At 42.3% G+C, this 57671-nt stretch carries 50 protein-coding genes and 1 pseudogene (1 of these 51 running past the window's edge); 21 read left to right on the forward strand and 30 right to left on the reverse strand.

Annotation, left to right across the window (positions count from 1 at the left end):
- A partial coding sequence (locus RMY16_RS12965) for a beta strand repeat-containing protein (protein ID WP_322736707.1) occupies positions 1 to 3439 on the forward strand: 3439 nt, incomplete at its 5' end.
- 110 nt (positions 3440 to 3549) lie between these two features.
- On the opposite strand, the gene RMY16_RS12970 is transcribed toward RMY16_RS12965, so the two are convergent.
- Both RMY16_RS12970 and RMY16_RS12975 read right to left on the reverse strand, forming a co-directional pair.
- Positions 3550 to 3984 (reverse strand): hypothetical protein, encoded by a 435-nt coding sequence (locus RMY16_RS12970; RefSeq protein ID WP_322736708.1) that lies wholly within the window; start codon positions 3982 to 3984, stop codon positions 3550 to 3552.
- A 166-nt stretch (positions 3985 to 4150) separates the two neighbouring features.
- Positions 4151 to 7132 (reverse strand): valine--tRNA ligase, encoded by a 2982-nt coding sequence (locus RMY16_RS12975; protein WP_322736709.1) that lies wholly within the window; start codon positions 7130 to 7132, stop codon positions 4151 to 4153.
- A 193-nt stretch (positions 7133 to 7325) separates the two neighbouring features.
- On the opposite strand from RMY16_RS12975, the gene RMY16_RS12980 reads away from it, so the two are divergent.
- From RMY16_RS12980 to RMY16_RS12995, 4 genes are all read left to right on the forward strand, one after another.
- Positions 7326 to 7637, forward strand: a complete 312-nt coding sequence (locus RMY16_RS12980; RefSeq protein WP_322736710.1) for a hypothetical protein — start codon at positions 7326 to 7328, stop codon at positions 7635 to 7637.
- Between the two features lie 7 nt (positions 7638 to 7644).
- Positions 7645 to 8907 carry a glutathionylspermidine synthase family protein gene (locus RMY16_RS12985; RefSeq protein WP_322736711.1) on the forward strand — a complete coding sequence of 421 codons (1263 nt, stop codon included), beginning with the start codon at positions 7645 to 7647 and terminating at the stop codon, positions 8905 to 8907.
- Between the two features lie 30 nt (positions 8908 to 8937).
- Positions 8938 to 10209 carry an AmpG family muropeptide MFS transporter gene (locus RMY16_RS12990; protein WP_322736712.1) on the forward strand — a complete coding sequence of 424 codons (1272 nt, stop codon included), beginning with the start codon at positions 8938 to 8940 and terminating at the stop codon, positions 10207 to 10209.
- Positions 10210 to 10335: 126 nt separating this feature from the next.
- Positions 10336 to 11292 carry an N-acetylglucosamine kinase gene (locus RMY16_RS12995; protein WP_322736713.1) on the forward strand — a complete coding sequence of 319 codons (957 nt, stop codon included), beginning with the start codon at positions 10336 to 10338 and terminating at the stop codon, positions 11290 to 11292.
- A gap of 26 nt (positions 11293 to 11318) precedes the next feature.
- Here RMY16_RS12995 and RMY16_RS13000 read toward each other — a convergent pair whose 3' ends face one another.
- Positions 11319 to 12059: a dienelactone hydrolase family protein gene (locus RMY16_RS13000; protein WP_322736714.1), complete on the reverse strand. Its 741-nt coding sequence runs from the start codon at positions 12057 to 12059 to the stop codon at positions 11319 to 11321.
- 901 nt (positions 12060 to 12960) lie between these two features.
- On the opposite strand from RMY16_RS13000, the gene RMY16_RS13005 reads away from it, so the two are divergent.
- Entirely contained in the window at positions 12961 to 13557 is a 597-nt protein-coding gene (locus RMY16_RS13005) for a transposase (RefSeq protein ID WP_322736715.1), read from the forward strand.
- Positions 13558 to 13655: 98 nt separating this feature from the next.
- Here the strand turns inward: RMY16_RS13005 and RMY16_RS13010 are convergent, their stop codons facing one another.
- Positions 13656 to 13853: a hypothetical protein gene (locus RMY16_RS13010; RefSeq protein ID WP_322736716.1), complete on the reverse strand. Its 198-nt coding sequence runs from the start codon at positions 13851 to 13853 to the stop codon at positions 13656 to 13658.
- Positions 13854 to 14270: 417 nt separating this feature from the next.
- On the reverse strand, positions 14271 to 15527 hold the full coding sequence (locus RMY16_RS13015; protein ID WP_322736717.1) for an FGGY-family carbohydrate kinase: 1257 nt from the start codon (positions 15525 to 15527) through the stop codon (positions 14271 to 14273).
- Between the two features lie 200 nt (positions 15528 to 15727).
- Between RMY16_RS13015 and psaM the strand changes: the two genes are divergently transcribed.
- Together psaM and RMY16_RS13025 are read left to right on the forward strand one after the other, a co-directional pair.
- Positions 15728 to 15817 carry a photosystem I reaction center subunit XII gene (gene psaM, locus RMY16_RS13020; RefSeq protein WP_040630342.1) on the forward strand — a complete coding sequence of 30 codons (90 nt, stop codon included), beginning with the start codon at positions 15728 to 15730 and terminating at the stop codon, positions 15815 to 15817.
- 430 nt (positions 15818 to 16247) lie between these two features.
- A complete protein-coding gene (locus RMY16_RS13025; protein ID WP_322736718.1) occupies positions 16248 to 16658 on the forward strand; it encodes a hypothetical protein in 411 nt (136 codons plus the stop codon).
- Between the two features lie 225 nt (positions 16659 to 16883).
- Here the strand turns inward: RMY16_RS13025 and RMY16_RS13030 are convergent, their stop codons facing one another.
- The gene (locus tag RMY16_RS13030; RefSeq protein WP_322660799.1) at positions 16884 to 17603 is read right to left on the reverse strand and encodes a tetratricopeptide repeat protein; all 720 of its coding nucleotides are present in this window, start codon (positions 17601 to 17603) and stop codon (positions 16884 to 16886) included.
- Positions 17604 to 18124: 521 nt separating this feature from the next.
- Between RMY16_RS13030 and RMY16_RS13035 the strand changes: the two genes are divergently transcribed.
- Positions 18125 to 18589, forward strand: a complete 465-nt coding sequence (locus RMY16_RS13035) for a hypothetical protein (protein WP_322736719.1) — start codon at positions 18125 to 18127, stop codon at positions 18587 to 18589.
- 6 nt (positions 18590 to 18595) lie between these two features.
- Entirely contained in the window at positions 18596 to 19153 is a 558-nt protein-coding gene (locus tag RMY16_RS13040; protein ID WP_322736720.1) for a glutathione S-transferase family protein, read from the forward strand.
- Between the two features lie 101 nt (positions 19154 to 19254).
- Here the strand turns inward: RMY16_RS13040 and RMY16_RS13045 are convergent, their stop codons facing one another.
- The 4 genes from RMY16_RS13045 to RMY16_RS13060 form a co-directional block, all read right to left on the reverse strand.
- Positions 19255 to 19746, reverse strand: a complete 492-nt coding sequence (locus RMY16_RS13045; RefSeq protein WP_012411046.1) for a YajQ family cyclic di-GMP-binding protein — start codon at positions 19744 to 19746, stop codon at positions 19255 to 19257.
- Positions 19747 to 19845: 99 nt separating this feature from the next.
- Positions 19846 to 20244, reverse strand: a complete 399-nt coding sequence (locus RMY16_RS13050; protein ID WP_322736721.1) for an MAPEG family protein — start codon at positions 20242 to 20244, stop codon at positions 19846 to 19848.
- A gap of 87 nt (positions 20245 to 20331) precedes the next feature.
- Positions 20332 to 20835, reverse strand: a complete 504-nt coding sequence (locus RMY16_RS13055) for a hypothetical protein (protein ID WP_041565591.1) — start codon at positions 20833 to 20835, stop codon at positions 20332 to 20334.
- Between the two features lie 84 nt (positions 20836 to 20919).
- Positions 20920 to 21108, reverse strand: a complete 189-nt coding sequence (locus tag RMY16_RS13060) for a hypothetical protein (protein WP_322736783.1) — start codon at positions 21106 to 21108, stop codon at positions 20920 to 20922.
- Between the two features lie 49 nt (positions 21109 to 21157).
- Between RMY16_RS13060 and RMY16_RS13065 the strand changes: the two are divergent.
- Positions 21158 to 21346 (forward strand): annotated as a pseudogene (locus RMY16_RS13065) (monooxygenase family protein); the annotation flags it as partial.
- 61 nt (positions 21347 to 21407) lie between these two features.
- On the opposite strand, the gene RMY16_RS13070 reads toward RMY16_RS13065, so the two are convergent.
- Positions 21408 to 22502: a phosphotransacetylase family protein gene (locus tag RMY16_RS13070; RefSeq protein WP_322736722.1), complete on the reverse strand. Its 1095-nt coding sequence runs from the start codon at positions 22500 to 22502 to the stop codon at positions 21408 to 21410.
- Positions 22503 to 22823: 321 nt separating this feature from the next.
- On the opposite strand from RMY16_RS13070, the gene RMY16_RS13075 reads away from it, so the two are divergent.
- Positions 22824 to 22985 (forward strand): hypothetical protein, encoded by a 162-nt coding sequence (locus tag RMY16_RS13075; protein WP_322736723.1) that lies wholly within the window; start codon positions 22824 to 22826, stop codon positions 22983 to 22985.
- Positions 22986 to 23025: 40 nt separating this feature from the next.
- Here RMY16_RS13075 and RMY16_RS13080 read toward each other — a convergent pair whose 3' ends face one another.
- From RMY16_RS13080 to RMY16_RS13100, 5 genes are all read right to left on the reverse strand, one after another.
- On the reverse strand, positions 23026 to 23403 hold the full coding sequence (locus tag RMY16_RS13080; RefSeq protein ID WP_194045060.1) for a response regulator transcription factor: 378 nt from the start codon (positions 23401 to 23403) through the stop codon (positions 23026 to 23028).
- 222 nt (positions 23404 to 23625) lie between these two features.
- On the reverse strand, positions 23626 to 26997 hold the full coding sequence (locus RMY16_RS13085) for a PAS domain S-box protein (protein WP_322736724.1): 3372 nt from the start codon (positions 26995 to 26997) through the stop codon (positions 23626 to 23628).
- Between the two features lie 13 nt (positions 26998 to 27010).
- Complete coding sequence (locus RMY16_RS13090) at positions 27011 to 28972, reverse strand: ATP-binding protein (protein WP_322736725.1); 1962 nt, start codon at positions 28970 to 28972, stop codon at positions 27011 to 27013.
- Positions 28959 to 29126 (reverse strand): hypothetical protein, encoded by a 168-nt coding sequence (locus tag RMY16_RS13095; protein WP_322736726.1) that lies wholly within the window; start codon positions 29124 to 29126, stop codon positions 28959 to 28961. Before RMY16_RS13095 ends, RMY16_RS13090 begins: the two co-directional genes overlap by 14 nt.
- A 383-nt stretch (positions 29127 to 29509) precedes the next feature.
- Positions 29510 to 30010 carry a fatty acid hydroxylase gene (locus RMY16_RS13100; RefSeq protein WP_322736727.1) on the reverse strand — a complete coding sequence of 167 codons (501 nt, stop codon included), beginning with the start codon at positions 30008 to 30010 and terminating at the stop codon, positions 29510 to 29512.
- A 1140-nt stretch (positions 30011 to 31150) separates the two neighbouring features.
- Here RMY16_RS13100 and RMY16_RS13105 point away from each other — a divergent pair.
- Entirely contained in the window at positions 31151 to 31297 is a 147-nt protein-coding gene (locus RMY16_RS13105; protein WP_094348756.1) for a ribbon-helix-helix protein, CopG family, read from the forward strand.
- Between the two features lie 500 nt (positions 31298 to 31797).
- Here the strand turns inward: RMY16_RS13105 and RMY16_RS13110 are convergent, their stop codons facing one another.
- Positions 31798 to 31977 carry a CopG family transcriptional regulator gene (locus RMY16_RS13110; protein WP_322736728.1) on the reverse strand — a complete coding sequence of 60 codons (180 nt, stop codon included), beginning with the start codon at positions 31975 to 31977 and terminating at the stop codon, positions 31798 to 31800.
- 434 nt (positions 31978 to 32411) lie between these two features.
- Between RMY16_RS13110 and RMY16_RS13115 the strand changes: the two genes are divergently transcribed.
- Positions 32412 to 35990 carry an NB-ARC domain-containing protein gene (locus RMY16_RS13115; protein ID WP_322736729.1) on the forward strand — a complete coding sequence of 1193 codons (3579 nt, stop codon included), beginning with the start codon at positions 32412 to 32414 and terminating at the stop codon, positions 35988 to 35990.
- Between the two features lie 7 nt (positions 35991 to 35997).
- Here RMY16_RS13115 and RMY16_RS13120 read toward each other — a convergent pair whose 3' ends face one another.
- The 4 genes from RMY16_RS13120 to RMY16_RS13135 are packed head-to-tail and all read right to left on the reverse strand — an operon-like array spanning position 35998 to position 40716.
- Entirely contained in the window at positions 35998 to 36747 is a 750-nt protein-coding gene (locus RMY16_RS13120; RefSeq protein WP_322736730.1) for an SDR family oxidoreductase, read from the reverse strand.
- 16 nt (positions 36748 to 36763) lie between these two features.
- Positions 36764 to 37765 carry an SGNH/GDSL hydrolase family protein gene (locus RMY16_RS13125; protein ID WP_322736731.1) on the reverse strand — a complete coding sequence of 334 codons (1002 nt, stop codon included), beginning with the start codon at positions 37763 to 37765 and terminating at the stop codon, positions 36764 to 36766.
- A 37-nt stretch (positions 37766 to 37802) separates the two neighbouring features.
- Complete coding sequence (locus RMY16_RS13130) at positions 37803 to 38942, reverse strand: 3-oxoacyl-ACP synthase III family protein (RefSeq protein WP_322736732.1); 1140 nt, start codon at positions 38940 to 38942, stop codon at positions 37803 to 37805.
- Positions 38943 to 38961: 19 nt separating this feature from the next.
- Positions 38962 to 40716: a ScyA-related TPP-binding enzyme gene (locus RMY16_RS13135; RefSeq protein WP_322736733.1), complete on the reverse strand. Its 1755-nt coding sequence runs from the start codon at positions 40714 to 40716 to the stop codon at positions 38962 to 38964.
- 252 nt (positions 40717 to 40968) lie between these two features.
- On the opposite strand from RMY16_RS13135, the gene RMY16_RS13140 reads away from it, so the two are divergent.
- The 3 genes from RMY16_RS13140 to RMY16_RS13150 all read left to right on the forward strand — a co-directional run bounded on the left by RMY16_RS13140 (position 40969) and on the right by RMY16_RS13150 (position 43025).
- Positions 40969 to 41160, forward strand: coding sequence for a hypothetical protein (locus RMY16_RS13140; RefSeq protein ID WP_322666205.1), 192 nt, complete (start codon positions 40969 to 40971; stop codon positions 41158 to 41160).
- A 22-nt stretch (positions 41161 to 41182) separates the two neighbouring features.
- Positions 41183 to 41875, forward strand: a complete 693-nt coding sequence (locus RMY16_RS13145; protein WP_322736734.1) for a haloacid dehalogenase type II — start codon at positions 41183 to 41185, stop codon at positions 41873 to 41875.
- A 280-nt stretch (positions 41876 to 42155) separates the two neighbouring features.
- Positions 42156 to 43025, forward strand: coding sequence for a DUF5895 domain-containing protein (locus tag RMY16_RS13150; RefSeq protein WP_322736735.1), 870 nt, complete (start codon positions 42156 to 42158; stop codon positions 43023 to 43025).
- A 72-nt stretch (positions 43026 to 43097) separates the two neighbouring features.
- Here RMY16_RS13150 and RMY16_RS13155 read toward each other — a convergent pair whose 3' ends face one another.
- Together RMY16_RS13155 and RMY16_RS13160 are read right to left on the reverse strand one after the other, a co-directional pair.
- Positions 43098 to 44357 carry a murein transglycosylase A gene (locus RMY16_RS13155; RefSeq protein WP_322736784.1) on the reverse strand — a complete coding sequence of 420 codons (1260 nt, stop codon included), beginning with the start codon at positions 44355 to 44357 and terminating at the stop codon, positions 43098 to 43100.
- 3 nt (positions 44358 to 44360) lie between these two features.
- On the reverse strand, positions 44361 to 44615 hold the full coding sequence (locus RMY16_RS13160; protein WP_190728057.1) for a hypothetical protein: 255 nt from the start codon (positions 44613 to 44615) through the stop codon (positions 44361 to 44363).
- Positions 44616 to 44980: 365 nt separating this feature from the next.
- On the opposite strand from RMY16_RS13160, the gene RMY16_RS13165 reads away from it, so the two are divergent.
- The gene (locus RMY16_RS13165) at positions 44981 to 45307 is read left to right on the forward strand and encodes a DUF4278 domain-containing protein (RefSeq protein WP_322736736.1); all 327 of its coding nucleotides are present in this window, start codon (positions 44981 to 44983) and stop codon (positions 45305 to 45307) included.
- A 165-nt stretch (positions 45308 to 45472) separates the two neighbouring features.
- Entirely contained in the window at positions 45473 to 46933 is a 1461-nt protein-coding gene (locus tag RMY16_RS13170) for a serine/threonine-protein kinase (RefSeq protein ID WP_322736737.1), read from the forward strand.
- Positions 46934 to 46981: 48 nt separating this feature from the next.
- Here the strand turns inward: RMY16_RS13170 and RMY16_RS13175 are convergent, their stop codons facing one another.
- Positions 46982 to 47890: a Tll0287-like domain-containing protein gene (locus RMY16_RS13175; protein ID WP_322666196.1), complete on the reverse strand. Its 909-nt coding sequence runs from the start codon at positions 47888 to 47890 to the stop codon at positions 46982 to 46984.
- A gap of 178 nt (positions 47891 to 48068) precedes the next feature.
- On the opposite strand from RMY16_RS13175, the gene RMY16_RS13180 reads away from it, so the two are divergent.
- Complete coding sequence (locus RMY16_RS13180) at positions 48069 to 48923, forward strand: phosphate/phosphite/phosphonate ABC transporter substrate-binding protein (RefSeq protein WP_322736738.1); 855 nt, start codon at positions 48069 to 48071, stop codon at positions 48921 to 48923.
- Between the two features lie 138 nt (positions 48924 to 49061).
- On the opposite strand, the gene RMY16_RS13185 is transcribed toward RMY16_RS13180, so the two are convergent.
- The 4 genes from RMY16_RS13185 to RMY16_RS13200 all read right to left on the reverse strand — a co-directional run bounded on the left by RMY16_RS13185 (position 49062) and on the right by RMY16_RS13200 (position 55706).
- Positions 49062 to 49832 carry a hypothetical protein gene (locus tag RMY16_RS13185; protein WP_322666192.1) on the reverse strand — a complete coding sequence of 257 codons (771 nt, stop codon included), beginning with the start codon at positions 49830 to 49832 and terminating at the stop codon, positions 49062 to 49064.
- Positions 49833 to 50461: 629 nt separating this feature from the next.
- Positions 50462 to 53227, reverse strand: coding sequence for a GAF domain-containing protein (locus RMY16_RS13190; RefSeq protein WP_322736739.1), 2766 nt, complete (start codon positions 53225 to 53227; stop codon positions 50462 to 50464).
- Positions 53228 to 53778: 551 nt separating this feature from the next.
- On the reverse strand, positions 53779 to 54249 hold the full coding sequence (locus RMY16_RS13195) for an N-glycosidase (RefSeq protein WP_322666188.1): 471 nt from the start codon (positions 54247 to 54249) through the stop codon (positions 53779 to 53781).
- An 86-nt stretch (positions 54250 to 54335) separates the two neighbouring features.
- Entirely contained in the window at positions 54336 to 55706 is a 1371-nt protein-coding gene (locus tag RMY16_RS13200; protein WP_322736740.1) for a transposase, read from the reverse strand.
- Between the two features lie 181 nt (positions 55707 to 55887).
- Here RMY16_RS13200 and RMY16_RS13205 point away from each other — a divergent pair, with 181 nt between their 5' ends.
- The gene (locus tag RMY16_RS13205) at positions 55888 to 56082 is read left to right on the forward strand and encodes a hypothetical protein (protein WP_322736741.1); all 195 of its coding nucleotides are present in this window, start codon (positions 55888 to 55890) and stop codon (positions 56080 to 56082) included.
- Here the strand turns inward: RMY16_RS13205 and RMY16_RS13210 are convergent.
- A complete protein-coding gene (locus RMY16_RS13210) occupies positions 56054 to 56638 on the reverse strand; it encodes a 3'-5' exonuclease (RefSeq protein WP_322736742.1) in 585 nt (194 codons plus the stop codon). The genes RMY16_RS13205 and RMY16_RS13210 overlap by 29 nt on opposite strands.
- Before the next feature lie 74 nt (positions 56639 to 56712).
- Positions 56713 to 57671, reverse strand: the 3' portion of a protein-coding gene (locus tag RMY16_RS13215) for a hypothetical protein (protein WP_322736743.1). Its footprint extends 253 nt past the window's final position; 959 of the gene's 1212 nt are visible here — the last part of the coding sequence; the start codon falls outside the window, past its right edge — the gene reads right to left on this strand; it ends in the stop codon at positions 56713 to 56715.

The following is a 57671-nucleotide window of genomic DNA, read 5'->3' on the forward strand; positions in this document are numbered from 1 at the left end:
TGGGGTGGCTCAAGGGGGCGAATTTAAGGTTAATACCTACACCACCAGCGACCAAAGTATCCCCACAGTTGCAATGAATGCAGGGGGAGACTTTGTCATTTCCTGGCAAAGCGATGGTCAGGATGGTTCTATCAATGGGATATATGCCCAACTAAACCCCAATAAAGGGGTTCCCCCGACAATCATTTCTGCTTCTGTCTCTGCCTTGGCATACACCGAAAACACCACTATAGCCATTGACTCAGGCATCACCGTCAGCGATCAAGACTCAGACAACTTGGCTAGTGCCACTATTAGCATTACCAGTGGTTTCGCCTCTGCTCAAGACACCCTCGCCTTCACCAACCAAAATGGGATTACGGGCAGCTACGACAGCACCGCAGGTGTTTTAACCTTAACTGGCAGTTCCACTGTTGCTAACTACCAAGCCGCACTACGTTCTATTACTTATACCAACAACAGTGATAACCCCAGTCTTACACCTCGTACTGTCAGCTTTATAGTTAATGATGGGGCTGCTGATAGTACTGCCATTACCCGCAATATTAATATTACGGCAGTAAATGATGCACCTATTGCTACTGCCACCAACTCTGCCCTGGTATATACTGAGAACGCTACTACAGTCATTGACTCAGGTATCACCGTTAGCGACTTAGACTCAGACAACCTAGCTAGTGCCACTGTCAGGATTACCAGTGGTTTTGTCTCTGCTGAAGACATCCTCGCCTTCACCAATCAAAATGGGATTACAGGCAGCTACAACAGCAGCACAGGTGTCTTAACCTTAACTGGCAGTTCTACTGTTGCTAACTATCAAACCGCACTACGTTCTGTTACTTATACCAACAGTAGTGATAACCCCACTACTACACCTCGTACCGTCAGCTTTGTAGTCAATGATGGGACTGATAATAGTACTGTTGTTACCCGCAATATTAATATTACGGCAGTGAACAATGCGCCCATTGCTACTACTACCAACTCTGCTCTGGCATACACCGAGAACGCTACTACAGCCATCGATTCAGGCATCACCGTTAGCGATGAAGACTCTGCTAACCTAGCTAGTGCTACTGTCAGAATTAGCAGTGGCTTTATTTCTGCTCAAGATAGTCTCGCCTTCACCAATCAAAATGGGATTACGGGCAGCTACAACAGCATCACAGGTGTCTTAACCTTAACTGGCAGTGCCACCGTTGCTAATTATCAAACCGCACTACGTTCTATTACTTATACCAACAGTAGTGATAACCCCAGTCTTACACCTCGTACCGTCAGCTTTCTAATTAATGATGGGACTGCTAATAGTACTGCCGTTACCCGCGATATTAATATTACGGCGATGAATGATGCGCCTGTTGCTGTTAACGATAGCATCACCACAAAAAGAAACATACCCGTTATTATTAGTGCTACTACTCTGTTAAGCAATGATAAAGATGTCGATGTTAGTGATGTTTTGAGTATTACTGGCTTCACCCAACCTAGCCAAGGAAGCTTAGTTAACAACAACGACGGTACTTACACTTATACCCCTGTTCAAAACTATTATGGCTTCGATAGCTTCACTTACACTATAAGTGATGGGCATGGAGGCAATAGTACTGCTACCGTCAACTTGACTATTAATCAATACAATGTAATTAATGGTACTTTAGGTGCAGACAACCTGAATGGTACAGTCAATATTGATGTCATCTCAGGATTGCAGGGCAATGACACGCTCCAAGGACTAGGTGATAATGACACCCTTGATGGCGCCGATGGAAATGATTCCTTAGATGGTGGTGCAGGAGTTGACAGTCTCATTGGTGGTAAAGGCAATGATATTTATATCGTAGACAACCTGAACGATATTATTATTGAAGCCTTAAATGCAGGCACAGATTTAGTTAAGTCTTCGGTGAGTTGGGTGTTGGGAAATAACCTGGAGAACTTGACCCTGACTGGAAGTGGGGTAATCAATGGTACTGGTAATAGCTTTAATAACATCTTGATTGGTAATACTGGCGTTAACATTTTGAGTGGAGAAAATGGCAACGATAACCTCTTTGGTGATTCCGACAATGACACCTTGTTGGGTGGTGCAGGCAATGATACCTTAGATGGCGGTTTAGGATCTGATAGTCTCAATGGTGGAGTCGGCAATGATATTTATATCGTAGACAATCTGAACGATATTATTATTGAAGGCTTAAATGCAGGCACAGATTTAGTTAAATCTTCGGTGAGTTGGGTGTTGGGAAATAACCTGGAGAACTTGACCCTGACTGGAAGTGGGGTAATCAATGGTACTAGTAACAGTCTTAATAACATCTTGATTGGCAATACTGGTGCTAACATCTTGAATGGAGAAGATGGCAACGATAGCATAATTGGTGGTTCCGGCAATGACACCTTGTTAGGCGGTGCAGGTGATGACACCTTGGATGGAGGTTTAGGATCTGATAGTCTTAATGGTGGAGCTGGCAATGACATTTACACTGTAGACAACGTAAACGACTCGATTATTGAAGGCTTAAATTCAGGCACTGATTTAATTAAGTCTTCGGTGAATTGGGTGTTGGCAGATAACCTGGAGAACTTGACCCTGACTGGAAGTGGGGTAATCAATGGTACTGGTAATAGCTTTAATAACATCCTGACGGGAAATAGTGGTGCTAACACGTTAAATGGAGTTGATGGCAACGATAGCCTCTTTGGTAGCTCAGGTAATGATACCTTGTTAGGCGGTGTAGGTGATGACTCCTTGAATGGAGGTGCAGGGACTGACAGTCTTGATGGTGGAGTCGGTAATGATATTTACACTGTAGACAACGTAAACGACTTGATTATTGAAGGCTTAGATGCAGGCACAGATTTAGTCAATTCTTCGGTGAATTGGGTGTTGGGAAATAACCAGGAGAATTTGACTCTGACTGGAACCGGAGCAATCAATGGTACTGGTAATAGCCTTAATAACATCCTGATGGGAAATAATGCTGCTAACACATTAACTGGAGGAGATGGTCATGATAGCCTCTTTGGTAACTCAGGCAATGACACCTTGTTCGGTAGTGCAGGTGACGATCTAATCGCTGGTGGAGTTGGTCGAGATGTATTGACTGGTGAAACTGGGCAAGATAGCTTCAACCTAACTGGTACCCGTATTGGAGGGTATGATATGATCGCTGATTTTACTCTTGGAGAGGATACTATCTTGATTTCCAAGGCTGAATTCGGACTGGTTCAATCTCAAAATACTACGCTCGATTCGGGCCTGTTTCGACTTGGTACCACTGCGATCGCAGCGAGCGATCGCTTTATATACGATAAAACTACGGGTAATCTTTTCTTTGACGCGGATGGAACTGGTAATGCTGCACAAGTTATTCAAATTGCCCAGTTCTCCAATCAGGTGGCGCTTAGTAGTGCAAATATTACTATCATTGCCTAACGCAAGCTAACTATAACAAGCATTGAGAAATTACCCAGTAAGAGACAGATCAACTCTTGCTGGGTAATCTGTCATAAATACACATTTGAGTGCAACATAACTGTAAACTTTTAACTTTCCTCTTGGGAATAACCATTTTTCTCGCGTTTGAGGCTTTCTTCTAAGGCTTGAATTTGTTCGCGTCTGGCTTCTAACTCTAAAGAACGCCTTGCTAAGTCTTGATTTTGCAACGTCAGGGATTGTCGCCAATGTTCTGCTCGCTCGGCTTCGTGCTGCAAAAATTCTGGGGTAATGCCGATGGTGAGGTAGTTTTGTACCAGATAAAGTACCCAGTTGGCAGCGTCTTCTATTCTTTCAATATCGCCTGTAGGAGAAAGTTCGACTAGAACAAGCAAGTTCTCACTCATGATCTTTCCCTTGCCTAGCAGAATGAAAGCTTCTTCGGGAATTATCGCCCACAAGTTATCAGCTTCTTGACGCGCCAATAAGCGTAACTGGTGCTGGTCTAAAAAATCGTTTTTACGCACCTGGGCTAGATATAGCATGAGGGTCGCTTCGCTCCAATTAAAAATTAAAAATTAAAAATTAAAAAAGTTTAATAAAATAATAAGTCCCAGAATTGAGATTTGGATCTTGTTAATTGGTAATGGGTAATTGGGAATTAATAATCCCATTACCCATTACAGTTATCCTAAGCCACGCAGGCGATCGCTACGACAACCCCTTGAGGCGATCGCGCAAAATTTCAGCTTGCTTCTGTGCTTCTGCTAAGGCATCACGCGCCCCCTGTACCACGTCAGCCCTAGCTCTATCTACGAAACTAGGATTGTTTAATCTGGTACTCAGGGATTGAACTTCGGCTTCAGCTTTACTCAAGCTTTTTTCTAGCTTGGCACGCACAGCTTCAATATCTACCACACCGCTTAGAGGAATTAGCACCTGTATTGTACCAATTACACCTGCGATCGCATTTTCTGTTTCTTGTGCTTGTTCTAATTTACTCTGCGGGAAAAATCGGTTCCATAACCTAAGTCTTGCTTGAGCAGTGAGTAAATTTTGGCTAACAAACCACGCTGTGTAACCAAAACCAACTAGTTCAAAGAAAGTTCCGATGATGGGAATGTCATCAATGGCATTTCCCGCAGCTAAAGCCACTCTACCAAAGACAATGGCTACAATAATTAAACCAATTGTCTTCAAACCCCTTTGAGGTTTTTTAGCAGTAGTTTGGCTTTTTTCTTTGTCAGCAATGGTTAAAGTCTCAACCTTAGCCAAATCTTTAATATAAGATTGTCCAGCAGTGAGAATTCCCCGCTCCTTTTCGCTTTCAGTTTGCAAATTTGCTGTTACTTTGACCCCTGGTTTAATATCTGCTTCAGCCCGCAAATTCCGAATTGTGCGGATAGTAGCAATTAGCAATTCAAACTGTTCTTCTAAACCTAAATCAATCAAATTTACATCTATCTGAGGATATAGTTGCAATGGTAAAGTTTGCGGCGAATCTGGTGGTTGTTGGGTGAGAGTTTGCCAAATTTCTTCGGTAATATGAGGCATGAAGGGATGAAGCAGTTTTAAAATTCCTTCCAGCACATAGCCGAGGGTTTGCTGTGCTACCCGCCGCGATACTGGATCGGCATCTGCTTGCAATCTAGATTTCACTAGTTCAATATATTGATCGCAGAAATCACCCCAAATGAATTCGTAGAGTCCTTTTGCTGCTTCCCCTAAACCGTAATTATCGATGTAATTAGTGGTTTCTTTGATAACTTGATGATACCGCGAGATGATCCAGCGATCGCTCAATTCTGTGGCTACTGGATTCCCCAATTGTTGCGGCATTTGTCCATCCAAATTCATCATCACAAATCGGGCAGCATTCCACAACTTGTTTGCAAAATTGCGGGATGCCTCTACAGATGCTGATTCATCCTTTTTGCGATCGTATTCTAAGCGGATATCTTGACCAGCGCCAGCCACTTCCTTAATTAGGGTATACCGCAGGGCATCAGTACCATATTTGTCAATTAATAACAATGGGTCAATGCCATTACCTTTGCTCTTTGACATCTTCTGACCTTTTTCATCCAGCACCAAACCATGAATGTAAACTGTTTGGAAAGGCATTTGCCCCGTAAAATGCCCAGCCATCATAGTCATTCTGGCTACCCAGAAAAAGATGATGTCAAAGCCTGTTACCAAAGTGGTAGTTGGGTAATAAGTTGCTAAATCCTGAGTTTGTTCTGGCCAGCCCAAAGTCGAAAATGGCCAGATTCCAGCAGAAAACCAAGTATCTAACACATCTGGGTCTTGTTCTAGCTTGACATTTTCACCAAATTGTGATTTGGCTTTTTCCCAAGCTTCAGTTTCCGATTTCGCTACTACAAACGGCGTATTATCGGTAATTTGCCCATCTGTTTCACTGACAGCGTACCAAGCCGGAATTTGGTGTCCCCACCATAATTGGCGAGAGATGCACCAATCAGTCAGTTTTACTAGCCAATCACGATAAACCTTAGTCCAGCGTTGGGGGACAAACTCTGGAGAAGTTTGCTGGTCGAGGAATTCGAGAGTGTTGTCAGCTAGGGGGCGAATTTTGACGAACCACTGAGTTGAAAGGAGGGGTTCAATAGGTACTTTACCGCGATCGCTGTAGGGAACGGTATGTTTATAATCTTCGATCTTCACCAAAAAGCCATCTGCTTCTAAGCGAGAAACCACATTTTTTCTAGCAACAAAGCGGTCTTGTCCTTGAAACTCCCCAGCATTGGCGTTGAGAGTGCCGTCTTTATTCATAATGTTGATTAACGGCAGATTGTGACGCTTACCCATATCAAAATCGTTCGGGTCATGGGCGGGAGTTATTTTCACGCAACCCGTGCCGAAAGTGGGGTCAACATATTCATCGCCAATGATCGGAATTTCTCGTTGTAGAATTGGCAGAGTTAGAGTTTTACCAATGAGATGTTTGTAGCGATCGTCATTGGGATTAACCGCTACAGCTGTATCGCCCAGCATCGTTTCTGGTCGAGTTGTGGCCACCTCTACAAAACCGGAACCATCGGTGAGGGGATAGCGGAAGTGCCAGAGATTTCCATTCACCTCTTGATTTTCCACTTCTACGTCAGACACAGCCGACTGAGAAGCAGGACACCAGTTAACTAAATATTCACCACGATAAATTAAGCCTTCCTCGTAAAGGCGAGTAAACGCCTCGACAACAGCTTTAGATAAACCCTCATCCAGGGTAAACCTTTCCCGTGACCAGTCCACCGAGACACCCAAGCGTCGTAGCTGATTCAGAATCGTTCCCTCAGACTCCGCCTTCCATTGCCAAGCGCGTTCTAGGAATTTTTCGCGCCCCAATTCGTAGCGAGTCTTACCCTCTTTTTTGAGTTGCTTTTCCAGCATAGTATGCACAGCGATGCTGGCGTGGTCAGTTCCGGGTAGCCACAGGGTATTACGTCCCTGCATCCGGTGGTAGCGCACGAGGGTATCAATCAACGCACTTTCAAAAGCGTGACCCATGTGCAAACTGCCGGTGACATTCGGCGGTGGAATGACGATGCAGTAGGGTTCGCCGCCTTTGTTGGGGTCAGCTTTGTAAACTTGGTTGTCTTCCCAGAATTTTTGCCACTTGGCTTCAGTGGAAAAGGGGTCGTAGAGACTGGGGAGATTCGGAATAGTTGCGGTCATGCTGGGCAAACTAACTATGGAAGGACTCTAATAAATTTTGCCACAGGGTTGGAGAGGGTTTGTTTAGCAATTCTCTAAATCGTCGATATACCCTTAAAAAATCTATCTGGAAATGCGAAATCTATTTTTGACCCTTGTAGTTATCTTGCATAAATTCCGTAACTGACATCTGTATATTCATCCAGAAAGACTCATGAAATTGAAACCAGGTTTATTTCAACTCATAGTGTTCGTTATGACTGTATCGCTACTTGCTTCTTGTGCGACAACCCCAGAAGCAAGACAGTCAGATTGCATCTCCACAACGTCGCCGAACGCTAAACAACAACCCAATAACTGTTCACCCTCATCTAATGGTAGCGGCAGATCGAGTGGTTACTCTGGTGGGAGTAGCATTAGAAGATTTGGTTCTGGTGATTCATCGGAGGTCGGGACTTCCAGAGGTTCTTCTAAGGGTCGTAGTGGTTTTGGTAGTTTCGGTCGCGGTGGTCATGCGGGTGGATAAAAGAGTTATGAATATTTTCAACAGTCCTCAACGAAAGCGTCTATTTCAGTCGATGAAAATGGGTTGGTATAACTTTGCTCCTATTGAAGAAGGAACAGGTATACCTCTGACTGACCAAGAAACACCTTACGCTCTTTATTATTGCCATAAAGTTTTACCGCAGACGATCCAAGAAATCCAGCAAGCATCAGAATTAGTCGGTAGTGTTTTAACCCAAGCATGGGAAATTATCCGCACTCTTGATGAGGATACACTACTTTACTATGGATTTCCGGAAGCTACCATCAAGTTAGTTAAATATGACTTCCTCGCACCATATTGTATGCGTCTTGACTGGTGCTGGAATCAAGAAACGGGGATAAAAAAGGTAGTAGAAACTAATCCCCAAACTCCTAGTTTTTGGTTTGAGTGTACGGACGGCAATAATAAAGTCGCCAGACATTTTGGATTGCAAGAACCAGATTTAGATGCTCAAAAAATCTTAAAAATAACACTCAATCAGCATGTAAATAGAGCCGCATTAAATTTGGGTAAACCAATTACAGACTGTCGCGTAGCATTTACAGCTTTGAATAATGCCGAAGATTTAGGTACTATGCGATGGTTAAGAAATTACTTGGAGTCCAAAAGTACCATTTTACCCTTAGAATATCTTGGCATCAAAGATGGTGAGTATCTATTTGACCAGAGAACAAAAAAACCAATAGATATACTTTTTATGTGGTATCCAGTGGAATGGCTAATCCATGATACTGATGAAAAAGGTGAAAGATTATGGCCGGCTCTAGAGCAACTAATTTTTGAGAATAAAATTGCGATCGCGAACTTTGGTTCTGCCTTTGCACTGCAACCAAAAAGTATATTTGCTCTAATTACAGATTTGGGATATGACTTTTTTTCTGGCAAAGATGCTGGGACAGTTTGGGAATATTTTCCTAAAACATCACTGAGTGCAACAGCAATAGGTAATTCATACTTTGCCAAACCTATTTTAGGAAGAGAAGGTGAAGGAGGATTTGCAGTTAATTCAGGAAATATCTCTGTGCGTAGTAGTAATAATGACCCTTGGTATACACAACAGAATTATGTCTATCAAGAGTTATTAGAATTTCCTAAATTAGAAGTTGATGGCAAGTCAATGACTCAGGTTTGGGGAGCATGGCTATATAACAATGGTAATGACAAATTCATATCTGGAGGTGTAGGAATTCGCCTTTCTGAAGGGGAAATTACAGATAATTTATCTTATTGGTGTCCTATTGGATGCTAATTTTAATAACACCGATAATTAGAGGCAAATATGAAACCTCAAACCACCACCCGTTCCCCCTGGACATACATACCCACCCTCTACTTTGCCTCTGGCATACCTTACATCATCATCAATACAGTTTCCGTAATCTTTTACAAAAAGCTCGGAATAGATAATACTCAAATTGCCTTGTGGACAAGTTTTCTCTATCTACCTTGGGTTATCAAAATGTTTTGGGGCCCAATTGTCGATATTTATTCTACCAAACGTCAATGGATACTTTATACCCAATTTGCGATGTTCGCTTGTTTGGGTTTGATAGCCTTCTCTTTGCAACTGCCAAATTTCTTTTTCATCTCCCTTGCGACATTAACAATAGGAGCATTTATTTCTGCGACTTATGACATTGCCACAGATGGCTTTTATCTGCTGGCTTTATCTCCAGAACAACAAGCCTTATTTGTTGGCATTCGCTCACTGTTTTATAGAATGGCTGTCATTTTTGGGTCTGGAATATTAGTAGTCTTAGCAGGTCAGCTTGAAGTTTCTCTGAACAACATTCCTTTAAGCTGGACTATAACTATTGGTTTCTCAGCTTTAATTTTATCAATTCTGTTTATTTTCCACCGCCTAATTTTACCTTTACCTGAATCAGACAACCAACGACAAATAGAAGCTAGGGAAAATATACCTTTTTGGTCAATCATTAGCTCATATTTTGCTCAAGATAAAATTACAAATATTTTAGCATTTATATTGCTTTATAGACTTGGTGAAGCAATGCTTGTAAAGATAGCCTCTTTATTTTTATTAGATAAACCCGAAGTAGGTGGTTTAGGGCTATCAACATCAGATGTCGGGTTAGTCTATGGTACATTTGGGGTAATATCACTAATCTGTGGAGGAATTTTAGGAGGTTTACTAATTTCTAAATATGGATTAAAAAAATGTTTATTTCCTATGGCTTTAGCATTGAATTTACCTAATATGTTTTATGTGTATATGGCTTACACGAAGCCTTCACTAACATTAGTCTATCCCTTGGTTTCCTTGGAGCAATTTGGCTATGGTTTTGGATTTACAGCTTTTAGTGTTTATTTAATGTATATTTGCCAAGGTGAATATAAAACTTCTCATTTTGCTATCTCTACCGGCTTTATGGCTTTAGGAATGATGTTACCCGGATTAGTTAGTGGTTATCTGCAAAAAGCACTTGGTTATCCATTATTTTTTGTCTTGGTCTGTTTACTCACGATTCCTGGGATGATTGCTCTATTTCTTATTCCTTTAAAAGAAGAACCTAAGCGTCAAGATAGTTAATATTATTATAAATTTATAACAATTATAAATGAGTTATGAAAAATAGGTTTGTAATCGAACCACAGAGGCGCAGAGAACACAGAGAGATAAGAAATAGAAATTTTAACAAAGATTTAGAACTGCTATATGAGTTATGTTTTGGGAATAGATGGCGGTGGTAGCAAGACTGTTTGTGTCTTGATGGATGATTTGCATCTAGTGTTAGGTCGTGGTGAAGCAGGGCCATCTAATTATCAGAGTATAGGTATCGAAGCAACTTTAGAATCTATTCAATTAGCAATTCACAATGCAGTTGAGGCAGCAATAATTACAAATACTGTGAATATCAACGCGATATGTTTGGGTTTAGCAGGTGTAGGTCGTGTAACAGATATCGAAGTAATGAAAGGTTTAGTTAAAGATTTACAGAATAACAAATTGCCTATTACTTGGGCATTACAACCAACGAATATTGTAATTTGTAATGATGCTTTAATTGCTTTAGTTGGTGGAATTGGTCAGCCTGTAGGAATTGTGGTTGGAGCCGGTACTGGTTCGATAGTTTTCGGACGAAATCATCAAGGAGACACCAAACGAGTTGGCGGCTGGGGGTATATTTTAGGAGATGAAGGTAGCGCTTATAAAATTGCGCTCGCAGGCATGAACGCAGCATTAAAATCTTATGATGGACGAGAGATTCCAACGAGTTTGATAGAAGGTTTCAAACAGCATCTTGACTTAAAAAGTATAGAAGATTTAATAGAAGTAGTATATCGCCGAGAATGGGGAGTTAAACAGATAGCTGCTTTAGCACCAGTTGTAGATTTTGCAGCAGCGTCAGGTGATATAGTAGCGAATATGATAATTGATGATGCTGTAAAAGAATTAGTAAAAGCTACATCTACAGTAATTGATGCGATTTTTACTACTGACTCAGTTTTAGAAGTAGTCACAACAGGAAGTGTCTGGCGCGGTAGATGCAATATCCATGAAAGATTTGCAACGTCTCTTGTTAAGAAGTTTCTTAATGTAAAGGTGATATTTCCGAGGTATGAACCTGCTTATGGTGCTGGGTTATTAGCGTTGCAGACAACTCAAAATTGACGCGAAGAAAGCAATAATGGGAATTTTCAGTCTGCAAATATGCGCCCCAAAAAAGTTACTATTTCTGACCAAGCTGCGGTGGTAGCACTAGAATCATAACGATAACCGTCGTCGCGCATGAATGTATGTTCTGCTTCATACAAGAAAACTTGGTGAGGGATGTTAGCATCCTCAATTGCTTTTATTATGGTTTGGCGATCGCTATCTGGTATATGAGGGTCAAGAGTACCGAACACCATTAGCATCTCGCCCTTGATTTCACTTACTCTCTGGATTGTATCGGCTACCTCTTTACCCAGTTTACCACTGGGAATCCCAGTAGGGTAACAGCAGACACAAGCCCGAATTTCATTTTGAAATGCTGCACGGAAAGCTAAATGTCCACCAATACAAAAGCCGAGAGTGCCTATTTTATCTGGACAAACCGCACTCTCTGTTTTCAAAAATTCAATTACAGCAAGGCAATCGGCATCATAATCAGCTACCGAGGTTCGACGCGCATCGTCATTTCCCCGCATCCTTCCCAAATCGTCTGGCTCAATTACTAAACCAACTGGCTCAATTCGGTGAAAAATTTCTGGTGCTGCTACTACATAGCCGTATCCTGCTAAGTAGTTAGCTAGACGAATCATTGCATCACCTAACTGATAAATATCACTGTAGAAGACAATACCAGGGTATTTTCCTGCTGCTTTGGGAGCCGCAACATAAACACGCATTAAGCTGCCATCTACTCTTAACTCAACATTGCGCTTAGTGATTTGCACTTTTTTGTCTCCATGTTCCGCTTGCTGTTATTAAAGCAGCCTACTGCCGTCAGGCATTCATCTGCATTTATAAAATACCCGAAGGTTTTTCCAGAATCAGGATAGGCTACTAACTGTCAATGAAAGAAAGCAATGGCGTTGCATATTTGCGGGATGATTTTGTTAGTTTTGTGAGACGGGCAACATGAGCGTCCCTTGTATATCGGGGCGCTCATGTTGCCCACACTATAAGAATCATGCCTTGATTCAGTAACGCCAAAGCAATAATAGGAGTTTTCAGTTTGCAAATCACCCCACCCTAACCCTCCCCTTATAAAGGGGAGGGAACTAGATTTCCTGTTTCCCCCTTTGTAAGAAGTTATCGGCGAGTTTCGGTTACGTTGATTTTTGAGGGAACTAGATTTCCTGTTTCCCCCCTTTATAAGGGGGGACTAAGGGGGGTAATTCGACTTGTGTGTACACTGTAGCCTTTCAGGAGAGAAGCTTTGAATCTTACTCCCCTTCCCTTGCACTACGGTCTACACACAAGTATGACAGCATAGGTTTCAACTCTTCTAGTTGTTTCGTAGAGTGCGTTATGGAAACGCCAAAATAACAAATGAGTTCGCCAAAATAACAAATGCGTTCGCCGAAATAACAAATCAGTTCGCCGAAATAACAAATCAGTTCGCCGAAATAACAAATCAGTTCGCCGAAATAACAAATGCGTTGGCGATGCCTGCGGTGGGCTACGCCATGATTGCAACAATTTAGCTTTGTCACGCCAGCGTAACGCACTGCAAATCTTTGGTGGATGAAGTGAAGTTTTTCCGACTTGTGTGTATACCGTAGCTTCCCTTGCTCTTAAGGGGCTGGGGGTTAGGTCTGTATTGGACTCAATCTAGAAGCGCTATATATCATTATGTCCAACCACGTCCACTATCTCATAGAACCAGCTACCCCAGAAGATTTGCCTAAAATCATGCATTTTCTCAATTGGTACACAGCCATGTGCTTTAATCGAATGCTCAATCGCACAGGGCACTTTTGGGAGGCGAGATATTATAGCTGTGGGTTTCCACCCACGGATACTAAGCGAGCATTAAATACTCTACGCTACATTCATGGCAATCCCAAAGCTGCTCAAATGCGACGCAGTTTTTTCTACGATTTTAGTAATTACGGCACTTATGATCAATTGACTGTTGATGGATTGACTCAATGGCATCCGGCTTTTCTAGAACTGGGTAAAACTTTAGATGAATGTGCCAAAAAATATCGGGGGTTTTGTCAACGGTATAAACCGAAAGCAAAGCCAGCCAAACTTTCTTGCTGGGGAAGTAAGTTGCTGGCTGGCCATAAAATTAGCCGGAATAAGGGTAAGCACAAATGCTCACCTGGTCAACTGACACTTTTCGCGCGGTGCCAGGTATCGGAATGCCCGCAAGTGGCAGAAGTTTTAAAGAAGTTTGTTCTAGCTAATAGAGCGTTTGACGTAAGTTGCATGAATGAGGTATGATACCTCCCTACCCCCGGAAACGAAAACGAAGACTGACTGACTGACGAAAATAGAACGTTTGAAATTAAATTAATCGATATAATTAGTGGCGCGTTCGTTTAATCGTATAAATTCGCGTCAATAAATAAAAAATTCCCTAAAACGTTCGCGTTAGATGTCGCGTCATCAGCGTCAATCTTTAAGTTAATTCCGTTTCCTGTGGAAGTCTGTCCTCCTGAAAAAGCTTCTTCTTCTTCCGTTTTTAGCTCCTCAAACATCACTAAAACTCCCTCGTAAATCTTTTGTTTCTGTTGCATTTTTTTCAGGCGTAAGGTATTGCTTTTTTCTACTACTACTTTTATTATACAGCATTTTAACGCTTGTTAACTGCTTTCTGACAATATCCTACTTATCCCACTTTTCCCACTTTTTTCTACAGGAATAAAGTTTTTCTTTTTTTAAGCTAAAATGTCGTCCAGAAGCGAGTCTTCTATTACATGAATCCACCCGTTACCTTAGCGACGCTACGCTAGTGAAAACTCACACCGATAATTAATAAAGGGGATAGATGACATTCGCTTATGGCGAAGCACCCATCCCCGAATAGCTGCCCAGATGATCAACCTGGAATCTATAGTCCGGTATCTAATCATCCCAGTATCGGCCGAGATATGTCGATTGTCACTGGGATAGATACTGATTTACGAAATACCTACGAAAAGATAGTTACAAAATTACTTTTGTTCACCCATCGCCAACAGCGCCGTCCCGTAAGCCGCTTCCGTATACACTGACGCTACTACAGGAACTTGCAAATAACGCGCCCTAATCGTAGTCCAAATATCATTCGCCGCGCCACCACCAGCAGTATAAACACGGAGTAATTTGTCTGCGCCCATTTGCTGTAATAATTCATACCCTCGCGCTTCTATGCGGGCAATGCTTTCTAACAACCCATGCAAAAATTCCACTGGGTTATCTGGGCGTGGTGACAAACGTGGCGGTAAATTGGGATCGTTAATCGGAAAGCGATCGCCTACCTTCAATAACGGATAATAATCTAACTCGCTGGCAATTGAAGCATCAATCTCCCGGCTAAGGCTTTCTAACTCAGCATTTGTGAAAAATTGCTTTAGTACTGCACCTCCAGTATTAGAAGCACCACCAGTCAGCCATAAATCCCCTAACCGATGGCTGTAAATCCCATATCTGGCATCTTCTTGCCGGGTACGACTTAACAACTTTAGTACTAACGTTGAACCAAGGGAAGTCACGGCTTCACCAGGTAATTTTGCCCCACTGGCGAGAAAAGCGGCAATACTATCAGTTGTACCTGCACACACATAACAATCACGCCGGAAACCGAATTGATCGGCAATTTCAGGACGCAATTGGGCAATTGGAGTACCAGGAGGTAAAACTTTGGGTAGCTGAATTGGTATTTGCAATTTTTCTAGCCATTCTGGGTATTTCAACTCTTCTACGTCATAACCTAGCTTTAAAGCATTATGATAATCGCTAATCCCCAACTGTCCATGTAGGAGAAACGCCAGCCAATCTGCTTGATGCAGAAAATATCTAGCTTCACTAAAAGAAGGTTGTTGCCTCATCCACAAAAGTTTCGCCAAGCTGGAGGTGGCACTCAACACGGTATGATTAGGGGGTGCTATACTCCTCAAATGCTCTAGCACCAATGATCCCCGCGCATCGTTGTACAAAAGTGGTGTATCTACAGGATTGCCAACAGCATCGACTAGCAAGACAGTGGAAGAAGTACCATTAATTGCGATCGCTTTTATTTCTCGCCGCAATTGATCAGGTATTTGTTCCACCAGCACAAACAAAGTCTCTTGCCAAATTTTTGGCGTAACGACGGCTGGTGAGTCCTTGAATGGATATCGTACCTCAGCTTGAATACAATAGGCTTCCTCGTCAATCACCATGCCCCGTGCGCCAGATGTGCCGAAGTCAATACCCAAATACAAATTCATAATTTTTATAAATTTTTTTAATGGAGAATAAATAAGGACTACTGACTAATAACTGCTTTTGTTGCATCTTGTAACAAGATATTCCCCAATCTTGGCAAAACAAGGAAAAGTAGTAAACGAACTGTTCAAAATCAATTCAGGTTAGGAGGTTTTCAGCCATGCCTATCTTAGATACTCTGTACATTGCTCAGATATCTTCCATCTCAGATACTCAAGTTTACATCGCTTTAGTTGTAGCCTTGATCCCAGGAGTTCTAGCTTGGCGATTAGCCACAGAACTTTACAAATAAGGCTCCGATGTGACACAGTTAAAAAGCTAATAATCCTGGCAGTACGGGGTGCAATTTCCAGACTTTATGGTGTAAAGCCATAAGTATCTAGAAACCTTGCACTTACGTAAGCCAGGTTATTTTTTAACTAGTGCGGCACTTGTAGCTATTTCAAAAAAATGAAGTAATATGACAGCTAAATCAAGCATTCAAGAGTGCTAAGTGCTGTTAGCGGTAGCGCGGCGTTTAGCCCGTGCTGAGTGTCCAAGAAGAAGTAATGAGTAAAAAGTAGTACTTATGAACCTTCCTATTTAAGCCGAGGCACTAGCTACTCTGAACTGATTTGATGCTGAGTGTGATTAGTGATTTTTTTACTCAGCACTCATAACTCAGCACTCAGCACTCTTCTGATAGTGCTTCCCTTCACTAAGCGAGGTTATCTTTTAGCATCATGAACGCGATTCAACCCTCCAGACCCCCGTTACAACCTATACAAAAACGCCGGGTCATTTCTCGACCAAAGCGGCATCTTCGTGAACGTTCTTACAAGGTGATGGCACTGGAAAGCACAGCCAAAATAGCGGTCAATCTTGTGATTACAGCCGTTGCAGCATCTGCCTTGACACAACTCTTGCCTTATCATTGGTTACAGCAAGAAAAATTGCGAGAAATGAGTACTGAAGTCAAGCTGATGGAAGGACATGTCAATGGTTTACAAACGGAATTTAGCCGTAACTTTGATCCCCAAGAAGCTAAAATTATTAGACAACGACAAGGATACCGATTCGATCCTAGCCAGCGTCAGATCGTGTTGATGAATCAAGATCGCCAAGAAGATGAGCAAACAGACTCGTTACCCTAAGACAAATGGCGAATTTAAGATTATTTAGGTTTATTGTGATTCTGGCTACGTATAAACCGGGTGCTAATTCATATTATTGCTAAAAAGTAATGGTTAATAGCTAATTTTTGAATAGCTATGTAGTTATCATTTATTAGTCATTAGCGATACAGCGTCACCAAACTCTAATTCAAAATTAATCAATTATTTTGAATTTTGAATCCCCCAGAAGAACTAATCTACCAATTAGGACGCTGATTGAGATAGTAACTCATCTAGCCGATTTTCAATTTGTAAACGCAAGCGACAACCAGTAATATCCTTATTGTTATCGAGAGAGGGTAGTTGAGTAAGGGCGCGACGATAATCAGCGATCGCACAATTCCAGTCGCCCCAAAGGTGATAAGTCCTGCCGCGCTCAGCCCAGATATGACCTTCTAGTTGACCGAAAAGCAGTGCTAGCTCAAAATTTTCAATTGCCGCCTCGTATTGCCCCAAATCACGCCAGGTAATGCCTCGGTTAATCCACGCGCGGACATGGTGAGGTTTCAAATCAATCGCTTGATCGTAGTCGGCAAGTGCTACTGCTAATTCTCCACAAGCCGCGTAGTAATTTGCCCGGTTATTATAAGCACTAGCCAAATAGGGATTAAGTTTAAGGGCAGTGTTATAGTCGGAAAGCGCTTTTTGCCTTTCGCCACTTTGAAAATAAATTAGCCCCCGGTTGTTGTAATCAACGGCATTGTGGGGGTGGCGGCAGATTAGTTGGGTTAAAAGTGCGATCGCTTCAGTATAATTTCCTTGTTGAGCCAAGCTCAAAGCATAAGAGCGTAAGTCGCTATCCCCGAAAGTACATTTGCTGCGATCGTTTTTCCTCTGCTCTTGAAGTTTATTTGTAGTATTTAGAACATACTTGTATTGGTTACTTTGCTGGTCATCGTCAGCTAAAAATGAGTGAATATTCATCTTTCCCTGCTTGAAATCCCTGCTTTGTTAAATAAAAGTCTAGTTTTTTAACGCTGGTGATTTTACCAGTATGTCTATTCTCAAGGTACTTATGGTTACTTTAAAGCCATCTTAAGACTGAGATTTAAACTACTCACACCAGTAGAAATCTACCCTTTAAATAAACAATTGCTCCTCAAACCTATTCATAGATACTTGATCCCGAAGATGAATTCCAGAAATAGCAGACGTTAATCTTAAAGACTAGTCAAGTAGTGAGAGCGACAACTTGGTAGAATGCCAACAAGCCGTTCATTTAGAGATGAGAAAGAGGAGACGGGGACTGGTGGCAAAGGAAATGAGGGAGATGAGAGAGACAAGGGAAATAATAATCCCCAATCCCCAATCCCCAATGACGGCAGTTGCTCCACTTGGGGAGACCCCTTTGCGCTAGCCTCTCCCTTGGGAGAAGACCGCATGCCTCCCCAATGCCCCATACCCCAATCCCTAAATTCAATTTTTAAGTTTTGAGAAATTTTCCGATGACAACCGCAATTTTCTATCCCAATGCCCCTGATTTAGCAACCGATGATTACATTGTGATCGGCTTGGCAACCTGCTTTGTCAAAGAAGATGGAGAAGTTTATCAAATCGAAGTTATAGAACCGATTCCCTCTGCGGCTTTGGAAGCGCTGTTAAAGGGCATTCCTACCTCCTATAAGCTGGCTCATGCCACAACTTTGGGATCTCTGCTGGATGGCGATTCACCACTGCTACCAGATGGCTTTCCAGAGTCGGCTCAGTTTGGAGAGGAATTTGTGCCACGGGCATTTGCAGCCGCTCGTACCTACAAGCGTCGTGAATCTGCAAAATCCCTGATTCCATTAGGTACAAACTACACTGAATTTAAGTATTCCATTGAGCGGAAACGGGTTTTAAATGCCGCCAGAGTTGTTACCAAAGAAGACAATATTAAACAGCATTCTCACACTCACAAAGTGCTTTAAGTAATTATGCTAAAACTTTACGGTGGCGCTCGTAGTCGAGCGTCAATTGTCCACTGGTATTTAGAGGAATTAGGAATTCCCTACGAATTCGTTAAGCTTGATATGCAGGCGGGTGAACACCTCCAGCCTGCATATTTAGCAATTAACCCATTTGGTAAAGTTCCAGCAATTGTTGATGGGGATTTCCAGCTTTGGGAATCTGGGGCAATTTTGCTATATCTTGCCGATAAATATAGTAAAACTCCACTTTCACCAGAGGAACATGCTGTATTTTCCCAATGGGTGTTGTTTGCAAATGCTACCCTTGGTCCAGGGATTTTTGTGGAAGCAAATCGAGAACGGGAAATGCCCCGCTTGTTGACTCCGTTAAATGAAATTTTCAGTAAGCAACCTTTTTTACTTGGCAATGAGTTCACTGTTGCTGATGTGGCAGTGGGGTCTATTTTGAATTACATTCCCATGATACTGAAGCTAGACCTCAGCCCCTATCCAGCGGTGTTGAACTATATGAAGCAGTTATCTGAGCGTCCGGCATTTCAAAGAAGTATTGGCGGACGGACTTAAAATAATTCGTAATGACGCTCCTGCGGACGCTCGAGTACTCGCTAACGTAATTCGTAATTCGTAATTCGTAATTGAATTTTTAACTACGAATTACGAATCTTTTAACGATAATTTGTAAATTGCAAAGCAACTGGGTAGTCTTCTTGTTTTAGCCGCTGCATGACAACTTGCAAGTCATCTTTAGATTTGGCAGAAACCCGCACGGCATCCCCTTGAATTGAAGCTTGTACCTTTTTGAATTCGTCCCGAATCAATTTGGAAATTTGTTTGGCAATTTCCTGACTGATGCCTTTTTTGAGTTTGATTTCTTGACGCACGCGATTACCACTAGCTGATTCAACCTTGCCAAAATCAAAGATTTTTTGGGAAAGGTTACGCTTGGCGGCTTTTTCTCGGAGAATGGTGTGTACAGAATCTAACGTAAACTCGCTGTCCGTACTAACGTTAATGCTTTCTTCAACTAACTCGACAGTAGTTTCAGTGTCTTTGAGGTCGTAACGACCTTTGATGTCTCGTATAACTTGATCGACAGCGTTAACTAACTCTTGTCGGTCAAAGTCGCTCACAATGTCAAAGGAAAAAGTAGAAGCCATAAAACATTTTGGATTTTAGATTTTGGACTTCGACTTCGCTTAGTCGAACGATTTTGGATTGGGAAAACTCTTCCCCAGTCCCCAGTTTCCATGCCCCAATTAACTAGTAGCTTGGATGATGCTCAAGAAAAAGAGAGTGGCAGAGCTAGAGATGCCAATCGCAAACATCAGCGATCGCAAAAGGGGTATATTCAAAATATAAAAAATCGAGTATAGCAAACGGGCAACCACAAAGGCGATCGCAGCTACTTGGGCTGTAAAAGAATTTACACCAGTCACATAAGCCATCAATGCAGCTGCGGCAAATATCATAAAGGCTTCAAAGGTGTTCTGATGTGCCCAAGTAGCCCGTTGGGCATAAGGTGGCAATTTATCAAACATGGCGCGAGGAGTAGAAAACATTTCATATCCAATACGCGCACGGGCATAAGCTACTAGCAAAAATGGCACGTAAATTAGAACGGCGGCAGCAGCGATCGAGTACAAAAAAATTATCATTACTTATTAGTCGTTGGTTATTAGTCATAAGTCATCAGTCATCAGTCATTAGTCAAATGCAAATGACAAAAGACAAATGACAAATGACTAATCAAAGTAGAAAAGCGTCACAACTTTTCTTTGTTCTTCTGCATCCTGACAAGTTTGTAACAGGGTGCGGCTGTCGTGAAATGCAAAGCAGATTAGTTGCTGGCAACGCGAGACAATTTCCTTGTTGCACAAATAACTAGCTTCAGCAAGAGACAGATTATCATTACTGGGATTTTCGACTAGATGCATTACCTGTTCTAGTTGCTGGCGTGATTCCAAAGGCTGGCGTTCCAGGCTTTGGGGTAGAATCACCGTCAACAAATTTGCATCAGCCCGCGTTGCTCCCTTGATGGCCGCTGAATTTGTACCTGTAGCACCAGAAGTAATGATTCGATTACCCGATAAAACTAGGGCATAAGTCATCATTTCAATAAGATTCTGATGCGTAATCGGCACATGACGAGAACCCAGCAAGGCAATTCTTTTAGAACCCGTTTGCTGGATTGTCGCCAGTTCTTGCGCTAATGTATCGAGGTTAATAAGGTCTGTTGATTGGCTCAAAGATAGACATAATCCGATTAAACGACCCAGATATTTTACCAAACAGCGTGTAGATGCGAGGAAAACTTGAGTTAAACATTACTACTAATTTTCGATTGTTTGGTTTAGTAACCCCACTAGTTGGTTGCACCAGGCTAGCCAATGTGTTTCGTAACTAATCCTATTTAGGAAAGTCAAATACTGAAATTTGCCTGCTTCTGACAGTTCTTGCAGATTCTGAAAGTAACGCTGTTCTAATTGGCGATAGTTCGAGGATTTGGAGCGTTTTGCCAGAAATCCAGTCGATGCACATTTAAAAGCTTAGTAAAGGTTTAATCAAGCCGTTAGTACTGATGGCAGTGTGGGCATTTGGCACGAAACTTATTTCATAAAACCGGGAAGATATAAGGCGATTTATGGCAATATGCCTGTCTTTGGATTAGCTGCTGCAACTAAGCACATCCCAGCTATGGGGCGGAAGGAAAGAGCACGCCGTCCCTTGGGAGGTGACGGCGAACCAGATGTATCCTAGCAATACAGCCTCCTAACTGATAACTGAGCATGGATGCTCTTAATAGTTTGAGTTGATGAATCTAAGACAATGCCGCTGCGGGAGTTAAACCTAGTTTGGATAACAAGCGGTCAATGTCAAAATGCTCGGACATCAACTGACGAATATACTGAACCTTAATCGGCTCGTGGACACGGACTTGACCAAAAGTGCGGTCAACAATTCCGACAGTAGTTAGGGTATCTAAGTCAACAGACAAAATGGGTATTTCTAGTTCTTCAGCGCGACTGAGAATGAACGGTGGGGGTGGTAGTTGCCCAGTGAGAATTAAACATTGGGTAGAAGTTTCCAAAGCCGCTTGCTGAATTTCCACCCGATCGCCTCCTGTCACCACTGCCATATTCCGGCGTTTGCGGAAATATTTCACAGCTGAATTGACATTCATCGCTCCAATTGCCAGACTTTCTACCAACAAATCCATGCGATCGTTACGACAGAGAACATCAGCCTTTAACTGTTTGACTAGTTCGCCAACACTCACACTACGGAGCAAATCGCTGTTTGGCAGCATTGCTAGCACCGGAATACCTTGCTGTTCCAAAAATGGTAGCACGAGAGTTTCAACTGCTTCTAGTTGGGTGACAGGGATATCATTGATCACAGCTCCAATCAAGCGATCGCCCACACGCCTTTTAGCAGCTAACAGTGCCTCAACCGAAAGCAACGATTTATAGCGGGCTACTAACAGCACACCAGCATCCAATACTTCAGCCATTTGCAGTAAAGACAAGTCAAACAAATTGCCTTCGGATAAATCACCAGGCCCCTCCAGTAACACCACATCTCCTTGAGATTTATGTAAATATTGCTGTATTAGGGACTGCTGATAATCGGTTTTGTCTTCCCCCCGTAAGCGCTTTTGCACATTTGGTTCATCCAAAGCCAGCATTGTAGGTGCAATGCGGTTTTCCGGCAAATTGAGGCTAAGAGCGATGAACTGGACATCTTCTTCAATTACGGTTCCACTAGACGAATTGAAAGACGTACCGAGTGGTTTACCGTAAGTAATATCCAGACCTTTTTGCTGTAGCTGATGAGACAAACCCAGAACAGTTGCAGATTTACCGCTGTAATTCTCGGTTGATCCAATCAGCAAATATTTAGGGGATTTTGGCACACATGCACTCCTAATTTCAAAAGTCAGAAGAACCCAGCTAGGTGTTTCCTAATTCTAGTTCCTTCTGGCAAAAGCCTCTCGCTCTCACAAATTAAGCTTTCCCAGAATTACCTTCTGAATCAGCAGGGGCAGGAGAAAGGTTTTCTTTCCTTGTGTCGGCTCTGCTAACCTGTACGCCTACCTTAAAGATTTGTCATAACAAATAGCAAACTAAAAATCTAAGAGCTTCGTTGCTATAGAAGGGTTGGTAGGGTCAAAGAGGATTTGCCACAGATTGAGTGGGTTATCTTTATATGTGTTATTTGATGCAATAGGTAAGTTATGGATATTGAAGAATTGCTGGAAAGGTATGCTGCTGGAGAAAGAAATTTTAGGGAGGTTGATTTGAGTAGCAGCGATTTGACTGGTGTAAATCTCAGTGGTGGCTACACCATTACGTATGAATTAGCACGACAAATAAAGTACTGCGATCGCCTACGTTAAATTGGAAGCGATCGCAGATGAAAAGCCTTCATAAATTTCCTCAAAAACCCAACACCTGCATTGATTTTTCAAGTACTTCTTTGGGGCGAAATGGTTTAGTTAGATATAAGTCTGCACCAACCTCAATTCCTTTTTGTTTATCAAATTCCTGTCCTTTAGCTGTCAAAATTATGATGTAGATGTCAGTCATTTGCAGGTCATGTTTTACAATATGGCAGACTTGCAGACCATTCATTTTCGGCATCATTACATCAAGAAAAACTAGGTTTGGTTTTTCAGTTTTAATAGTTTCGAGAGCTTCTTCTCCATTTCTAGCAGTTAGAAGTTCAACACCCTCATCTTCTAATGCTTCTAAGGCTTGTTCCATCAAAATCAAGATATTGGGTTCATCGTCAACAATTAAAATTTTCTGGGTCATGGGGATTGGTGATTGAGGATTGGGAAGTGGGATTGAGCATTGGGCATTGGGAATTAAAGATTGGGGATTAGAATAATTATTTAACCTGTTACGGACTTTGCTCGATTACCACGCAGTCGAAACTCAGCACAAGTGACTAATGACGGTCTACACGGAAAATAGTGCAATATTTAGGTGCGTTAGCTTACCAGTCCCCAATCTTCAATCCCCACTCCCTAGCAATTACTGTTCTGACAGCATAATAAAAAATACATTTTCCAACTCCTTCTCAAACCGGAGGGTTTTCACCAAATCGGCTTCTTGAGAGAAGATAGAATCGATGATGATCATGTCAGGTTTGGCTGACAGGGCTTGATAAATACATTCTTGCGGATCGGAGGCTTCAATCACGCTGTATCCCTGAGTTTGCAGTACATCTGATAGGGTTTTTAAGGCTGATGCATTTTTATCTACAACCAATACCTTTTTACTAGAAGTGCCTTGGTAAAGCAGTGAGCCAATTTCGTTGAGGAGTTTTTCTGTGTCAATCGGCTTGGTGAGATAGCGATCAATGCCAATATGGTAGCCCCGTTCTTTGTTTTCAATAATCGACAGAATAATGATCGGAATGTCTGCGGTCTGAGGATCGTTTTTAAGAACGGCTGCCACATCGAAGCCGTTGATTTGGGGCATCATCACATCCAAAAGAATCAGATCGGGACGGGCTATTTTGATTTGATGAATTGCATCCATACCGTCTTTTCCTTCGCGAACGTTGTAGCCTTCGTTTTCCAGTTGTTGACGAAGCAGTTCCCGAATATTAGCGTCATCATCTACAACCAAAATGGTTTTACGGTTTTGGTTTAGCACAGCGTTTTTGGTGATGACGTGTTCTTTGAGTTGTTTGACTAGGGTATCCAAATTCAGATTAGCAGTGGTTTTTTGATCGCTGGCGTAGGTGGGAATAATGAACGAAAATATGCTGCCTTTACCTGGTTCACTCTCAACCCAGATTCTACCGCCGTGATGATCGACGATTTGTTTACAGATGGGCAGTCCTAACCCTGTGCCTTTGGGTTTGTCGGTGAGGGTGTCGCCAACTTGGCGGAATTTCTCGAATACCTTCGGCTGGTCTTCAGGTGCAATCCCAATGCCTGTGTCGATGACGCTAATGCAAACACCGTCGTTTCCTTGTTTGACGCGACAGGTGACACAACCAGATTCGGTAAACTTAACGGCATTGGAAATCAGGTTGATTAAAACTTGCAGCAAACGGTTGCGATCGCCTATTATCTGAGGCAGTCCAGGTTCAATCTCGCTGACCAATTGCAAGCAATTGGTTTCAAATAACCCGGCGGTAGAATTGGTTGCCCAATCGAGTAATTCACTGGGATCGAGAGGCTGCATCTGCCATTCCACTTTACCTGCTTCCATCTTGGCGATGTCCAGGACATCGTTAATCAAAGATGTGAGCCGTTCTGCTTCCGAGACAATAATGTTGAGATTGTCAGCCACCCGCTTAATCGTTTTCTGAAGCTTCCGGTCTTCGGTAGAAATCATTGGGAACACATCGGTTTCAAGCTTTTCTTGAATAATCGACGCAAAACCGAGGACAGAAGTCAGTGGCGTCCGTAGTTCATGGGAAACTGTTGAGATGAAGTCGGTCTTCATTTGGTCGATTTCCTTTTCTGCGGTCACATCCCGAATCAGCAGCGCCGAACCGAAGCAGGCAGCGGATTCTGAATCTGTCGTCTTTTTGAAAATAGCGGTTGCCACTGCCTGACCAATGCGTTCCTTGGTGAGTGCAACTTCGGCAGAGAACACTTCTCCAGGATGGGACTGAGTTCGTGCAATTAGGTCTGCTAAACCAGATATCGGTAGTCCTCGGTAATGACCATTAAGGGCGGTGGCTGTCAATCCATACATGGCTAAAAAGGCAGGATTGAAGTGGGTAATTTGTCCTGTGGTGTCTGCCACTAACAAACCATCTGCTAAGTTATCTAAAATGGCATTTAATCCCTGCGCTTCTGCTAGGGTATTTTGCAGGGCAGCTGTGCGATCGACAACTCTGGCTTCCAGTTCTTGATTCAGTTGGCGCAGAGCGATTTCTGCTTGTTTGCGGGCTGTAATATCGGTATTGATTTCTAGCATAGCGCAGGGCTGACCAGATAAATCTCGTTGCAAAGTCCAGCGGCTCTGAACGGTGATCGGTCTGCCATCGCGTGTGATGTGTTCCAGTTCTCCTTCCCAAGTGCCCTCCCGGAGAAACTCTGATAGAATTTCTTCTAAAGGTTTTGAAAAGGTTGATTTTAGAAATGCCTGAATGTATTGGCCTTTCACTTCTTCACGCGTCCAACCGTAGAGCCTTTCGGCACCCTGATTCCAGTGAGAGATTTTGTCACTCATGTCGCGGACGATGATGGCATCGCTGGAATGATTCAACATATCCAATAAACGTTGATTTTCAGCTTCTGCCAGTTTGCGATCGTGAATATCAGTACAGGTGCCAATCCATTCCCGAATACTGCCGTCTTCTTCCAAGACGGGGGCACCACAGACAGAGAAGTAGCGGTATGTGCCATCCTTGCCATGCAGCCGATATTCGGTTTGGTAGATACCTCGGTTTGCCACAGCAGCATTCCAAACTTCTGTGGAGTTGGCACGGTCATCGGGGTGAATTGGATCGATCCAGCCCCAACCTTCAACTTCAGCTTCGCTCTGCCCCGTATAGTCCATCCAGGTGAGCATTTCACTACTTATTCCCAGCCCTTCCGGGGTAGCTCCCCAGACGATCTGTGAAGTAGCAGTTACTAACGAGCGATATCGTTCTTTAAGACGTTGATTTTCAGCTTCTGCCAGCTTGCGCTCGTGAATATCGGTGCAGGTGCCAATCCACTCTCGGACGCTGCCATCTTCTTCTATAACGGGCGCACCCCAGACCCAAAAGTAGCGATAGTTGCCATCCTTGCCACGAATTCGGTATTCAATTTGATACATACTCAGGTTTGCCACGGCAGCACTCCAGACTTCTCCGGTGTAGGCGCGATCGTCAGGATGAACGGCATCAATCCAGCCCCCATTTTCCGCTTCAGCTAGAGTTTGACCTGTATAAGCTATCCAGCTTGCCAGTTCAAAGCAAATTCCTTCTGGTGTGCTTACCCAAACAATTTGTGTATTAGCAGTTACCAGAGAGCGGTATCGGGCTTCACTCTGTTTCAGGATTTGTTCATGATGTTGGCGTTCCTGCTGAACGCGTCGAAGGTCGCTCATATCCTCCACGCTAGACCAGATCAGCTGCTCTCCATCTTTCTCAATCATCAGTCCAGAGATCCTGACCGGAACCAGATGCCCATCTTTGTGGATTAACTCCTTCTCATAAGGGCTATAGCGACCAGTTTGTTCTAGGTTCTCTAGCGTAGCTTGGTCGGCGATCGCATAGTTTTCAGGAGTAATCTGGTGATAGTTAAGATTCAAGGTTTCTGGAACAGTGCGCCCCAAAATCGCAGCATAGGCGGGGTTGATGTTAATTAGTGTCCCATCTGTTCGGCATAGTACTAGCCCAACAGGACATAGTTCAAATAGCTGACTGTTGGATTCATCAAGTTGTTTAAACATGGTTGAGGTTTCTTTAGTGGCGTGTTTGAGTAGGGTTAGAACAACAGAACCAAGACAACAAAGTGGCGTAAAGCTTTAACGAAATTGGGTGGTGTTGAAACATCTGGTAAATTTGATCGGGTGATGCACCTTCTACAGCTGGACTGTGCTGCGAAAGTCGCTGGATCAATTGAGTGTGGCGGATCAGCAAATCCGTTGGTTTGAGCATTGGGGCTGTTGATGGAATGAAGCCGTCGGCATCGAAGGTGGAGGATAATTCGGTTGTAGGAACTGGCGACTCAGAAGTGCTATTTTGTTCTTCAGCAGCGTCTGCCAATGCACAATTGACTGGAATCTGAATCCAGAATTCTGTGCCTTCACCCGGTTGAGAACGACACTTAAGCATTCCCCGATGTTTGTTTACAACAATTTGGTAGCTGATTGCCATGCCTAACCCGGTTCCCTTGCCAACATCTTTCGTGGTGAAGAAGGGATCGTAAATGCGACGGATTACTTCCTCCTTCATACCTGGACCGTTGTCGGCAATACGAATCACAACCCACTGGTTGTCGAGGAATTCAGTACGAATGGTGATTTGCCCCGTAGGGAGAGATATTTCTTCATTGCCCATTCCCTCCTCTAGAGCATCAATGGCATTTGCCAGGATGTTCATAAATACCTGATTCAACTGTCCGGGGTAGCATTCTATCAAGGGAAGTTTGGCATAGTCTTTAACAATTTCAATTTTCGGTCGGCGAATAGCCGCTTTCAGGCGATGGTGAAGAATCATCAGCGTCCCATCAATGCCATCGTGGATGTTGACGGCTTTCATTTCTGCTTCGTCATGGCGGGAGAAGTTTTTCAGGGATTGGACAATTTCTACGATGCGACCTGTGCCTAGTTTCATCGAATCTAGCAGTTTGGGGAGATCCTGCATGATAAATTCCAGGTCTATATTGTCTAACTCTGATTCCAGTTCTGGAGGAGCAACAGGTAGGAATTTCTGATACTTTTCTAATAGGTGCAACAAATCTTGGGCGTATTCGGCAACATACCTTAAATTGCCGTAAATAAAATTAACCGGGTTGTTGATTTCGTGGGCAACTCCGGCAATGAGTTGTCCTAGACTGGACATTTTTTCGCTTTGGATCAATTTAGTTTGGGCCAATTGCAACTCATGGAGAGCTTGCTGAAGCTTCTGTGTTTGGGCTTTTGCCTGGACGGCTGCTTGAGTGCTTTGCTCGTAAAGCACAGCTTTGTCAATGGCGATCGCTGTTTGAGAGGCAAAGATACTTACCAGTTTCAGGTGTTCAGCCTTGTATGAGTCAGTTTTGGCCGTTCCAATAGCGATCGCTCCCAGTACCCGCTCTTTGGCTCGTAACGGTACACAAATCATCGCACTAACCTTTTTTTGCCCCTCTAATCGCGGATCGGCTTGCACATCATTGACGAGTTCTGCCCGGTTGGATTGCACAATGTTGCCGATAATTCCCTTACCCGGTTCTGGCTGATTGTGGTCAAAAAACACTCCGAATTCGGCAATAATTTCAAACGCAGTTGCATCTGGACTCAAAAGCAGAATCATCCCCGCAGATGATTCAATTAATTGACTCAATTCTTGAAGCACAAGTTGGGCAATCTGTCGCGTATCTAAACTTGTTGTCAGTTGAGTCGAGATATCGTCAAACAAATCAATTTCCTGATATCGCTCTAGCAATTCTTTGGCGAGTACTTTCTTTTCAGCTTCCTGCTTTGCCAGAAATGAGAGCAAATTTGCAAGTAGAGTTGCCTGTTCTTGCCCAACAACCCAACCGATGATTTCTCCTGAAACCTCGATTGGATATCGATTTTCTCCAGTTTGCTCCCCAATGCTAATCAGTTTTGTGCCGTCTACCAGTTCAACATCAATCGCGATGTTGAACTGGTAGACTAAGTTATGAATAAGAGATGGCAACTCTTTTTTGTTGAGCATCTTTCTGAGGCTAACTGCGGGCATGAAACACCTCATCTAGAGCAGATTGCAAATTTTTAGCAATCAGTGTTGATTCGTTGGCGTAGTCTCTCAAAGAGACACCTACACTGTATTGCAATTCACCCCTTTGCATAAGCAAGCTACGCCTAGCATCTCCCGAAAAGAAAGGAATTGTCATAAAAATCTAGGGATATAATATATTTACTAATTAAGACTAGTTTTCCCAAAAACATTAGTGATATAACAGTGAAGTCGAGCGGTAGTGAATACCTTTAAACTCTGTACCAGAGGCATTCTTACGTTCTTATAACTCGCTTACTGTTTGAATTCTAGAATAACTATAAGTAAAAATTTTTTAATTAGATAAAAGCATAGATTTAAATCTATGGTAAATTCATGTTTCTTGTCGCTACTCCTCATAAATTGGGAATTAGCTTTATGAGTATATTAGGTGAGCGCATTTATGAGAGTAGAATAATTTTCTTAAGTCTACTAAAAGAAGCTGCGATCGCAGCTTCTTTTAGTAATTTTAAAAAGTATTTATGTAAGCGCTAATTTTAGTTATATCCGAGAATCACGAAAACGAAGTCTGAGTAATCGCAGCCAGCGTAACCACATTTGTGCTGGTTGTTCAAAGAAGGTGAAAATATCGCCGAAACCTAAATTAGTTTTGTGATGATGTAACCAGTGTCTCTCAGGAGTGGTAATAAATAGAATTTGACATAAAATATTTACAGGCTTTGGAGTTTGCCAACCCAGTACACTTATGTGTCTCCACCATACATGAAACTGACCAAACAGTAATCCAGAGATAACGCCAATCGGAGAGAAAGACCACAAGACTACTGCTACAAGTACATAAGGTAAAGCTCCCAAGATCCCATCTAAAAGAACTTGGGGATTAAAAGTCAAAATAGCGTAGTGGCGGAAGTCTTTCTTCCAGGAGTGGTGCGTTTTTAAATGAAGGCTACCAAAAACGTGCTCGGGTACGTGATAAAAGAATGTAGATAAAAAATCGCCAAAAAACAATAATAACCAAGCAACAGCGATAGCCTCAAGCATTTGTACTCCTCAAGAATAGTTAAGAAAACTCCACAGAAAATATGCAAATGTCATGCTGTGGACGTAGACCCCAATACGGTTCGGATAAGCATTTTGAACTCAGAATTACCTTTGGGGAAAAGGTTAAGGGTTAAAGATTTTTCTTCCCCTTTCCCCTTTAAGCGAATCGTATTAGGACATAGACACCTAGTTTTCCGCCATTCAAGCAGGATCTGTGCGTCTCATGTGCCTACACTCCGGGTAATTTGGCTCGGAGTATATGTAATTAGGTCAGTTGCAGTTTCTATGAATCTCCGATCCTTAATGCACTAATCAGCAACTCGTAAGAACCTCCAATTTGACTTTTAGCTCTGGGTTAATGGTATTGATACCCCTAAAACCCGATTGAAATACAGTATTTTACCATAGTTACTACACAATCTTCTTACTAAGGCATACAGCGTAAGCAAAGGTTGAGTTAAACTTAGTACAAATTTAGGTTAAGGCTCTCTGCAATATTGTTAATTCCAAATTAATTACAATTAAGCTTCAAGTATGACTCTAATTAGAATAGTATAAATAGATATTCTGCCAATATTCATTCAGTTATTGATGTGAATTAAGCAGTTTTACAACTTAATTTAAATGCTGTAAAAGTTGGATAATCTAGAATTAACTAGATGCCATAGATATTTTTTGTAAATCGAGTAATAATATCGCTCTAAACCTGCACTTTCAATGATGAATGAATATTGAATAGACAGGGATATTTTTATAATTTATCTTTATTTGCCAAGTGCGCTGTAATTCGCTAACTCTAGACTATTCGCTCGCTCTTGTTGTAGACACTGGCGACTTTATGTGTCGCCCTTGTCCTGTGGTTGCTGCTGCACATAGCTTGCTACGCGCAGTAAACGTGTAGGTATGAGATTACAGTCTAAGCTAAAAGGGATAAAAAATTAAATGATAAAGTACCAAATATTGATTATTCCTCTATCATTTCTAGACAAGTTAGTAAATCAGTAAAGCACATCTGCAATATTTATTTACAACGTGTCCTATTGAAAGGGTATGTCAGTATATCCAAAATTTAGGTTACTTTCCAGTTGGAAGGTAAAATCAGGATTTGAAGTTATGATTACACGATTTATCTGTTTCAGTATGAACAAAAAATGGGCAGTCAAGCGAATTACTATAAACCTGGCATCAAATGAAGCCAAAAACCTTGAAAAATATTGTGAACAGACAGGCAGGCCAGCAACAGATGTAATTAGAGAACTTATTCGAGCCTTGCCACTGACGAAATAAAAGTAGATTTGCGAACAATTTTACCTTGGTTCATTTTCAAGATATAAGCATTAGATATTTGGTTTAATTGGAGGTCTTAAATTAAGAGTTAGTAATTTTTTGCGATGATTGAGAGGAATGTAAAAATTTAGTTTCTGGCGTGCTGCACCCATTTACGACGGGCGCAACGCGCCGAAAACAAGATGACACGAGATCGCTATTATTGAGTTGCACAACGAGGAGTGAGAGAATATTTTTTTGGTTCTGTGACTATCCTTATTCTGTGGTCATCTTCGTCATAAAATAATCTCTAGCCCATATTGTTCCAAATTTTCGCAACAAACAACAGCATTGAGGTAGCAAATATACAGTCGTCAGGATCTAATCTATGATTACTGCTCTTGCAATTACTCACGTCAAAGTCAAATTGGAAACCTTTATCCAAATCTACAACGCCTTCTACTTAAGCTATAACTCTTCTGGACTGGCGCTTTTCAGACTTGGCGTCAACGTTCAACAGGTCAAGGCAAAGCTTGAATGAGTTCTCGAATTACGTCTATTGGTAGTTTGCCTGTCTGTTCACAATACTTTTCAAGGTTTTGGGCTTCATCTGATGCCAAGTTTATAGTGATTCGCTTAAGCGCTCTTTTTTGACTGGAGGTTGTCAAACGGGAAAATTTAAGTGCAGCAGTTTTATTCATTGATTGATAAGCTAGACATATACAAACTTTCCTTATCAAGATTGCCAATTCTGAGCTGTCTTTACCAGTGAAAATCGAGATTTTGAGATTGAACTTAAGCTTTACGCCCCAAAAGTATTACGGTAATTACGAGGTATTGAATAACACATATATAGTAATTCTCCCATTAGCAAGTGCAATAAATAAACTTTCGGCTGAAGAGATGATATTAGCAATGTCCTACAGCCCAGGTAGCCTTTTGAGCAGCAGCGTTGAATTGCTGAGGCGATTGTTCTAGAACGTAACTTTTATTACCTAGTATGTTGGTATATCCTTATTTTAAATACCTGCAACATAAGATTATTCGTTTGTTATGGTTATTACCCCATATCCATAGCAACCTAGTAGATAATTCCTTTTAATAAAAAGTGATTAAACGAACAGTGAGTTAATACATGACTTTACAGAATTGGAGACGTAAGCGTGGCGTTGCACTTACTACTAAGGGTTTACAAAAAATTAAAGAAGCAAAGCATCAGTCAGAAGCAAAAGAAAATTTTGGAAATCGGTATACTCTTGAAGAAATGAGTGTACGTTCTGGTTTATATTCTGCCACCATTTCGAAAGTATTGAATCGGGAAGGAGGAGTTGACAAACAGACTATTGAGAAGCTTTTTTCAGTTTTTAACTTAAAAATAGATAAAAGTGACTATTCAAGCTCAAATACTCGTCTAGATTGGGGAGAAGCTATCTTTAACTCAACTTTTTATGGGCGTCTAGAAGAACTGATTACACTAGAGCAATGGATTCTCAATGAACACTGCCAATTGGTTGCACTATTGGGAATAGGAGGTATTGGAAAAACAGCACTGTCTGTAAAGCTTGCTCAAAAAATTCAGGACAACTTTGAGTATGTGATCTGGCGATCGCTACGAGAAGCACCGCCTGTTAGAATTATTCTGGGTAACTTAATCCAATTTCTATCTGACGAACAGGAAACAGAAAGTAACTTACCAGAAAGTTTTAGCGATCGGGTATCACGACTACTCTATTATTTACAAAATAATCGCTGTTTAGTGATCCTTGATAATGCAGAATCAATTCTCCGCAGTGGTAGCCGCGCCGGACTTTATCGAGAAGGGTATGAGGAATATGGTGAGCTTTTAAGACGGGTGGGAGAAGCAACTCACCAAAGCTGCTTAGTGCTGACTAGTCGTGAAAAACCCAGAGAAATAGCCTTCTTAGAAGGACAAGCACTACCTGTTCGTTCATTACCACTGAGTGGATTGAAGGTGGCGGAAGGGCAAGAAATTTTAAAATTCAAGGGACTATCGGCGGCAGAAGATGAATGGAAAGTAATGATTGAACGTTACGCAGGCAATCCATTAGCCTTAAAGATAGTTGCCACGACTATTGAAGATGTTTTTGATGGTAATGTGACTGGGTTTTTACAACAAGACACAGCTGTTTTTGGAGACATTCGCGATATCTTAGAGCAACAGTTTGAACGCTTGTCAGATTTAGAAAAGGAAATAATGTATTGGCTAGCGATTAATCGTGAGCCAATGGCGCTTCCAGAATTGCGAGATGACATTATATCACAAGTACCGCAAGCAAAATTAATGGAGGCTGTGGAATCTCTGGTAAGGCGATCGCTAATCGAGAAGACATCTCTACGAGACGCTGCGCGAACGCTAATGCCAACGCCGACGCTGATTGAGAAAAGTGCAGCCTTCTTCACATTTCAGCCTGTGGTCATGGAGTATATAACTAGTAGATTAATAGAACAGGTCTGTGAAGAGATTGTCACTCAGAATATTCATTTGTTTAGGTGTCATGCTTTGATGAAGGCGACGGCTAAAGACTATGTTAAGGATACTCAAGTTCGTCTTATCATCAAACCAGTTATAGATGGCTTATTTCATGGCTTAAGAAGTAAAAGAAAAATTGAAAATCAGTTAATTCAAATTCTTACAAAACTGCAAGAAGAATCTCCTTTAGAACCAGGGTATACGGCTGGCAATATTCTCAATCTGCTCTCTCATATACAAACTGATGTCAGTGGCTATGATTTTTCTCACCTAACTGTTTGGCAAGCAGATCTACGCAACGTAAATTTACGCAATGTAAATTTCACTTACGCCAATCTAGCTAAGTCTGTATTTGTTGAAACCCTGGGAGGAATTCATTCGGTAGCATTTAGCCCTAATGGAAAACTCTTGGCTACGGGAGATACTAGTGGTGAGATTCGCCTGTATCAGGTTGCGGATGGAAAACAATTGCTTATCGTCAAGGGGCACACAGGTTTTATCTGGCCAGTAGCTTTTAGTCCCGATGGTCATATTTTTGCTAGTGGCGGTGATGACCAAAAGGTCAAGCTATGGGATACTAATACGGGGCAATGCCTTGCAAATTTGCAAGGTCATAGTGGTGGGATCTGGTCAATTGCTTTCAGTCCAGATGGTCACCTGCTTGCAAGTAGCAGTGAAGACCATACCGTGAAGCTGTGGGATACTAGGAGCGCGGAATGCCTTAAAACTCTGCGGGGACATAGTAATCGCGTTACATCAGTCGCCTTCAGTACTCAAGGTACTATGCTTGCTAGTGGCAGTGACGATCAAACTGTGAAGTTGTGGGATACTAGCAGCGGTCAATGCCTCAAAACTATGCAGGTTGAGAATAGTGGAAGTAAATCAGTTGCTTTTAGCCCGGATTGTCAAACTCTAGCCAGTGGCTGTCATAACCAAATTGTCAGGCTATTTGATGTCAGTACAGGTCAATGCTTTCAGACTTTGTATGGTCATACTGATTGCGTAAATTCTGTTGCCTTCAGTTATGATGGTCAGATGCTGGCAAGTAGCAGTGATGATCAAACGGTGAAACTCTGGGATACAAGTACTGGTCGCTGCCTTACCACTCTACACGGACATAATAGCAGGGTTTGGTCAGTCGCGTTTAGTCCAGAAGGTAAGACGCTTATAAGTGGCAGCGATGACCAAACTGTAAAGTTATGGGATGTCAGTATTGGTCAATGCCTTAAGACCTTTCAGGGTTATTGTAATGGTATCTGGTCAGTAGCCTTCAGTCCTCAAGGTACTACACTTGCTAGTGGCAATAATGACCAAATGGTCAGGTTATGGGATGTTAATACTGGTCAGTGCCTCAAAACTTTGCGAGGACATAGTAATCGGGTCACATCAGTAGCCTTCAGTCCTCAAGGTACTATACTTGCCAGTGGCAGTGAGGATCAAACAGTGAAGTTGTGGGATACTAACACTGGCGAATGTCTCAAAATTTTGCTGGGACATAGTAATCGGGTTACATCAGTTGCATTCAGTCCCCAAGGTAGTATGCTTGCCAGTAGCAGTGAAGACCAAACAGTGAAATTGTGGGATACTAAGACCTGGCAATGCCTCAAAACCTTACAAGGTCACACTCATTGGGTATGGGCAGTCGCTTTTAGCCAGGACGGTGAGATTCTGGCCAGTGTTAGTAATGACCAAACAGTAAGGCTTTGGAATGTCAGCACTGGTCGTTGCCTTCAAATTATGTACGGTCATACTGACTGGATTTGGTCAGTCGCCTTAAGTCCTGATGGTAATACAGTGGCGAGTGGCAGCTTTGACCAAACGGTAAAACTCTGGGATGTCAGCACAGGTAAATGTCTTGGAACTTTATATGGGCATACTAGTGGCGTATACACAGTTGCCTTTCTGGATAATTGCACGCTTGCAAGTGGCAGCGGCGATCAAATGGTTAAGCTATGGGATCTTAACACAAGCAGTTGCGTAAAAACTTTGTTAGCACATACCAAGTTAGTCTGGTCAGTAGCCTTTAGTCCCGATGCTCAAACCCTAGTTAGTAGTAGTCAAGATGATACGATTAAGCTTTGGAATGTCAAGACAGGTGAGTGCCTGAAAACTTTGAAAAGCTATAGACCCTACGAAGCTATGAATATTACTAAAGCGACAGGTTTAACTGAGGCTCAAAAAATTACTCTGAAAGATTTAGGGGCGGTTGAGAAACAGGAGTAGAGCACACTTACTGCGCGGTATATCCCCCATCAATTATCATATTATGCCCTGTAACAAACGAAGCTACGTCTGAACACAACCATACCACAGCTTCTGCAACCTCCTCTGGCTTGCCAATACGTCCTACAGGATGCCCAGCTGCAACTTGAGCGAGTAGGTCTGTGGGCACATTGGCTAACATATCGGTTTCAATACTACCGGGACTTACAATATTAAGTCGGATGCCAGATTTAGCGTATTCTATTGCCGCTGCTCGGGTTAAGGCAATAACTCCACCTTTAGTGGCACTATAGGCGGCAGTACCTGCGGCACCTATCACACCACCAACTGAAGCAACGTTTACAATTGCACCGCCCTCTTGTTTGAGCATCGTGCTAATCTCGTACTTGAGGCAGAGCCACATTCCTTTGAGATTTACGTCAAACATTTGGTTCCATTCTTCTTCTGGCATTTCAATGAGTGGTTTGAAAATTGCGCGTCCGGCATTGTTACAAGCGCAGTCCAAACGACCATAAGTATCCACTGTCTTGTTAACCAACGCTTCCACTTCAGTTGCCCTTGATACATCGGTTTGAATGAAAATAGCCTCTCCTCCTGCCTCTTGTATGCGTCGTACAGTCTCCTCCCCCTCGGCAATTCGACGGCTGGCAGCTACAACCTTTGCTCCAACACGTGCAAATGCGATCGCTGTTGCCCGACCAATGCCTGATGAAGCCCCAGTAACTAATGCTACTTTTCCATCAAATTGACCTGTCATGGATGTAACTTTCCCTCTAAATTGCTTTGTTCTGCATTAACTGATAACGGCGTTGCAGTGCCGAAACTGCACCAAAAGCACTCAAAGCCAACACTCCTAACCCATTAGAAGGTTCAGGGACAGAAACTGGCTTCAGTACTGAAAACGCAGATTCTCCAATAAGCCGATGAGCTGCGGCTGTAGGATGAACTGGGTCCCAAAATAAAAATTCGTCTGGATTACAGGCGACTGGTTGGGTGGGCAAATTTAAGGGCACTACTGATAAGTCTTGTATGCAATAGTTGATAGCATTTGTCAGACCGAATTCCTTTGGTTCGGCTATTATCCTCCTAAATAAGTCATTAACATTGAAAGAAATAATGTTGACATCAGGGTCTAGTTGCTGGTTCAAAAAGTTGATGGTCGCGTTTAAGCCAGAATTATGTGCATTGGTCAATGTACTGAATAAGCTGGGTATTTGACTATTGAAGTTCGCAACTGGAAACTTTCCCAAATCTGGCTGGTTAACTACCATAATATCTTGAGCGCCTATGGCAGCAAGCGATGTGACTGCTGCTGATATATTTGCAACTGCTTGATTGGGGTTCGGAACACCCCCGGCAAAGTAACTGAAGTAATCATTAGCACCAGCCCACACAATATAGAGGGCGTTGGGATTAGCAGACGGATTTTCTGCTGTAAAGCTAGCGATTTGCCGTTGTAATCCGGGGAACTCAGGAACGCTAATGTTATCGACTCCGGTGGTAGCTCCTCCAAAGGCAAAGTTGGTGCGAGGATTGAAAGATAATCCGAAGTCTTGTGCCAGATATTCTACCCAAACTGGACCATTGGAAAAACGTCCATCAAAGTATTTTGGACTTGGGGGAAAGGTTCTATTTGTGGCATTGAATGCATTTCCCGTATCAGAAAAGCTGTCACCAAAGACATAAATATCCTCATAATTCTGTGCAGCTAAGATTTGAAGCGGAAACATAAAAGACAACAAGAAAAATCCTGTTGTCAGAATTGTTTTTTTCATTTAACCACTAACTATGCTTTAAATAATGGTGGATATCTTAGCAAGGAATGATACTTCTAGTTTCGGAATTTTTCACTGTCGAATCAGTTTCATTGACCGGAACAGGGCCTAGCACCACGTCGCCCCAGCGGATCACGCTTGCAGAGGCAGAACTGGCTGCACCAAAGCCATAGATCAAAACCAAGTCATTTTCGCGAATTTTGCCTAGTTGAGCAGCGTGGTACAAATTAGCTATAGTTAGTGCTGGCCCAATGTTTGCATAAAGTGGGTAGACATTAATTGTCCGCTCTGGACGAATGCCCAGTACACGTGTACAGAAGCTTGCAAACCAAGCAGAGGCTGTGTTGAAAATAAAAAAATTAATTTCCTTCAAGGTTATACCAGCAGCAGAAAGAGCGCCTTCGCAACAAGTACGGAGAAGACTTGCGGCTGTTTCGCTGATCGCCTTGTTTGTACCTTTGGCCACCTGCATACGGAGCTGATGCTTGCCCTGTTCATTCTCCATAAGTTTAAAAAAGAATTGGTCGCACAAAATGCTGGTGTTAACAGTTTTTGTGCCCAGGATACCCTGATTCGGTTTGAGCGAACTAACTACAAAAGCTCCGGCACCGTCGCTAAAAAACCATGAGAGGGTATCATCTTCATCAAAAAAGCGAGAGTAAGTACATGATATTACCACTAGCGCATTGCGGTACCCTCCAGCTTGTACCAAGGCACAGGCAGTTTGAAGGGAAACTGGGGTACTGGCACATGTTGCATCGAGATTCCACGCGCCACACTGTAGTCCCAGTTCACGAGCAAGGAAGGCAGCATTGCCAAATCCAATTTGTTCAGGTAAGAACGAGGCGACGAGCAAGATATCTACATCGTCGATAGAAAGCTTTGCTGCCTTGAGAGCATCTTTTGCTGCACGATACTCCAGCGTCAGCGACGACTCACTTGGACTTAGCAACCGCCTCTCAACGGTGCCGCGAAAAGGGTCTGACAGATAGGGCATCATCTCTAATTCAAACTCGTTGCTGGGTATACCTCCTGCGAACGAGAACATCTTTGCTAAACTTTTTTGTTCAGCCTGAGTTACTAGCTCAGGGTATTTTTCTATGTAATAATCATTTCTACGTATAACGCTTGGAAAGCTCACGGCGAGTGAGCTAATACCTACTGGGGGATGCACCATATGCAATTACCTGGTTAATTTAAGTCTTAGCGCCCTGCGAAATTAGACTCTGATTGCGACTTTCGGAGGGTGGTATCTGAGTGGGGTCGATGAGTACGTCAACTACAAGTGGACTGCTCACTGCCATTGCTTTCTCCAGTGCAACTTGGATGTCGGATTCCTTTTCAACACGTATACCATCAGCTCCCATACCTTTGGCAATCTCAACAAAATTCGTTGGCGTAATCTTCGCATCCATTCCCTTGAAATTCAGCAGCGTTAATCCCTGATCACACATGTTGTAGTACGAGTCGTTAAGTACAATCCAGACAGCAGGAATCTGGTGTTGCACAGCTGTGCTTATCTCGTTATTCATAAGCATGGCACCATCTCCGACAATTGCGACAGCCTTGCCATTTCTTGCCAGTGCCGTACCTACAACGCCCGTAACGAAATGCCCCATAGACCCGAAGCCAGTGCTAACCCGAAAGCGGCCTGGTTTAGTAAATCGCAGATGGTGAATTCCCCAGGCAAAGGAGTTACCCGATTCAGCCATCACTACTGCATCGCTTCCTTCAACAATCACCTGTTGAATCGCATCCATAAGTACTTTGGGTCGCACTAAACTGCCTGTACATGGCTTGATTAAATCAAGTTCAGGCCGAGGCAGCGTTACTGTTGTTGGGCGACTATTACTTTCAGAAAAATGCTTCAACAGCTCCTTTATGAACACTTTTATGTCAGACTGGATAGCAAACGTCTTCGCATCTGGATATGCTGCTCCTGGGACATCTCGGTCAATGTCAATATGCAAAAATCCCCGCTCAGGAATCATTGTAGGGTTCCAGAACGATGTAAACTCACCAAGGCGCGTTCCCAGAACCAAAGTATGCAAAGGATAGTACTCTTGCATATATGTCAAAACAGACTTGTGTCCAGCAAAGCCCGTGACTCCTACAAATTGTGGATGATCTTCGGGAAAAATCCCCTTACCACGCGGCGAACACATTACTGCAGCCCCTGTTCTTTCTGCTAGCAGGCGAATCTCTTCGGCAGCATCACGCGCACCGAAGCCAACCCAGATGGCAAAGGGCCCTTCAGACAGTAACCGGACACATTCTGCAATTGTTTCTTCACTTGCTGTAGCAACAGCATGAGACAGAGTTACTCGTGGCAACGAAGTTGTTAGTGAACTTGTCTGGATATTTGTAGGGATACTTAGATACGCGACGAATCCTCCTGGTTGTGCTAGCCCGAGGGCAAGCCTTCGAGAAATCTCTGTGAGTTCATCGCTATATTCGAGATTAGTTGCGTAATGGAATATTTGCCCTGAAGTAAAAATACTTGTGCTGGGCATAGTGTATGCGCTGGTTTCCTGGAAAGCCCAACGTCCCCGCTGTGGTGCTGAGGTTGAAGCTGACACAAGAATTACCTTAGCGCCCTCCCAACGAGCAGCTAATAGACCTGTCAAAGCGTTGGTGATCCCTGGACCAGTTGTAGTGAATACCACAACCGGGCGATCGCTAGCAAAATACGCCTCAATGGCTGCAAAAGCTGCTCCAGCTTCATGACGAAAGTGCAACACCTGGATGGAACTTTGATGTAATGCAGCCCATACTGGGGCGATCGCACCTCCCGAAACACCAAAGGCATACTGTACTCCCATATCTTCCAGGATTTTTACCACTGCCTTCGCTATCGAAAAAGTTTCGGATGGCTTGCTATGAGATGCCTGTTTACTTGAATTTAATTGTTTAGTGGTATTTGCTTGTGTATCCTGAAATTTAACATCCATACAAACTATACTTAGGAATAATTTCCTTTCTGGAATAACTATTATCCCACACCTATAAACTTAGTAATATTGTAATATCAATGTAATATGAATTTGCTTGGATAACGCCCATACAACTTCGGTTAGCACTGGTATCTAACGTAGGTATAAGGTAAAACCACCTTGGCGATTCACTTTGCCAATCTTTGAACAACCTATAAGTTCCGCGTTGCCCTGATATAAAAAAATGTTCAGAGACTTCAAGAACAGTGGATGTGGCGATGCCTGCGGTGGTCACTGACTTGTACTGAGCGCAGTCGAAGTAGCTTTGTCGTACCACTTGCCTACGGCACGCTCCGTGAACGTGGAAGCAAGCTAGGCGTAGCGTCTCGTAGAGAAGTGCGGACTGCGCCAACGCAGATGGGTTCACCTGTCTTTTGGTCTGTGAAAACTGAACACTATTAATCAAGCTCTGGAGTATAAAAAGGTGATTGACTTAAATAAGTATAAGGCTTTAACTTTCGATTGTTACGGAACCCTAATTGATTGGGAGAATGGCATCTTAGGAGTGCTAAAGCCACTTCTGCTGGCACACAACATTAATTTGGATGACAAGCAAATTCTCAATATTTTTGCTGAATTTGAAGCAGAACTGGAAAAAGGAGAATATATCAAATATCGAGAAGTTTTGAAAACAGTAGTTCAGAAATTAGGTGAACGATTTGGTTTTGAGCCAACTGCTGAGGAACTAAATTCACTTGCCGATTCGATTCAGCATTGGCTGCCTTTCCCCGATACAGTGGAGGCACTTAGAACTTTAAAGCAAAAGTTTAAGCTGGTAATTATCTCAAATGTAGATGACGATCTCTTTGCTTTTTCGGCAAAGCACTTGGAGGTGGAATTTGACCAGATAATTACAGCAGAACAGGCAAAAAGCTATAAACCCTCTTTCAACAACTTCAGGCTGGCTATTGAAAGAATTGATTTACCGCTAGAGCAGATATTACATGTTGCTGCTAGTGTATATCATGATATCGTGACAGCCAAATCTTTAAGTTTATCAACAGTCTGGGTAAATCGTCGAGCAGAGCAAGGGGCTAGTGCGAACTTACCACCAGTCAGTCAACCTGATTTAGAAGTGCCTGATTTGAAAACTCTCGCTGCTTTAAGTTCCTACTAATTTGCTGATTTGAATTTAACCACAAGAGAAACAAAAAGTAGATCCCATTATTGACCGAAAATAGCAGAAAATTGCAGGGATATAGAGAGATGCCAAAGAAAGAATTTGTTGTTAAAAAACTAAACAGGGATTGCAACATAGATTAATTCTGTCTTACTCTAGAAAAACTACTATGCCAGTTTAATGTTCTTAAACTTTGGGAACCACATATAACTGGCTTTCCAGGATCAGCGCCCTGCCGATAACCTTGTTCAATAAAACACTTTGATAGCCTAAAACGATGAAAGCATCTGCTAATTTTGACTTTGAAGACGAGAAATTCAATGCACCGCCTTCTCAAGTCCTTCCCTGGTGTCAGATGATTAATCCTCGGTATGGCACAGATGGTATACAATCTCACGGTTTGGCGATTAAGCTGGATAATGCCAATGCTGTCGGCTTTGTGCCAGATGATAATTGGCAGCAAGTTGAGCATGAATTTAGCTCTGGAGTAGAAACAGTCTTCATTAGCGCTACTCCACGCTTGGTCATAGTGCGTCGTGGGCCATTGTCTGTTAAAGACCGGGAAAGTGGTCTAAAACTGGGTACACTCAAAGATAATTATGATGCTTTTTTAGCCGACAAACTTAAATTTAAAACCTTTACTCGCTATCTAATTTTTCTAGTGGGTGAGAATAAAAAGTTTTTACATGAATCACCACTACAACTAACTCTCAATGGTGCAGCCGGAGCAAGTTTCAGCAAAACCTACTGCGAATATCAACAAGGCAGAGTAGTAAGTGGATTCGTTGCTGAACTAGAAAAAGCTTATGCTATCTACCGTAAGCAACCTTTGACACCAAAAGGGCCTTTGTTCCACGCTCACGGGATTTTTTGTCCCATCATTGAGTGTGAAGAAAGAGGTATTGAACCAAATACAGTTTTGGTAGCTTCAACTGTAGACTATAAACATCCCACGGTAGGGACTTTAACGCAATATTTAATTGCTTCCGATGCTCTTGAGTCTGCAATGATTTGTAAGACTTTTGAGGAATACAAAGATTTTGGCAAGGAACCTATAAAATCAGAAACCCCTAAATTGGCAATGGCAGGAGTTTCCAACTCTTACGTTTATGCTGATGAAGATGATTTTGCTTATCCGCCGTATTAAGGAGAGTGAGGAGTGAGGAGTTAGGAGTGATAAGTTTTGAATTAATAACTCCTAACTTCTAACTTCTAAACTTTATTCTTTGAGCAGCAAATAATATAGTGAACCATTACCGCCTGTGACACCAGCGCGATCGCCCGCTAGTTTACCAGACCCCATAAAATAATCCACCCGGCCCGGGACTTTGATGGCGCTTCCTGTATCCTGGTCAAGCACAAAGCGGCTGACAGTACGCCTCTCTAGTTTGCCACCGCTGGCAGGATAGGGAAATGAGTTGTAAATCAGGGCTAACGCTCCCGGTGGCATGAGAGACTTATCTGTAGCAATGGAACGTTCTGCTGTTACTGGCACATGAATACTACCAGTAGCAGGTCTACCGCTTGTTTCTTGAAAGAAAATAAATCGTTCCCAGCGGGGCAGATAATTGTTCAACTCCTTGGGTTTTTGTCGGAAATAACTAATCAGACGTGGCATTGTTAATCCTTCCAGTGGAAGTTTGCCATCTTTGGCTAATTCTTTGCCGATACTAGTCCAAGGGTAATCAGTTCCACCGGCATAGCCAATTGATGTTTTCTTGCCATTAGTTAATTTAATTTGGGCAGAACCTTGGATATGTACCATGTATGCGTCTAGACGATCGCGGAACCAAAGCAGTTCTAAACCGCGTAACTTGCTCTTATTCCCTTGTAAACCATCCTTTCCTTCCAAATCAATTCGTTTTGGGTGGGGTTTCGGCCATTGGCTGAAATCAGGTGGTAGCCGATAAAGAGGATACTTATATGTTGCAGTCCTGACACGGCTAGCGGTATAAACAGGTTCGTAATAAGCAGTGAACTTAACAGTACCCTTGCCATCGTTGCCCACAGACTGGTAAAAGACAAACTCACGGCGGACAGCGGCTTGTAATTGCGCTGGTGACTTAGAACTGACAACCAGTTGGCGGAAACGTAGCAAACTCCGGCGGACGCGATCAAGAGTGATTTCCTTCATCGGATAATTTTGATATGCTGCGATCGCCTCTTTCTTTGCTAAGTAAACCAAACTGTTATCAATGGAAGTCAGCAGCGCTTTGCGATCGCCTATTTTACCTCTTTGACCCCAAATTTGCTCATCCCAACCCAAGCAAGTCGGCCGGAGTGTACAATCGCTTCCGACAGTAATTGGTTTTAGCGGCGGCGTGATCTCAGGAGTGATCGGTATTGGTATAGGTGGAAGATCGGGAGTAGTCGGTAGTGGCAACGGCAGTAAGTTAGGAACCTGAGCAACAGCCGACCAGAGAGGGTTTACGAGGGCAATTCCTAGACTCAAAGAAAGCAAAGCAAGGGTTTTTCTCATCATTTAGTTGAATCTTTCAACACTGGAACTAAAAATAGGTTCTACCCGGATTGCCACAATCCGAGAAGGGCGTACTACCATATATTCCCCTTGAATATTTTTGATCGGCACGCTAATAAAGTCATTAGAAGCAGATTTTGGCACAAGTTCGCCGCTATACCATTTCTGAAACTCTTGAATAGTAGGAAAACGTACTTCTTCTCGGTGGCCGCTTTCCAGTAGGAGGTATACGGCATATTCATTTGCGGTTCTAGCCATAAAGTTGAATCATTTAAAAAACATTCAACCCATTGTTAACCACGTAACCCCCGAATGAAAAGGGTAAGCATACGGGAGGTTGGAAGCAAGGGAGCAGGGGGCGAGGGAGCAGGGGAGCAGGGGAGATGAGGGAAATGAGCAGACAAGGCGACAAGGAGATAAACAAAACTCTTAACTCTTAACTCTTAACTCTTAACTCCTAACTCAGCACTCCTAATGCCCAATGACTCTTCACTCTAGACGCCTAATCCTTTAAGCAGTTCCTTAAAAAGTGTAAGTTTACATTAGCTCTTGCATAACTCTTTAATCAACCTCTGATAAGTCATTGGCATTGTTGAAAAACAGTTATTTAGGAAGCGAAAATTATGAAACTTTACTATCGTGGTCTGAGCTACGAATATAACCAAAACAAAGTTGGCAGCAAAAAAACAGAACAGCCGTTTCAACCAGTTCCTCAAATTGGGCCAGCTTATAATTTGATGTACCGTGGTGTTAACTATTGTGTCGATCCAAATTCTAAATTGGCAGAAGTTCCTCTAGCACCAGTAGCCTATAAATTGAGCTTTCGGGGAATAACCTATTTTGTCAATAAAACTCAATTAGGAGAGGTTAGCGTAGTCTCTCAACCAACAACTACTTCAAAAGCTGAGGCACTGGCGATTTCTGAGGAATTATTAAAGCTTCAACAATAATATGCCTGCAAGCCGATCTGGAGTTTAGTTAGTCATAAACTTGTAATATAATCTTCAAAAAATCTTGCTTGAAATTTTGGCACTACCTACTTTATGTCTCAACAAACCTTACCAAAGCTGGTAGTTGTGTCAAGATTAATTTGAGGAATTAAGGCTTGTGACACAATGTTAGGACAATTATTAGACGGACGTTACCAAGTCCTCCAGATATTAGGTGGAGGTGGATTCGGTCAAACCTACATAGCCCAAGATATTCATCGGCCAGGTTTTCCAAAATGCGTTGTCAAACACCTTAAGCCTGTCACTCGTAGTCCTGAATTTCTCAAAACTGCCAGACGGCTATTTACTAGTGAGGCAGAAACACTAGAACAACTCGGCTACCATGACCAGATTCCTCGGCTTTTAGCCTATTTTGAAGAAAACCAAGAGTTCTTCTTGGTGCAAGAATTCATTGAAGGACATACCCTGAAAGCGGAACTATTCCCCAATCAACGTTGGACAGAAGATCGAGTAATTCAACTACTCCAACAGGTTCTGGGTATTCTACAATTTATTCACAGCCATAACGTTATTCATCGAGATATCAAACCGGACAATATAATTAGGCGGCAACAAGACGGTAAGTTAGTGCTGATTGACTTTGGCGCTGTTAAACAAGTCCAAACTCAACTGCTCACAATTGCAGGGCACACGGGGGCTACTATTATTATTGGTACTCCCGGATATATGTCTACAGAGCAGGGACGAGGTAAGCCCCGCCCCAACAGCGATATTTATTCCTTGGGCATTATTGGTATACAATCGCTGACAGGGTTACATCCGATAAACTTTGAAGAAGACCCAGATACAGGAGAAATTTCTTGGCAGCATCAAGCTAACGTCAGTTCTGAGTTGGCATCTGTGCTATCTAAGATGGTGCTACATCACTTTAAACAGCGCTATCAGTCTGCGGCCGAAGTTTTACACGTGCTTAAGAATCTCGATACTAGAGGAGAAGCGCAATCACTTCAACTACCATCTTTGACACCCAAAGAGCAAGAATATTATCGTAAAGATTACCAAGTAGAAGCGCAATCACTTCAAGTACCAGATTTTACACAACCGCCTCAAGCTTCGCTTACTCAACAAAACTCAATTGGGTATCCGACTGCTTCTATTCTGTCTGGGGAAAGTTACAACCGCTTAGAAACAATTCTTTTAGAATTTGTCGGCCCCATCGCCTCAAGATTACTACGACAAGTTGCGGCATCAGCGTCCAATTTGGAAAAATTAATTAGTCAATTAGCTCTTCATCTTCGAGAAAATCAACAAATTGATTTTAAAAAGAAAACAACATTTCTACTAGAGAAACCTACTCTATTACAAGAACTTACTGTAAAATCCGACCAATCTGGTATTAACTCAAATAATTTAGCAAATCAAGAATCTAAAGTCCTCAGTGAAAAATTTCTGGAAGAGTGCGAACGTGAGTTGGCTAATTTAATTGGTCCAATAGCTAAGTTTCTAGTTCAAAAAGCTATGAAATCTTCTGGACAAATCTCTCGTGCAGAATTTGTGAAAATTTTAGCATCACAAATTCCTGAACCTCAAAAAGCTTTGCAATTTGAGCAACGCTTACTTTCTTGATTTTCTCGAAATTGCGTTTTTCTCTATGTGAATTACGGATTATTAGCCTTAATTATTCAGCATCTCCAAAGCTATTTTCAAGCTAGCTTTCATCCGATTAAATGCTTCTGCTAACCCGCCAATTTCATCATGAGAGCTTTCTTCAAAATCAGCACTCATATCACCAATACTAACTTTTTGAGCTATTTTCTCTATTCTTCTGATGCGCTGAATCACATATTTTGTAATTAAGAAGTTAATTAAGAAAACTATGAGCGCAAAAATTGCAATTAAAAGCCCCATTATCAATATCCAAGTCTGTTTGGCATTAGCAAAAATATCTTGAGAAGGAACAGAGATTATTTGGGCAGAAACAATCTGATTAAGTTGCCAGCCAAAACCATTTTCCGAGCCATAATTTAGCAACTGACTTTTAGGAGCCTGATCTGGTGTAGAATGACATCGCAAACATTTTGCTTGTGTAATCTTTAGTGGTTGTGCAATGTAAAATACTTCGCCTTCTGACAATTTTCGAAAGCCTGTAATTTCTAGAGTATTAGGTTCGTTGCGAAAACGCTCGACAAGTTGAGTTTCAAAATTATCAGCTTTATCCGCTAAATTGGTTGGATTAAGTGTTGCATCTTTGTGAAAAAAGTTTTTAAATTCAGGCTTTTTACGAAAATTTTCGAAAACCTCTTTAGAGGAAAAAGTTGGTACTACTTCAGGCAGGAATGTTGGGTTAGTATCTAATCTAGGTTCTAATAGGGGAGCAATACGATTTTGTGTATAATCTCTAACTGCATTCACCATTTGGATGAGAATCTCTGCTTGAGAACTTACTTCATTTTGCGCTCTCCTTTGAAGTACACTGGATAAGGCAACGCCGCTTCCTAAAATACTGATGATGAAAACTAATATTAAAAGCAAGTTAAATTTAGCACCTATTTTTAAGTTTTTTAACGTAATGTTGTTTAACATAACCTAAGCAAGGAAGGTGGCCTGTGATGTCTAATATTTATTTATACCTGTTATAAAGCATCTCAACAGGATCTAAATAAATATTAATTTTTTACTGCAATATAACCCCTTTAGGCAGCAGTCAAATTTATCTAAATTAGTCCTGAAAGCCAAATTATTTTCTTAACCATAATTAGTGATGTTTGTGCGATTTCCCCGTCGTTTATTTTTGTTTCATCTACTAGGTTTTACATTTGTTGCTTGCAAACCACAAGGTGGGGTTGAGGGCACGTTAACTATTGGTGTGATTAACTATGGTGGAGGCGAACAGATAATTAATCAATATGCTAAATTTAATAGTTACTTAGGTGAAAAAACAAACTCATATATTCAGCTAGAGCCTGTTTTTAATGAAAATAGAGCGGTTGAGCGCCTTGATGCTCGTGCTTGGTCATTGGTATTTGCTCCACCGGGTTTAGCGGCTATTGCGATCGCACGTCACCAATATATTCCCCTATTTCCTTTAATAGGTATTAGTAATTTACGTTCAATCTTCGTTGTTCGTAAAGATAATCCGATCGCTGACTTTAAACAATTGCAAGGCAAAACAGTGGCTTTAGGACAGTTGGGTTCAGCAACAGGATATTATCTTCCTCTTTACAATCTTTATGGTACAACACTAGCTGAGATACTGTTTGCACCCACACCCAAAGCAGCACTGGAATTGGTGGCTCAAGGAAAAGCGATCGCCTGTGCCGTCTCGGAGGCGGAATTAAGTCTCTACAGTTCACAGTTGGCGCCAACCGAATTCCGCATACTATTTAAAGACCCTCACTATGTACCATTAGGTGTGGTCTTGATTGGGCCGAATGTAGAACGTAACCGTCAAGAGTTTATCCGCAAAGTCATGAGTGAATCGTCTTCAGATTTAGCTCAAGAAGTGGGGTATGTACCCAATGGACAAGTACCAGATTACAAATACATGATTTCTGTGGTCGATCGGGTAAGCTCAATTAGTTCTCAACTGCAAAAGAAGCCTGTTCGTTTATTTTAATTAAAGCAATAACAATACTTTCAGTCTTTGCTTTATCTAAAAAAACCCTCCTGTTAAAGAGAGCATTGTTATTGCTAAATTTTGTAAAGTATAAATTGAGAAGAAAAAACAGCCAGCAAGTCTGACTGGGAAATTAGGTCAAAAAAACAATTTGAATCGTGCTAGCTGGTTTTTAATCGTCTCTGTCAAAATTTTATTCAGTTCTGTAGTGTCTTGAAATTGTAAAATTTGCTGTGTCGGCAAGTCGAAGGGAAATTCACCTTCAAAATCTGGGCGTTGCATTTGCGCTAGTAGAATCTGTTCAGACCGCTTACTTTGGATGGCATAGCCAATCTCAATACAGACATTGGGACTAGGAATTAATTGGGAGGTTTCTTTCCCATCAATACTAGCAATAGGCGTGGTGTCAGCGATAAATAACAAACTCTTACGGATTTTCCGCATGATTGTGCGGTTAATTCGGAAAGTAGCACCGCTAGGACGAGAGGATTCTATTAATGTTAGGGGAAGACGCGATCGCAAGTTTAAATCGTCTAAACTTTTTCGCAGTTCTTCTTTGAGAATATTCGTCGCTGCGGCATACTCAGTTTGATAGGATAAAAAAATCGTTGGTTCTAACTGAGCCAACACCGCCTGCTTGGTGAAATAAATTTCATGACTAATTAAGTCAATGTTAGAGACGCAATAGCCGCCACTACCTTCAATATAAAATTCAATATTTTCCCCTTCTAAATAGCGCCCAAACCAAGTTGATTTCTTAACTTCGTCACTGTCTTCCAAAAAGTCTGCTCGCAATGCTGATTTCAGCAAGCTTTTTTTGCTTAAGCGAATGTCTGGCTGACGTTTTTCCAGTTCTGGAATCGGCTCATAATCCTGTAGATACCACGCTCTGAGCGCAATTATTGACATAAGGCGCTATTTTAACTGTTTCTCACTATTCAACTTCGTATAATCTTACACCCAGAGGAGTCCCTATTATCAGACTTCTCTTTAAACACAACAACACCCAAGCCTCTAGTCGCTGAACTATCCCCTCTCTTTGTTGGTTATACCCAGGGATGTACTAACTTCCATTGCTTTTATAAACAAGTAATGAAAATCAGTTACAGTGCCCCCTAATGTTCCACATTTGAGGAAATAGCAGTTTTCGTGTTGGGTGTTGCTGTATTTTGACGAGACAGATGTAAGTTAAACAGCGTCTTATACCTCTTACTAACATTTCAAACGCAGCTGTTATATCTGCCACGGGAAGCTTGTTTCTTAGCTTCAACTATTAGATTATCACTTGTAGTTGGGAGGGATTTATTTTGCAACCAAACTTTACTTTTAAATGAGTTTGAATCAAATTAAATATATTGCACACCCAGGATCGCTGATAGGTATTTTTTTATTTTATATGTTAAGAAAATTATCATCTATCTTGTGGTTGAATTTAAAAATTGCTCAGTCAAGTTTTAAGTTTTGAAACTAACAATAGAGCATTGGTCAATAACCAATAGTGATTCTTCCCCTGCCTCCTCATCCCCCACTTCCTATGGCTAGTTAACTATTTTGGCTGGAGGCTTGACGGGAATCTCAATCCAGAACTCTGTACCTTTGCCAGGTTCTGAAATACACTCCATTATTCCCCCATGTTTTTCGACAATAATCTGATAACTAATTGCTAGTCCCAATCCTGTACCTTTACCCACAGGCTTAGTAGTGTAAAACGGGTCAAAAATTCGCTTTCTAACGTCTTCATTCATTCCAGACCCGTTGTCAGTAATCCGAATTAACAGACGAGAGTTGTCTGCTGAGACTTTAGTGGAAATCTGGATAGTCGGAATTGGGCACTTGTACTGAGTGTAGCCGAAGTATGAATGATTCTCCTTTTCACCCAGATCCTGCCACCCCTGACTGCTTACTTCCAAAGCATCTATGGCATTGCTGAAAATATTCATGAATACCTGATTCATTTGACCGGCATAGCATTCCACCCGTGGGATGTTGCCATAATCTTTAATTATCTCAATGCGTGGAAATTCGGCATTTCCTTTCAACCGATGTTGTAAAATTAACAAGGTGTTGTCAATACCTTCATGCAAGTCAACGCGCTTGTTTTCAGACTCATCCAAGCGAGAAAAATTGCGTAACGACAACACTATTGAGCGAATGCGCTCGGTTCCTACTTGCATTGAGGTCATAATTTTGGGGAGGTCTTCTACCAAAAATTCAAAATCGATCGCTTCGATCGCGGCTTGAATTTCACTATGGGGATGGGGATAGTGTAGCTGGTAGAGACGTAAAATTTCTAGCAGTTGTTCAGTGTAATCACTGGCGTGGCACAGATTACCGTAAATAAAGTTGACAGGGTTGTTGATTTCGTGGGCGACACCCGCCACCAACTGTCCTAAACCGGACATTTTTTCGGTCTGAATCAATCTTGTCTGTGTTTCTTGGAGTTCATGTAGGGTCTGCTCTAACTGAGCAGCTTGATTTCTGGCTTCAGTTTCGGCTAGTGAGGTTTGTTGGTAAAGTTGTGCTTGTTGAATCGCGATCGCAGCCTGATCTGCCAGCTGCTGCAATAAATCAATTTCTGTATCCTGCCAATTTCTGGGAGCCTCACACTCATGGGCAATTAGTAAGCCCCATAGTTCCATACCCATATTAATTGGAACTATTAAGTTTGCTTGCACTTGCAGACTCTGCAAAAACTCTCGATGACAATCACTTATAGAAGCCGTTGAAAGGTTGTTAATTGCCCGTACCCTACCCTGACAGTATAGATGGGTATACTCATCAGGAAAACATTCTGGTGGTGTATTCACTCCCAAAACTGACTGCCAATTACCATTAATTTCTTCCACAATCACTGATTTAGTCTTCAGGTCGAAAATCAGCACTCGGTCTGAATTTAATAGGGGACGGACTTCCTGAACTATGGATTGCAGAGTTGTCTGCAAGTCCAATGTACGGCGAATATGCTCTGTGACTTGCTTGATGACTTTGGTAAACAGTAATGATTTTTCGAGTTCAGCAGTTTGCTCTTGCACCCGCAGTTCTAGGTTGGCATTCAGAGATTGCACCTGTTTATACATCTGCTGCTGCTGAATTGCCATTGAGAAATGATCGTATAAGGCTTGTGCTAAAAAGATGTCTTCCAACTTCCACTCAGGTGCTTGCCCTTTTTTCTGCTCTCGCCAAACCTCAAAGGAAAGCTGGGGTAAAAGTTGTCGCCGATTTTGTTCGCATCGTCCCGCCCACAAAATTTCCGTTTCAAATTCAGAGCGGAAAATACTTAATACACCGAGAAATTTTTCACGGTAATGTAGCGGAATCACCATGAGTCCGCGAATTTGAGTAGAACGGAATGCTAAAGCCAAAACTCGCAAACGTGGTTCTTTATAAAGGTCAGTAGTTGCCCAAATATTACCTTGTTGAAACTCAGCCATCCAGTTTTGCCAGATGGGATGCTGTTCGATAATGCTGTTATCTAACTCGTAGGAGAGTATCGGTTGCTCGCCCCAAGTGTATAGTTCTTGACTCTCTACAATGTAAAGCCTGCCACCGGCTCCATTAAAAGCAGTAATAACTTCTTCTAGCGCTCCTTGTAATTGGATTGTCGGCAGTTTATGCAATAGTGTGGTGACTCGATTAATAGTAGCTTCTCGTTTTTGCTTGGCGTGGGCTTCAGTGAGTAGATTACTTTGAGCGATCGCGATCGCTACTTGGTCAGCAACTTGCTGCAATACTTTTAGTTGCCGCTTCAAAATCTTTTGCGGTTCACTGTGGTGAGCTACCAACAATCCCCACAATTTAGGCTTTGCTGATTGTTCTTGGGGGTCGCAATTTAAAATTGGCACTACCAACGAAGACTGCACGCCCATTGCTTTTAGATATTGAATATGGCACTGGTCTACCTGCCGATAGTAGATATTAGTTTCTAGACGTTTGCCAGTTTCTTTTGACTGTAGAGGCGATAGCCCGATCTTCTCATTTGCCACATCGACAATCGAACGTTGCCCCACTAACAAAAACATTTCTCTAACGGCTTCTGGAATATCATCAGCTGGGAAGCGTTGACCTAATAAGGATGGCAGACGTTGTTCATGAATAGATTCTGCAATGACTTCACCACTACCATCAGCATCAAAGCGATACATTTTCACCCGATCTGCATTCAAAAATAAACGCACTTCGCTAACAGTTGTCGTTAATATCTCTTGAAGGTCGAGCGATCGCCTGATCTGTTTTGTCATCCGGTGCAGTAAACTTTCTCGATCAAAGGTTTGCTGCAACTCGTTTGGTTTATCCCTACGTGTCATTGCTTGTATACACCATGACTGAAGTATAATTTTTTATATATTTGTCCCTGATCAGAATTGTCAACTTACAATACTTTATTTTCATCCTATTTCCAGAAACTCCTGCTAATAATGCGTTGCTAAGGGCATACATGTATTACAAGTATTTTTGGAAATGGATTAGAGGATGTTTTAAAAGTAACAGATATTTTGCTTGTTCCCTGTAGCCCTTATAAAGTGGATTTAGGGATATATAAAACCGCTGTATTATTAAATACTCCTCAAATTTAATCTCAAGTCTAAAGTTAAGAAATTTTTAATCATTGACAATTACTAATTTTATATTCTTAATCATTAAACTATTCCAGTAATTTTACTTAATTTGGCTTTGGAATAATTTCTTGAAATTAAAAATATTTTTTTAACATTTTGCCTATTAATTCAATTAATTAAAATTTCTTCAAAGCAATAACTAAGTTATTAGTAATTATTTAAAATGTTTTGGACTGGGGAATTTGACTATTCCCCGTTTAATTGCTGACTTTATGTTGAATGTAACTCTTTTGATTAAATTATTCGTAAATTACTGTTAAAGATAATAAATTACGAATTTCTTCACGCACACTCATGAGAGTTTTACCGAGATGGTTTTGACCACTTTTATTAGCACCACAACCCCAAAAAGAATCGGTTGGGGAGTTTTCAACCAAAATCTCATCACCTGTCTTCAGGAGAACTTCTCTGATATCAGTATGAGTGAGAAACTTTTTGAGTACAGCTTCTCGCATAATTTGAGTTTTCACCAAATCCCAGTCTCGACGGAGTTGGCGAGTGCTACATCTTCCCAAAGTGGCAGCTTCTTCTGGGGTGGCGGCAGCATGGATAAGAGGTATAATTGCCGCATCCCTGCTGCCTACAAACTTTTGCGCTTGATAATAATGCTCAACAGTTGGCCAGTAAGCACCATCGATGTGGATTCCGTGGGGAGAAAAGTTAGAAAAACAGCCATAAGGCTGCCAAACCTTATAAAAGTAAATGGTCATTTGAAAATTGCTCTTTTATATATCAATTTCAGGGTAACTGAAAGTTTAGGGTTCAAAACCCTTCGTTTGGATGAAGGGTTTTAACATCAGGTCACGGAAATCACTTTACACAATTCCTGGAACAGTAAGTTTACTACTTTACTCATCAGTTTTCCCTGAATGTGTTTACCACCTAGCAGCTTCTCACCTTGTTCAGTGACGTTAGCTTTGAGTGAGTCGCGGTAGCTAATCAATTCCTTGGTCAGTTCGTTTTTTGGTAGCCTTCCAGTTTCCACGCCGGTTAAGACGTACTGCCACAGGCTGATTCGGCACAGCGACGAACCGCTAGCCTTTTCTACAAGCCCATCTCCAGACTGTTCTAAAACCGTTCCCATACCCAAACGCATTTTGAAAGTGTCGCGGCTGCGGTTGCGTTTAATTCGTTTGGTGTCGCCGGCTAAACGTCGGACTGTGGTTTCTCCGTTTTTGCGATCGCGCTCAGTTTTCTTCACCTCCCGCACTTCGTATTCAATGACTGGCTTGCCATTTACGCCCAGGAACGACTCAAAGGGATAAATCCTAGTGAGTAAACGCGATCGCACTCGTAACCCAAAACCGAACTTATCAAACACGCTCATGTAAGGTTTAAATTCTGTCAGAGAAAGGATTTGAGTGATTCTTGCCTCCAAGCGCTGCTCGTAGAGCGAAATATCACACATCCATTCGGCGTGTAGTTCCAAGATTGGATCAATCTCAATCCCGTAGTCTTTGGCAACGGATATTTTATAGAGATTTTCGATTCTGGTTTTCCCGGCGGGCGAAATTTCCAGCCTTTTCGCTAGCCATCCCCAAAGGGGCGCTAACCATCCAGCCTTACTAGATGCACTCTTGGTATGTGCCACTTCTGGGAATTGCCAAGCTAGAAGCTGACGGGCATAATTCACAATTGGCGATTGCACCCGGTTGAGATGTTCGAGTTGCTGACAGAGGTCGCGGAGTTCATTGATGGGTTCTGGGCGGTGCATGAGGAAATACCTCAAATTCAGTTCCCCAGTCTCCAGTCGGTGATCTGGATCGTGACCGTAGGCGGCCATTGCTAAAGCATCAGCTAGATCGCTTTTATTGGGGAGATTTTTACCTCCGCGATAACGGCGCAGTTCCACATGACCCACCCAGAGAATTTTGATTTCTAACTTCTTCAGGATAGAAGCCCACAGTCTAGAATAGTGGTTTCCTGTCGGTTCGAGTATTGCATAATCTGCCTTGATTTCTGCTAGATAATCAGCAAAGTCAAAAGCTGATTTTTGCCTCTTCTTAGCATCAGGATTGGAGTAAAAAGCCGGATATAAAGTAGATGCTTTATTTCTTGTTTTATTCCAATATGCTTGCAATCCGCCCTTGGGGTACTGTGTTAAAATGTGAGTTGTTATACTCGATTTACTAACATCAATTCCCAGAATTATTAATTCTGTTGTCATGGTTCTGCGAACAATAAGAGGTGGTTTTCAAGGACTGGCATCCTTTTGTTGACCCGAACTTAATAGCGCACGAATCACCCTAACGCCCCACCATAAGAGGGGCGCGATTCAGGAGTAAACGCATTCGGGAAGTTAACAGGAGAATTGCCGCGCATGAAATTGAGAACACCACAATTCAGTAGTGCAGTTCACTCTGAACGCTGCATTTTCTCTTGCTAAGTTGCTGATTGCTTTGGACACAACCCGCGACGGTGGCAACGATGTCACCGTTTCGGCTACTGTGTCAGGTAGCCCGCGCATGAAGCGCGATCGCAACAATTACGATTCATCAGGCGGATGTAAAGGCGTTAGAAGAGTGGGTCAGACATTGACTTAATTACTTCTAGCGTTGCCTTACAATCTCCTAATGCAGAATGATCGCCTCCTGGCAATTTCTGCCATTTATAATTTCCGTAATACTCGTTCCACTCACCAACGTATTGAGAGTAATACTGCATTGCACAATGAATCGATCCGCCATTGGTGAAAATTCTACAGTTCCTACGGTCGCTAGTTGGAAAGGCAATTTGAATGCCTCTAGCTTTCAGAGAATTCCTAATTACTTTTAAATCGAATTCAGCATTATAAATAATTACATCTCTATCACCGAGCAACTTCCAGACATCCAAAAATATTTGCTCAAACGGAAGCGCTTGTAATACATCATCATTGTGGATACCGTGTATTCCAGATGCGGTTTCACTAATTTCAATAGTTGGTTTCACAAGGGTTTGATATTCTTCGCCGGAACTACTAAGAATACCTATTTGAACTATTTCAGCATTGTTACTTAACCCTGTGGTTTCGGTGTCCAAAATACACCATTTATTGTTTTCGAGTATCGTTCTACTCCACTCTATGGACTTTTCTGTGTCGCTCATCTCGCTATTCATAAATCACAACCTGGTATATTTTGAGTTGGTAGATGAACAGCGATCGCACTCCTCCTGCCGCGATCGCTTTTAAATTAGCCTCCAAACTGTTTCCTTAACCGCTCCAGCAGCGCTGCCCCCTCCCCATAGCGGCGGCCAGTGAAGCCCAAAACCTCAGTCACGATCGCACTATCACTTTTTTCACCTCCCAGGCGTTGAATTACCCGCCAAAGTACCCGATCGTTTTCCGAACAATTTTCTTCTAAATCCGCTTCTGGAGCGGGTTTGAGGTCATTTTCAGCCCGTTTTTTGGGGTCGATCGCATTGTCATAGTAAGGTTGGACTGTGGTTGAACCACCGCGCAGTGTTGCGGCTTTCATCTCCCTGTATGGAGGGAGTTTCAACGGCTGATCGTCAAGTAAACAGTGCGACTGGTCGGCTTTTAACCAGTTAATAAGCTGCTCATTTTTCAACGATTTGGCGTGTGCTATCGCCTTTTTCCCCAGGCGAATACGGTAGAAGGCATCGGCTAAATCGCTCTTGCCTTCCAGTCCCCAGGCGGCCACTCGGTCATACTGCGATAACAGTATGGTGAACCGCCGCGCTTTACGACCTCTACGCGCATGACGTTCTAACCATTCGCCGGAACTGCCTACTTTTGAAACCAGTTCGGGGTACTCCTCAGCGATCATCACTCGTTCTGTACCATCCAAAGCAGCATCGCCGCGTTCAGTTCTGGTTTGTAACTGGTTAGTTAAATCTTCCAGATCCTCAGCCATGCCACGGTCAATGGCGGCCCAGTTTTCACCTTTCCCTATTACCTCAAGCCCTTGCCAGTCGGTTGGTGTGCCCTCGCACTCGTAAACACGAACACGACCACCCACCGTATAAGCAAGATATTGGGCTAGCGTTGACTTCCCAGTACCCATTTCGCCGATGATCATCACCTGTTTACCTTCAATAGCGGCGATGATATCGGTGATGATTTCTAGTGGCTCATCGACTGGAACGGCTGATGCTTCAATGACTTGGGACATCGGAACCCCCGCGTAGG

The organism is Nostoc sp. DedQUE12b, assembly GCF_034530835.1.
Classification (GTDB): Bacteria; Cyanobacteriota; Cyanobacteriia; order Cyanobacteriales; family Nostocaceae; genus Nostoc.

What these genes read in the sequence shown, in the direction of transcription:
- RMY16_RS13040 (WP_322736720.1), top strand. Translation starts at nt 18,596, where the DNA reads ATGCTAAAACTTTACGGTGGCGCTCGTAGTCGAGCGTCAATTGTCCAC.
- RMY16_RS13095 (WP_322736726.1), bottom strand. Translation starts at nt 29,126, where the DNA reads ATGACAATTCCTTTCTTTTCGGGAGATGCTAGGCGTAGCTTGCTTATG.
- RMY16_RS13180 (WP_322736738.1), top strand. Translation starts at nt 48,069, where the DNA reads ATGTTTGTGCGATTTCCCCGTCGTTTATTTTTGTTTCATCTACTAGGT.
- RMY16_RS13025 (WP_322736718.1), top strand. Translation starts at nt 16,248, where the DNA reads ATGAACGCGATTCAACCCTCCAGACCCCCGTTACAACCTATACAAAAA.
- RMY16_RS13115 (WP_322736729.1), top strand. Translation starts at nt 32,412, where the DNA reads ATGACTTTACAGAATTGGAGACGTAAGCGTGGCGTTGCACTTACTACT.
- RMY16_RS13125 (WP_322736731.1), bottom strand. Translation starts at nt 37,765, where the DNA reads ATGAAAAAAACAATTCTGACAACAGGATTTTTCTTGTTGTCTTTTATG.
- RMY16_RS12990 (WP_322736712.1), top strand. Translation starts at nt 8,938, where the DNA reads ATGAAACCTCAAACCACCACCCGTTCCCCCTGGACATACATACCCACC.
- RMY16_RS13130 (WP_322736732.1), bottom strand. Translation starts at nt 38,942, where the DNA reads ATGGTGCATCCCCCAGTAGGTATTAGCTCACTCGCCGTGAGCTTTCCA.
- RMY16_RS13090 (WP_322736725.1), bottom strand. Translation starts at nt 28,972, where the DNA reads ATGCCCGCAGTTAGCCTCAGAAAGATGCTCAACAAAAAAGAGTTGCCA.
- RMY16_RS13035 (WP_322736719.1), top strand. Translation starts at nt 18,125, where the DNA reads ATGACAACCGCAATTTTCTATCCCAATGCCCCTGATTTAGCAACCGAT.
- RMY16_RS13010 (WP_322736716.1), bottom strand. Translation starts at nt 13,853, where the DNA reads ATGCAACAGAAACAAAAGATTTACGAGGGAGTTTTAGTGATGTTTGAG.
- RMY16_RS13170 (WP_322736737.1), top strand. Translation starts at nt 45,473, where the DNA reads ATGTTAGGACAATTATTAGACGGACGTTACCAAGTCCTCCAGATATTA.
- RMY16_RS12970 (WP_322736708.1), bottom strand. Translation starts at nt 3,984, where the DNA reads ATGCTATATCTAGCCCAGGTGCGTAAAAACGATTTTTTAGACCAGCAC.
- RMY16_RS13195 (WP_322666188.1), bottom strand. Translation starts at nt 54,249, where the DNA reads ATGACCATTTACTTTTATAAGGTTTGGCAGCCTTATGGCTGTTTTTCT.
- RMY16_RS13210 (WP_322736742.1), bottom strand. Translation starts at nt 56,638, where the DNA reads ATGAATAGCGAGATGAGCGACACAGAAAAGTCCATAGAGTGGAGTAGA.
- RMY16_RS13110 (WP_322736728.1), bottom strand. Translation starts at nt 31,977, where the DNA reads ATGAATAAAACTGCTGCACTTAAATTTTCCCGTTTGACAACCTCCAGT.
- RMY16_RS13135 (WP_322736733.1), bottom strand. Translation starts at nt 40,716, where the DNA reads ATGGATGTTAAATTTCAGGATACACAAGCAAATACCACTAAACAATTA.
- RMY16_RS13105 (WP_094348756.1), top strand. Translation starts at nt 31,151, where the DNA reads ATGAACAAAAAATGGGCAGTCAAGCGAATTACTATAAACCTGGCATCA.
- RMY16_RS12985 (WP_322736711.1), top strand. Translation starts at nt 7,645, where the DNA reads ATGAATATTTTCAACAGTCCTCAACGAAAGCGTCTATTTCAGTCGATG.
- RMY16_RS13120 (WP_322736730.1), bottom strand. Translation starts at nt 36,747, where the DNA reads ATGACAGGTCAATTTGATGGAAAAGTAGCATTAGTTACTGGGGCTTCA.
- RMY16_RS13015 (WP_322736717.1), bottom strand. Translation starts at nt 15,527, where the DNA reads ATGAATTTGTATTTGGGTATTGACTTCGGCACATCTGGCGCACGGGGC.
- RMY16_RS13045 (WP_012411046.1), bottom strand. Translation starts at nt 19,746, where the DNA reads ATGGCTTCTACTTTTTCCTTTGACATTGTGAGCGACTTTGACCGACAA.
- RMY16_RS13155 (WP_322736784.1), bottom strand. Translation starts at nt 44,357, where the DNA reads ATGAGAAAAACCCTTGCTTTGCTTTCTTTGAGTCTAGGAATTGCCCTC.
- RMY16_RS12975 (WP_322736709.1), bottom strand. Translation starts at nt 7,132, where the DNA reads ATGACCGCAACTATTCCGAATCTCCCCAGTCTCTACGACCCCTTTTCC.
- RMY16_RS13100 (WP_322736727.1), bottom strand. Translation starts at nt 30,010, where the DNA reads ATGCTTGAGGCTATCGCTGTTGCTTGGTTATTATTGTTTTTTGGCGAT.
- RMY16_RS13050 (WP_322736721.1), bottom strand. Translation starts at nt 20,244, where the DNA reads ATGATAATTTTTTTGTACTCGATCGCTGCTGCCGCCGTTCTAATTTAC.
- RMY16_RS13200 (WP_322736740.1), bottom strand. Translation starts at nt 55,706, where the DNA reads ATGACAACAGAATTAATAATTCTGGGAATTGATGTTAGTAAATCGAGT.
- RMY16_RS13165 (WP_322736736.1), top strand. Translation starts at nt 44,981, where the DNA reads ATGAAACTTTACTATCGTGGTCTGAGCTACGAATATAACCAAAACAAA.
- RMY16_RS12995 (WP_322736713.1), top strand. Translation starts at nt 10,336, where the DNA reads ATGAGTTATGTTTTGGGAATAGATGGCGGTGGTAGCAAGACTGTTTGT.
- RMY16_RS13005 (WP_322736715.1), top strand. Translation starts at nt 12,961, where the DNA reads ATGTCCAACCACGTCCACTATCTCATAGAACCAGCTACCCCAGAAGAT.
- RMY16_RS13075 (WP_322736723.1), top strand. Translation starts at nt 22,824, where the DNA reads ATGGATATTGAAGAATTGCTGGAAAGGTATGCTGCTGGAGAAAGAAAT.
- RMY16_RS13080 (WP_194045060.1), bottom strand. Translation starts at nt 23,403, where the DNA reads ATGACCCAGAAAATTTTAATTGTTGACGATGAACCCAATATCTTGATT.
- RMY16_RS13185 (WP_322666192.1), bottom strand. Translation starts at nt 49,832, where the DNA reads ATGTCAATAATTGCGCTCAGAGCGTGGTATCTACAGGATTATGAGCCG.
- RMY16_RS13030 (WP_322660799.1), bottom strand. Translation starts at nt 17,603, where the DNA reads ATGAATATTCACTCATTTTTAGCTGACGATGACCAGCAAAGTAACCAA.
- RMY16_RS12980 (WP_322736710.1), top strand. Translation starts at nt 7,326, where the DNA reads ATGAAATTGAAACCAGGTTTATTTCAACTCATAGTGTTCGTTATGACT.
- RMY16_RS13140 (WP_322666205.1), top strand. Translation starts at nt 40,969, where the DNA reads ATGTGGCGATGCCTGCGGTGGTCACTGACTTGTACTGAGCGCAGTCGA.
- RMY16_RS13150 (WP_322736735.1), top strand. Translation starts at nt 42,156, where the DNA reads ATGAAAGCATCTGCTAATTTTGACTTTGAAGACGAGAAATTCAATGCA.
- RMY16_RS13085 (WP_322736724.1), bottom strand. Translation starts at nt 26,997, where the DNA reads ATGTTTAAACAACTTGATGAATCCAACAGTCAGCTATTTGAACTATGT.
- RMY16_RS13175 (WP_322666196.1), bottom strand. Translation starts at nt 47,890, where the DNA reads ATGTTAAACAACATTACGTTAAAAAACTTAAAAATAGGTGCTAAATTT.
- RMY16_RS13190 (WP_322736739.1), bottom strand. Translation starts at nt 53,227, where the DNA reads ATGACACGTAGGGATAAACCAAACGAGTTGCAGCAAACCTTTGATCGA.
- RMY16_RS13160 (WP_190728057.1), bottom strand. Translation starts at nt 44,615, where the DNA reads ATGGCTAGAACCGCAAATGAATATGCCGTATACCTCCTACTGGAAAGC.